The sequence below is a fragment of the Terribacillus sp. DMT04 genome, from assembly GCF_019056395.1.
GTDB lineage: Bacteria > Bacillota > Bacilli > Bacillales > Amphibacillaceae > Terribacillus > Terribacillus aidingensis_A.
Genome location: NZ_CP077639.1, coordinates 57,501 through 115,171, shown reverse-complemented (window position 1 = coordinate 115,171; position 57,671 = coordinate 57,501). Strand labels below are relative to the sequence as shown.

The window sequence follows — 57,671 nt, the reverse complement described above, 5'->3', positions numbered from 1 at the left end:
AATTAACGCTTCTTTGACGACTGGAAGCTTATGATGCATGCTGGCACTTGTGTCGACAAGGATTAAAACTTCCAAATTCGCTGTCTCACTAATCTCCTCGACCACTTCCAGTACATCACCGCGTTTCTCTGGCGGTAAATCATCTAATGTATGACCCTTACCAAGAATTTGCTTAAGCTCTTGATTGACAACTCCTTCAATTGTTTGTGTCATCGCCTGTTTGGTAACCATCTGAACAGTCTCTGTCAGCGCTTGTTTGTAAATTAGCTGGCTGACACCGCCTCCAGCTTTAGCGATGTTCTCTACTTCAGCTAAACTGAGCGACTGCTCTGTCTGCCCTTCTTCTAAAATGCCAATTACATTAACGGTTATATGCTGCGCATAAGCTAAGGCTGCGACAGCTGAAGGGTCTTCCCCGCGGTTGGAGCATCCATCTGTAAGTAACAGGATCTGTTTGAGCGTGCTTGGTTTCATCGTTATCCCTCTTCTCCATTCGTTATCTCCATCATCGACTGGAAAAGAAGAAAATATACGTTTCTATGCCTCTCGCACATCGTTTTTATAAGTAGAGATAGAAGCCCATTCCGGCATGTTCCGATCAATCGCCGCTACCATCACCGTCATGTCGTCCTCAATCTCTCCTGCTCGATTACGCACAACCTCCTCCAGCAGCAAATCAGCCATTTCCTGCGGTACAGTTGTATTCATCTCTCTAATTTTACGTTTCAGCCAAATATCTATATTTTCTATATGTCGCGGTGATTCGAAGATGCCATCACTCATCATAACGAGTAAATCTCCCGGCTGAAGCTGCTCTTGTACGACATCTACTTCAAGGTCTTGCACAATACCAATCGGTAGATTGCCGGACTCTATTTTAATGACCTGATCACCACGCTTGATAAAGCTAGGTGTCGATCCGATTTTTAGAAATTGGACAGCTGCATCATGCAAATCGATGACTGCAAGGTCCAATGTTGCAAAAATTTCTTCACTGGATCTTAAGGAGAGGATGGAGTTAATCGATTTAATTGCGACTTCCTCTCGGATCCCTGACTGCAGTATTTGCTGCAGCAAACGCAATGTTTCTGTACTTTCTTCATGTGCTCGATCTCCATTACCCATTCCGTCACTGATTGCAACTGCGTACTTGCCCGCCCCTAGTTCGATCGTCGAATAACTGTCTCCCGATACGAACCCCCCACCTTTTGCCGCATGCGCAACGCCTGTGTCCACAACAAATTTCTTGATGGAAGAAAAGGCCAAGAAACAGGACTTGTCCGGAAACTCTGCTATCTCTTCCTTCGTCACAACGACAGTCTCCCCTAGAATGTCGGATAGGATTGGACCGATGAGTTTCTGTCCTTCCCCGTGATAACCAGCTATCGTTACATGCATCTCTACGTCAATACTTCCCTTCGTAAGAGAAAATACATCCAGTTTCTCCACAACCAATCCAGCTGCCTTTAATGCAGCCATTATCTCGACTTCTTGCTGTTCATGATTCTCTTTTTCTTTTACAATCTCTTTCGCGAAATCCTCCATCACTTCAGAGACACCGTTTAATTGATCAGCAACAAAACGGCGGCTTTCCTCTACTTGCCGGCGCAACATCTGATTTGCTTGGTAGAAACTCAGCTCATGCTTCATCGTTTCAACCACTTTCTTCGATTTAACACAGTGCGACTCCAGATTTCTCTCCAGCAGCTTATTCGGCGGACCGCCGCCCTCCATATCTTCCTTTAAACTCTCCATCAGCTGATAGGTTCGGTCAAATTGCTGCGCCCCCCAGCAGCGGTCTTTTTTAAAGCATAGCTGACATGTTTGCTCTGTTACATTGCCCAGGAGAAAATCAGTCTCCCGGTCACGCATTTCTTCTGCTGCACGATTAGGAGTCGTAAAGCTTTTCGCTAAAGCATGGAACACGTTTGAAAACTGCTGCACACGACTTGCCGTTACATCCCGGACCTTTTGCAAGTATTGCTCCTGCTCCTGATTATGTTCGGCAGTTCCCGGCACAAAACGAGACATACGCCGGATCCAACTGTCCGGCGTCAACACCAGAAGCAGAATACTAATCGCTGATGCAAGCAAAGATGGATACACTTCCTGCAATCCTTGCTCCTGTCCGTACAAACCAATTAGCAAAGTACCAATTACAAGTCCTATGCTTACCCCGAACTTCTTCCCGTCTTTTAACAGACCGCCAAGCAGACCGGCAAATGCCAGCAGGCTCATCTGATAGAGACTGGCAACATTGGCAAGACTCAAAATCAGGCCAGCAACTACACCTACTGTCGAACCCATCGCTGCGCCTCCGATTAAAGCAAGCAGTAAGACAAAGTAACGGGAGAAGATTTGCTCAATGCCTGCTCCTTGTATCTGCCAGCCGATTGTACCAGTCAGCACCGAAGCGAGTAAGATGATCAAGCAGACGATTTCTTCATTCTTTAATGCTGGATAATATCTTTTAACGGATAATAACGGGAGGCTTTGCATAAAGATGATAAAGAGCACAGAACCAAGAACTCCTTCGACACCGATCATCATCCAATCGAAGCTGGATAAGGTATGCTCATAAGAAAGCGTCAGCATCCTAGGTAAGGCACTGGCCAAAAAGACAAGCACGGCTAAGACTCGAATTTGGTGCGGTATCTTTTTGCATATAGCTGCCAAGAAGTAGAGAACAAATGCTGCTGCTGCTACATAGAGACCATGTGTCCATTGATAGCTGCAAGCCCCTGCAATGGTTGCCATCGTAATCGGCAGCATCTTTTTTCGTCTTGTCAGCCATATAGATGCCAGAAATGCTGCTGCAAACGGGGAAACGGTTGTTAAAACGACAGCTCGTCCCAACAAGAATCCAACAAGTGCTAAAAGCCACGCCTTTTCAATTAATAGAAGCTTTGTGAGATTAATCCCCTTTTTCTTCCAATTGTCCAGCCGCTTTTGTTCTACTCCATAGATGCCCCATTTTTTTCTCGATACTGTCTCCATTACATTGAACACTCCTATCCTCAAATTTGCCGAGGCTCTGTGTACATACTATGGCAATCCCCGGGACAAACTCTTTTTGATTAATGTCATTTAACCACATCTCTTTTTCACAATTTGTCAAAAGAACCAATGCAAACATAAAAACATTTCGACTTATTCCTGTCCCTTTTCACGCGCTTCAACACCCCTGGGACAACAACAGCTGTTTTCCGCCAATATCTCTTGTCGTATCAAGTTCAGCTGTTGGGTCTCTTGTCAGAAAACATTTACTTTTTCAAGGAAGCGTTTACTGTAAAACTTCTATATTGATTTTTATTTTAAAGAGAGTAAAATAGTTCACACTGAAACAGTTCGCATGCGAACTATTTTTTTGTTGAGGGGATGACAACTTTGACTGATGAGGAGAAAATCAGCCAAGTTATTCAATCGTTTCGCTGCTTGAATCAAGCTTTCCATAAGCAGTTTTGGCACAATGCGGATCAATTAGGTGTGACTGTTGTACAGCTGCACATTCTAAAAGTATTGGCGGACGAGCCTGGAACTGGCTTGAATGAACTTGCGCATAAAGTAAATGCCAGCAAGAGTACAGTAAGTGAAACGGTTGAGAGGCTTGTACAAGCTGACCTGGTAAAACGAGAGCGATCGACTCACGACCGGCGCGCAATCGTTCTGTCACTGACTCCAAAGGGGCTGGAGCAGAAAAAGACAGCCTACCGAGCCTACTTACAAAGATTGGGGAACATTTCAGACTTCAGCACGGAGGAGATTGAGACATTAATGTCACTTCACCGCCGCTTGCTTAACAAGATAACAACTCAAGGAGATGAAACAACATGAAAGATCGTTCAGCCTATGTAGATCCAAAAACGGTTAACAAAGGTCCGATCATCGCCATCATGGTTCTAGGTGCTTTTGTAGCTATCCTTAACCAAACATTGATGAATATCGCACTGCCCGTTATGATGAAGGATCTAGAAATAGAAGAAAATACAGCCCAGTGGCTGACAACAGCATTTATGCTAGTTAATGGTATCTTAATTCCTATTACTGCTTTCTTTATGGAAAGATTCTCAACCCGTAAATTATTTATTACAGCAATGAGCTTGTTTGCACTTGGAACACTCATTTGCGGAGTTGGACCTGATTTCACTACCATCTTAATCGGTCGTATCATACAGGCTGCCGGCGCTGGGATTATGATGCCGTTGCTATTCAACACTGTATTGAGCCTCTTCCCAATTGAAAAACGAGGAAGTGCAATGGGACTAATCGGTCTTGCGATGATGTTTGCGCCAGCAGTTGGCCCTACACTATCCGGGTTTATCGTTCAAAGCGCATCTTGGAGATGGTTATTCTTTATCATCCTGCCTATTGCTTTAATTGATGTCATTCTAGCTATTTTCGTATTACGTAATGTAACGAAGACACAAAAGTCATCTGTTGATATTCTATCTGTCCTTCTTTCTACTATTGGTTTTGGCGGACTATTATACGGCTTCAGTGTTGCTGGTGATAAAGGCTGGGATTCAGCAGAAGTTATTACCACGTTAGCTGTAGGTGCAGTTGCGTTAATTATCTTCATTACACGTCAGTTGATGATGAAAAAGCCGATGTTGGAATTCCGTGTATTCAAATACTGGATGTTCTCTCTATCAACAGCAATCAACGTCGTTATTACAATGGCAATGTTTGCGGCGATGCTATTAATTCCTATCTTTACGCAGAATATGCTTGGCTACACACCACTTGAATCAGGATTACTGCTATTGCCTGGTGCATTAGTATCAGCAATTATGTCGCCTATTACTGGTAAGTTATTTGATAAGATTGGAGCTCGTCCGCTTGCTTTGATCGGACTATTAATCACAACCATTACAACTTATTTCCTAAGCACATTAACAATTGATACAACGTACACGTACATGATGACTGTTTATACATTCCGTATGATTGGTGTATCCATGGTTATGATGCCAATTATGACAGCAGGCTTGAACCAGCTGCCAAAACGTTATTATGCACACGGTACAGCAATGGCGAATACATTGCGTCAAATGGCTGGTGCAATCGGTACAGCGTTACTTGTTACAGTATTCTCTAACCAAACAAAAGAGCATGTGACCGACATGGTGACATCTGGTACACCACAGCAGCAAGCTACTTTGCTTGGATCAATTGAAGGTATCAATGATGCATTCTGGATTGCCACATTAATTGCTGGTGTTGGCTTCCTGCTTTCATTCTTCTTGAAAAAGGTTCGTCCTGCAGATGAGATTGAAGAAGAACAAACAAATGCTAATGCAACAACTATCGGAAAACCTTCCGAAACACATTAAAAGCAAAGAGAGCGGGACATAACTCCTCTCTGACACAAAAAAGATCTCGGTCACCAGGAAAATGGTGACCGAGATCTTTTTTGATCTGATATTTTTTGAATTCCTTACTATACTTGCTGATCTGGCGGTGAACTTCCTGATGTTCACCGCCATGAAGGCGAATCCTAATTCGTTTTCCACTTTCTCTTTACTTCGTACCGAGAAACGAGTGAAACACAAATGAGCCTTCAGAAATCCGAAGACTGGCTCGACATCTATTTTACGTTTCCCGTAAATTTTCCCTGTTTCTTTTTCGCTGAGTAATTGCTGGGTATATGCTTTTTGTTTTTCCCATCTTTCGTTGTAATAGATTTTCCGGTTGTTTCCTTCTTTCGCTTTCGTACATTCTGCACGTAAGGGACAAGCAGTACAATCGCCACATTCATACACGCGATAATGACGCTTGAATCCAAATTTGTCGCATCTTTCGGATAGGTACCGAAACGCTAATTTCCGGTTATTCGGGCAAGTGAAAAAGTCGCCTTCGGCATCGTAATCCCAGTGAGCTACTTGGTAAGGATCTTGTTTATATTTCTTTTGCTTTTCTTTTCGGTAGTGATTATAGGTGATGAGAGGGATGCGCTTCCGATTATTTACCACATCATCATAATTTTGCTCACTGCCATATCCGGCATCCGCGACAATATAGTCGGGCAGCTCAAAAAAGTCCCGTTCAATCTTATCAAGGAAAGGGATAAAAGTTCGCGTATCCGTAGGATTCGGGAACACATCATAGGCCAGGGCATATTGACCTTCAGTAGCCAGCTGCACATTGTACCCAGGTTTAAGCTGGCCATTTTTCATATAATCATCTTTCATGCGCATAAAAGTGGCACCATGGTCAGTTTTGGAGTAGCTATTTCTGTCTCCGAAGATTTCCATGTCGACCTGATATTTTGATTTCCGTTTAATGAAATCATTGACTTGCTTTCGGTACTGTTTTGGTGCTTTACGTTCGGAACGAAGCTGCTTGCGTTCGGCAGTATCATCACTTGCTTCTATGCGACGATCGTATTCCTGCACTTTTTCGTCCAGTTTTTCTGCTACTTTTGTTAACTCTTCGCCCGATAGGGCTTCGGGGTTCTCCAGCTCGATTGCGGGGATAATTTCCTGCTCCAACAGTTCTTCATACATCTGAGCCGATCTTTCCACCAATTGCGTACTGTATTTCTCAGTGGACTTCCGCCATACAAAAGTAAACTTGTTGGCATTTGCTTCGATTTTGGTGCCATCAATAAAAATGGCTTCTTCTTCAATGACTTTTTCTTGAACCAGCTGGCTGCGAAATTGGACAAAGCACTGGCGTAAGAGTTCTTTTACGTGAGGGTTCACACGGAATCGGTTGATGGTGCGATAGCTGGGCTGATAATCTTGGGCAAGCCACATCATGCGTACGCTGTCTTGAAGTAATGACTCAATCTTACGGCCCGAGAAAACGGATTGCGTATAGGCACATAAAATAATCTTCATCATCATGCGAGGGTGATAAGCAGGGTGTCCGGTTTCCCGACGGAAACCGTCAAAAGCTTCATCTGGAATACTTTCTACTAAATGGTTAACGGTAAAAGCAATATCATTTTCAGGTAATTTTCTTTCCAAATCTAGAGGTAAAACGACTTCACACATGGTATAATGTTTAAACATAAGGACCCTCCTCTTTTGTGTTTTGTGTCGTAACTTAATTCTATCAGAGGGGTCCTTTTTTTGCTTCTATAAACGATACATTAACGATAAAAAGATGAGGCAGACATCTCCGAATTCTCGGAGACGCCTGCCTCATTTTAATTACTCATTTTTTGGGTTTTGTCCCAGTCTCTTTTCCTACGTTTAGTCAAGTACTTATTCATAGCTTTTTAATATAGGTTATAGCCTTTTTTGGGTATAGGAAATAAACCTCGTTGTATTTATTTTTAAAACGAGGGAGAATTCGTGATACAATGAAGTTAGTGGTCCATAGAGACCGTGTACGAGTAATCGTACAATGTATTATTCTTGATCATGGAATAAATACATTTGAGAAGCTTGTTCATGCAAGCTACGGTGGCAACCTTATCCTTCTTGGGTACAGGTTGCTTTTTTAGTTTGTAATAATAGTCGACAATGTGATTGGGCGCTGCTTTTTGTTGGCGGATCATGTTTCGGACAATGAAGTACAATATTTTTCTTCCCTTAGGGTTGCCTCGTTTATTAATGTGATCTTGGCCATGATACTTTCCAGATTGATATCTTCGGATATCAATTCCTACAAAAGCGTTGACTTTCTTATGATCTGGGAAGCGAGACAAGTCACCAAATTCACCGATAAAAAGCGCTGCGCTAATTTCCCCAATTCCTGGAAGGCTGGTTAGTAACTCGAACTCAGGCAGCTTTTTTGAACTATCAATCATTTGATTAGAAATTTTCTCTTTCTCCTCTAATAGTTGAAGTAGCTGGAGCGCATAGTACTGCACTTTTTGGGTTTGAATACTATCTGGAGATACTGCAGGATAGGATTCTTTGGCATAATCTATTATTTGAACAGCCTTTTGTTTTGCACGATTTTCGGAAATTTTCTTAGTGGTACTTCTAATCAATAGATTTTTTATCTTGGTCTGGCTCGATTTCAAAACAAGCACAGGATGAGGGAACAAACTGATAAGTGTTAAGGCATAAGGTGTAATCCTGCTTGAGAAGAATTGTTCCAGCTCCGGAAAACTTAATTGAAGGGCATGGTGCAGATACATACGCATACGCTTTATCTCACCCTCTATTTCTTGATAGAAACGCGCAAAATCACGGAGTCGATGATAAAGGTCGGGCTGTTGAACTTTTTCTTCCCTGGAGTGCAGGTGGTGAGCTTGCGCTAATTTATGCGCATCATTTTTGTCTGTTTTCCAGCTTCGGAGAGTAGCCATTTCGAGCTGTTTTTTAGCCGCAAGGGGATTCAACAGACAATAACGTAACTGATTCTTTTGACAGAAGGTTTCCACTGGTTTCGAATAAATGCCGGTGGATTCAAACACAAGAACCGGGTCACCAGGGAGATTCCGGATTTCCTCAAGTAAGGTGTTAAAGCCTGTCTGCGTGTGTCTTAGTTCCCCTTCAGCTAAACAGATTTCACCTTGATAAATGACTTTATAGCTTTTCCCCATTGATACATCTAAAGCAATTACATACTCCAATTTATATCTCCTCTCACGTGTTTTGAAAGGTCTTCACTTTTTCATTTCGATTCCAATTTCCTATACACGAGCTCCATTGGCCCCAACATACTTAAATCTGATTCAGAAATGAAAGTGAAGAAGCTCGGTTTTAAATTCGGATTCAAGATCCCAGAGACTGATCGAGCTTTCTTTCACCTCTCACTATACTCCTAAAAAGAAAAATAGTGGGCAAAGTCATCCGTCGATGACCTTACCCACTAATCTTAGTATGTTTTATATATTTGCTAAATGGTCGGCAAGATTGTAATTATGCATTTTCCATTTATCTTCAATAAACTGAATGTTGCTCAAACAAGCATTCACAAGGCGTGTATTTTCAATATCGTATTCGCCATCAGATATGGTAGCCAGTATGGCAGAAATGACTGCTCCATGTGCAACGAGCAGGACTTTCCTTTCTCCATACTTCGCATTTACTTCCTGCAAGGCTTGCATGACACGTTCCACCAAGGCTTCCCATGTTTCCATACCCGGAAAGTCCCAGCTCGGATACTTGGCCTCACGCTCTTCTCTTGTCAGCCCCTCTGCTTCGCCAAAACCTCTCTCAACAAAACCTTTCATCTCAACGAGCGGAAGCTGTAATGTCTCGTTAATGATATCTGCTGTCTTTCTTGCTCGTTGCATCGGACTAGCAATAATCAAATCAAAGTCACTGTCTGCCAGATAATCACGCGTAGCCTGGGCCTGCTTTATTCCTGTTTCATTCAATGGTATATCGGTGCTTCCTTGTACTTTGCCAAGTTTATTCCAATCGGTTTCTCCATGTCTTACAAGGCAAATCACATTGATCCCCTCCCCATAAACTATATCCCTACTATACCGTATTCTTAACAGTAAACGAATATTAAATTTATTGTTGACATATAGTATAGGCTGATGTATTATATTACTTGTGTCTGAAACAAATATTGTTATGGCGGTGTAGCTCAGCTGGCTAGAGCGTACGGTTCATACCCGTGAGGTCGGGGGTTCGATCCCCTCCGCCGCTATCCCTAAAGAGAGCGGGACATAACTCCTCTCTGACACAAAAAAGATCTCGGTCACCAGGAAAATGGTGACCGAGATCTTTTTTGATCTGATATTTTTTGAATTCCTTACTATACTTGCTGATCTGGCGGTGAACTTCCTGATGTTCACCGCCATGAAGGCGAATCCTAATTCGTTTTCCACTTTCTCTTTACTTCGTACCGAGAAACGAGTGAAACACAAATGAGCCTTCAGAAATCCGAAGACTGGCTCGACATCTATTTTACGTTTTCCGTAAATTTTCCCTGTTTCTTTTTCGCTGAGTAATTGCTGGGTATATGCTTTTTGTTTTTCCCATCTTTCGTTGTAATAGATTTTCCGGTTGTTTCCTTCTTTCGCTTTCGTACATTCTGCACGTAAGGGACAAGCAGTACAATCGTCACATTCATACACGCGATAATGACGCTTAAATCCAAATTTGTCGCATCTTTCGGATAGGTACCGAAACGCTAATTTCCGGTTATTCGGGCAAGTGAAAAAGTCGCCTTCGGCATCGTAATCCCAGTGAGCTACTTGGTAAGGATCTTGTTTATATTTCTTTTGCTTTTCTTTTCGGTAGTGATTATAGGTGATGAGAGGGATGCGCTTCCGATTATTTACCACATCATCATAATTTTGCTCACTGCCATATCCGGCATCCGCGACAATATAGTCGGGCAGCTCAAAAAAGTCCCGTTCAATCTTATCAAGGAAAGGGATGAAAGTTCGCGTATCCGTAGGATTCGGGAACACATCATAGGCCAGGGCATATTGACCTTCAGTAGCCAGCTGCACATTGTACCCAGGTTTAAGTTGGCCATTTTTCATATAATCATCTTTCATGCGCATAAAAGTGGCACCATGGTCAGTTTTGGAGTAGCTATTTCTGTCTCCGAAGATTTCCATGTCGACCTGATATTTTGATTTCCGTTTAATGAAATCATTGACTTGCTTTCGGTACTGTTTTGGTGCTTTACGTTCGGAACGAAGCTGCTTGCGTTCGGCAGTATCATCACTTGCTTCTATGCGGCGATCGTATTCCTGCACCTTTTCGTCCAGTTTTTCTGCTACTTTTGTTAACTCTTCGCCCGATAGGGCTTCGGGGTTCTCCAGCTCGATTGCGGGGATAATTTCCTGCTCCAACAGTTCTTCATACATCTGAGCCGATCTTTCCACCAATTGCGTACTGTATTTCTCAGTGGACTTCCGCCATACAAAAGTAAACTTGTTGGCATTTGCTTCGATTTTGGTGCCATCAATAAAAATGGCTTCTTCTTCAATGACTTTTTCTTGAACCAGCTGGCTGCGAAATTGGACAAAGCACTGGCGTAAGAGTTCTTTTACGTGAGGGTTCACACGGAATCGGTTGATGGTGCGATAGCTGGGCTGATAATCTTGGGCAAGCCACATCATGCGTACGCTGTCTTGAAGTAATGACTCAATTTTACGGCCCGAGAAAACGGATTGCGTATAGGCACATAAAATAATCTTCATCATCATGCGAGGGTGATAAGCAGGGTGTCCGGTTTCCCGACGGAAACCGTCAAAAGCTTCGTCTGGAATACTTTCTACTAAATGGTTAACGGTAAAAGCAATATCATTTTCAGGTAATTTTCTTTCCAAATCTAGAGGTAAAACGACTTCACACATGGTATAATGTTTAAACATAAGGACCCTCCTCTTTTGTGTTTTGTGTCGTAACTTAATTCTATCAGAGGGGTCCTTTTTTTGCTTCTATAAACAGTAAATTAACGATAAAAAGATGAGGCAGGCATCTCCGAATTCTCGGAGACGCCTGCCTCATTTTAATTTCTCATTTTTTGGGGTTTTGTCCCGCTCTCTTTTTTTGTATATACATGTCTAGAAAGAAAAAACCGAATGCTCGAAAGCATCCGGTCAATCGTTTTATATCTTAAGATTTGCATTTTTATCAAATCCCAATATAGACAGCAAGTTTAACCTTTTTTAGCGCCTCTGCCACCGCGTTTTGCTTCTGTGTGTTTCTTAAGGGACGCCAGACGGTCCTCTGAATCCTTCAAGAAGCGATTCATTTTTGCTTCGAAAGTTTCCGTACGTTCACGGCCACCGCCATGATTAGACCCTCTATTATTGTTATTACGGCGTGCTGGAGGCGGATTATCTTTTGCTTTCTTAATAGAAAGCCCAATCTTTCCGTCCTTCTCATTAATAACTTTGACTGTGATCATATCACCAACAGACAAATGTTCATTAATGTCTTTCACATAATTATCGGCAACCTCACTAATATGCACAAGACCTGTAGATCCGCCTGGCAGTTCTACGAATGCACCGAAATTAGTAATACCTGTTACCTTACCCTGATACTTGCTGCCTACTTCAATTGACATAAAAAAAATGCTCCTCCTTAAAGTTTGAAAGAAATATACTACTTATATATTATATAAAAGCTTGGAAAAGGGTGTCAATAAGAGGGCTCCTCTTCGGTGATCTTAAATATCGTTTCACCGTCTTTAGAATAAAAATAGTTCGTTCTGGCTATTTCCAGTACGTAGCTCTTATCATTCAGAAGCTCAATCTCTTCTTTCAGTTCCTCTTCCTTCTTTTGTAAACCAGCCAACTCTTCTTGTTTCTCTTTGTATTCCGACTGTTTTGCTGTATAGACACCTCGTTGGTGAATATGAAAGGCTATCATCAGTCCAAGCAGAACAACTGCAAAAGCGGCGAACAAGATTAAACGCCGAAAGAGTCTTTTTTGTTTTTTCCGCTGTCGTTCTGTATATGCGTCGTATTTCTTCGTATAGCTGGACTCCATCTTCGTTACATTTCGTTTCTGTCTTGCCACGCCGGTTTTACCTCCTTGATCTGCGCAGTGAATCATATACCTTTGTTGCTATATTCTTCATTCTACTATAGATACCTGCTAAAATGGAGTAAATTTTTCGGTACTTTTTTGGTGTCAGCTTCCAAATCAACCGCCCTATCATACGGATTGGATACGATAGGATAATGAAAAGCAGCCAAACTAACTTCCACACCAATGTGAGTAATCCTCCCGCCAGTACAAGCAGCCCTTGCAAGAGCCATCGGACTGGCGTTACAACAAGTACATACAGAATGCGTTTAACAATGAAGATTATCCTGTTAATCACACGAATAAGCCATTCGAGCACACGCCGATAGCTTGTCTGAAATAGAGCTCGATATCCCGCGAAGCCGCATATTAGTGCTAGAAGAATGTAAAAACGCATTTCTCCCTGATTGACCTGAAACAGCAGGAAGAATAGCAGCAATGCCTGCAGCAGCCAGAATCCGCATTCCATCACATACCGCATGATAACTTGTTTCTTCCAGTGCCGTTCAAAGCGGCGGAAAGTATCCATGGCTGCCCCAAGATAAATTCCGCCAGCAATCATCGACACAATGGTGAGGAACTGGACAGTAAGTGTCATTTGAAGAGCTTGCTAAAGAGTCCTTTAGCCTTCTCCCCGTGCTGCTCGTCTAAATATGACAGCTCCTGTATCTTGCCTTTTATTGATACTTTTCCTTCCTGCAAATCAAGATTCTTCATATGCAGGTTATTGCCGCGAATGACCATATAACCCATCTCGGTTTGAAGCAGAAACTCCTCGCTATCAAAGCTGTCCACTTCTTTCACACCGCTAATTTCCAGTGTTTTTCGATTGAACATCTTTATGTCATGATCCGCTTGAACTTTTCGGGTTTGATCCATCGTTACCGCCTCCCTTTATCCCTAACAATCTATGAGGTTAGGGACAAGGTTAGAACGGCTTTATTGTACAGGCTCTTCCTTTTTCACTTTGTAAAGTGTTGCAGCGTCGTCTTTCTTCACTGCTTCTTTAAGCTGCTGCACTTCAATTGTTAGCAGTTTTTGACCGAAACGAATAGCCATTTCGTCTCCAACAGCCACATTTGTAGATGCCTTTGCTTGGACACCATTAATGGTAATACGTCCTTGATCTGCTACTTCTTTTGCCAATGTCCGTCGTTTAATTAATCGTGATACTTTCAGAAACTTGTCTAATCGCATCATCGTTCACTTCCTTTATCCGTACTTTGCTTCTTATCAATCACCTGATGCAGTGCGATTTCTGGGTTTATCTTATGATAGCCTGCATAGGAAGCAATAGCAAACAGAATCTCTCCAATCGCTGCTTCATACTGCTCGCTCTGCCCCTCTTTTTGATCCAGCTTTGCTAGCAGCTGTTCCAACTCAGACACAGCTACCTCTTTGGTTTGTCCTATCTTCGCTGCCTTCATTAACTGAGGCACCATCGCATCTTCTTCCGTATGTGTGCGACTTTGCTCTTTCTTTTCTTCTTGCTTAATGGCTGCCCAACTATCGCGCAGCTCTTCTTCTGTTTCTAACACTTCATCCCCAAACACATGCGGATGACGGCGAATCATTTTTTCTGTTACGCTTCGAATGACATCCTCAATTGTAAAGTAACCTTCATCTTCCCCAATTTGGCTATGCAGCATCACTTGAAGCAGCACATCTCCGAGTTCTTCAATTAGATTTTCCTCATCTTCCTTGTTAATCGCATCAATTAATTCATATGCCTCTTCAATTAAATAACGACGTAAGGATGTGTGGGTTTGTTTTTGATCCCATGGGCAGCCGTTAGGTCCTCGTAATGTTCGAATGACATCATGAAGTCGGTAAAATTTATGATTTAATTCCAATGAAATAGCTGGCGGTACATAAACACTCATCAGATTACTGAACTCTACACTTCTATCCAGTTCCTCTAGCGCTACTGTTTTGATACGCTCATCCGAACTCCCCACAGCATCCACAATCGTCACTGGATATTCCGGCGGAAGATCTTCCAATAATTCCAGCTTCACTTCTGATGCTACCATTTGATCGTACACCTGACAGAAGATCAGATGCTGTCTGTATTCGAGTTCATCTCGGCGGAAGGAAGTGGCATCTACAAACTGAAAGCCATCAATCGGATCAATCTGGAGGACAGAGAATAAGTCATCCAAAAAGCTCTGTCCGCCAATAATTTTCACTTCTACTTCTTGCTGTGCCAGCAGCAGCTGTACTGTTTTCTCAGCCAGCATCGGATGTCCGGGCACTGCATAGATGATGGAACCTTCCTCTGCTTCCCGATACAAGCTGTTGGCTATCTCTTCATATACAGTCTGGAAATCTGGATATTGTTCATATATCTCATCATACGAATGGAACGTCACACCTTCTTCTTGCAATGTCTGAACGACTGGATGGTCCTTCGTTCGCACAAAGATAGGATTTGCATGCTCCTTTAATTTTCGGTAGATTCCGAGTGACAGCTGATTAATATCGCCGCCGCCAAGTCCAACCACTTCTATAGTATGTTTCATTTTCTTGTTCTCCCTTCCAAACGCAGCAAATATCGGCTGAATGGTAATGCCTTTAATTCAGATTCACTGAACGCCTTCGTCTTAATTAAAGTAATAGCGTACAATATTGCACCTGTTATGACTGCAAACATCACATATACCAATAACAAAAATCGTGTTTTCACGTGAAACAATTCGACAGTGGCCGCATATAACATACAAACTGCGACAACCATGATCACCAGCCCTGTCAATAAACTCCTCCATGGCAGCTTGAACAGTTTCATGTCCGGTATATAACGGTGAAGCAAATACATATTGGCAGCCAAGATACAGGTTACTGTCATAACAGTTGCTATAGACGCGCCCATAATACCCCACATCGGGACAAGCCATTCATTCAGTATCCACTTGATTAACAAACCGCCAGCAATGACAGCTGCTGTGTGCTTCCATTTTCCTAACGTCTCCAGCATGGAAGCCGTTGTTAGTGTGAGTGAGCAAACAAATATCGTGAGCATAAATACTTGCAATGTATATGTACCAAGATCCTCTTTAAAGAGCAATCTATTAACTAACGGGAAAAGACTAATTAGACCGGCAGCAGCAGCGATAGACAATAAGAAGCTAAGTTTCCATCCGCTATGCAGCAGAGCAATCACAGATGTTCGCTCGTCTAACAGCTGTTTTTTCGTAATAGATGGTACAAATGCCAGCGCTAGAGAAGAACCTACTACAATTCCCAGCTGAACTAACGGTTGGCCGCGGTCATATATTCCTTTCCATTTACGCGCTTCCTCTAAACTATATCCATGCTCCAGTAAGCCAGATACAAGTGTAAACGCGTCTGCAAACTGCAGCAGAAGCAATAGCATATAGTTTAGACAAATAAAAAAGCCATATACGAAAATCGTTTTTATAACATGGACCCATGCTAGCGAATGCTTCACAGAAGAGATAATCGGTTCATGTTTCATAAAAAAGCAAAGTACCACAATACCACAGCAAGCTCCTGCCAATGATGCTAGCGCCGCTTTCGCTCCAATTGCATATAAATCGCTACCGCCGCGAACGAGTAAGAACGTAACAACGAGTATTAATCCTACCCGGATAAGCTGCTCCGCAACTTGCGAGACCGCTGTCGGAGTCATATTCTGCTTGCCTTGGTAAACACCTCTTACTATAGCTGTAAACGGCACCGCAAGAAAGATAAAAGACGCTGCCTGAAGCGGGACCTTCAAAGCAGCGTCTCCCATAATCTCAGCTATGTAAGGTGCTGCTGTATATAAAAAGGCGGATGTTAAAGCGGCCAAAACAAACAAAAATGTACCAAGCGGCATGTAGAATGAACGAAGAGAAGGCAGCTGCTTCGGATATTGTTCAGATACTAGCCGAGATACAGCAGCCGGAATGCCATATAAAGCTAAGCTTGCTGCAATACCAAGAAAAGGATAGACCTGCTGGTAAATGTAGAATCCTTTATCACCTACAATATTTTGGAACGGGACACGATAACCCGCACTTAAGATTTTACTGATTAATCCAGCGACTGCCAGGATAAATGCTCCATGGAAAAGCCGCTTCATTCCTAACCCCATGCACTAATTCCTCCAACCCAACCTTTTCTACTGGAATTATACCACGTAGCGATATGTCAAATCTTGCTTTATCTTTGCACAAGATTCCATACGACGATCACTTGTCTAGGCTATATGCTGAACTGGAGGTGAGTATATGTATAGAGATATCTGGAAGAACCGCCATATGATTTATTACTTCTCAGGAGGTGCCGTTTCACAAATTGGCAATGTCTTATCTGGCTTAGGCTTTTTATTTCTCGCATATCGTCTGACAGAATCAAGTGTACAGACTACATTTATAGCGATTGCAGAAACAGTGCCGTATCTTTTGTTCGGCTTGATTGGCGGGGCTGCAGCAGATGTAATGAATAGAAAAAAGATGATGATAATGATGGATTTATCGCGCTTTGGGATTATAAGTATCACTGTTTTTTTATATTTTCAGGGTTGGCTAAACTATTATCATCTATTAATAGGCAGTTTCCTGCTCCAATGCTGCGGATGCTTTTTTAATCCCGCTCATCGGGCTGTTCTGCCAGAGCTTGTTAAAGAGACACAGCTTCCAGCTGCGAATAGTGCATGGGACACTGTACAGCGATCGGCTTCTTTAGCAGGGCCAATCTTGGCTGCCTGGATGCTGGCAAAAGGTGATATCGTATATCTATTTATCGCAGATGCTGTGTCTTTTGCTAGTAGCGCTGTTTGTATTTCTCGTTTACCTTCCATGCCTCGTTTAGCCAACAAAGAAAGTCTCTCATTATCTTCTTTGTATAAATCTATGTGGGTGTTTGTGCAATACGGGAAAACCAATTCTGTGCTGGTGCAGTTGTTTTCCATCACTTTCTTTGTCGTCTTCTTTAATACATGGGTATGGCAAGTAGGGATGCTGCTTGCTTTTGAAGAGATTACAGCAAACGGGGAGCGTTGGTTTAATAGCTTACAGATTTTTTACGGCATTGCAGCTACAATCATCAGTGTTCTCCTCCCTTATCTGCTAAAACAGCTGGACATGAAAAAGTATCTGATTGGAAGTATCATATGGGGGCTGGGAATCAGCTTGATAGGATTTGTATATGAGCTGCCGTTTTTCTTTATTGGCGCGTTACTCATTGGAGTAGGCCTGCCAATCAGCAGTTTGACGAGAGTCTACCTTATCCAGACTTCTGTACCGAAAGCCATGCTAGGGAGAGCTTTTAGTACAAATGCAGTTTTGCTTTATGCAGCTAATACACTGTCCTTGAGTATATATGCCAGTCTGCTACCCATGTTATCTATTCGAACATTCATGTTAATAAGCGGATTGGCAATTCTGTTGGTTCCGTGCCTCTATGTTTTCAACTGTCTCACTCGAAAAGCACCTGGCGTCTGACCATAGATCCGCCGAAATACCGTATGATAAGAAGCTGCATTTTTAAAACCTACTTCTAATGCAATTGTTAGAATGGAGGCATCTGATTGTCGCAGCAGCTGCTGACTTTTTACGACACGGAGTATTTGCAGCCAGCTGTATGGAGTTAGACCTGTTTCCTTTTTGAAGAGGTGACTAAACTGATACTTTCCTAACGAAGTCAATGCCACCATATCATCCAATGTCCAATCTTGTTCATAACTCTGCTTCAATGCGTCCAGTACTACATAAATCGACGGATCGTATCCCTCTATATTCCAACTTTCAGCATGTGCGCCTGGAATAAGCCGAAGCAGCAGCAATGCAAGTTGAATTAGGCTGTTCTCCATCCAAAAGCGCTGCTCTATTTCTGTCGTTTGCATTTGTAGATACAAGCGGGTTGTTTCGACCCACTGATGAATAAGCGGATGCTTGCATACAATTTTTGCAAAGAAAGGTTCTTGAACCGTAATGCCAACTTCCCTGGCAACGTCCGTCAAAAGTGCTGGACTTAATTCTACAATCCATTTCTCAGAAGTGTGAAAGAGCTGCTTATGCAGAACGTGCGGGTTGAGAAGGAGTAATTCACCCGCGGTAAGTGCCATGTCTTGATCTTTGAACTGATAAACAGACTTCCCACTCGGGTTGAATAGCAGTTTGTAGCTTAGATCATCACGCCAACTCCTCTCTCCTAGCAAGCTTTTGCGCCATAACAAAAGGCCGTTTTGATGTTCTAGTATCATGTCGTCTCCCCCTCTTTTCATCAGCTTAGCATAAAAAAAGAATCCCGCAGCATATAAGCTGCAGGATTCCTATGATTTCAGATACATTATTCCATTTGTCTCGCAAGGAAGTTAGCAGCTGTTTCTGCCGCCTTTTCCTCTACCGTGCTCAATTCACCATCATTACGGCTGACAATGACAACACAGCCAATTGGGTCACCGCTGGCGATAATCGGGCTTACTACATAAGCTTGTATGTCGTCATCTTTTCCTTCTACAAGTTCAACATTTCCCGATTGATTGTAAACAGCAGTTGCTCTGTCCTGCATCGCCTTTTCGATAATGTCTCCAATGCCTTTGTTCATGTATTCTTTCTTCGATTCCCCTGCAACTGCGATATATTCGTCACGGTCACAGATCATAACACCATGATCAATTGTAGTAAATAGCGCTTCCGCGTATTCTTTTGCGAAATCACCTAATTCACTGATAGGTGAGTATTTTTTTAGAATAACCTCTCCATCACGATCAACAAAGATCTCTAGCGGATCTCCTTCTCGAATGCGCAGTGTCCGGCGTATTTCCTTCGGGATAACAACACGTCCCAAATCATCAATTCTACGTACGATTCCTGTAGCCTTCATCTTCCATTGCCTCTCTTTCTGTATCCTAAGCTGCTCTGGGGTATTTTCTACTTATTATGAAGAAAAGAAGAATTCACCAGTTGTGCTGTTAGTATGATACACATTGGCATAACTATTCATTTCCTGCCAATTTTTTCGAAAACAATGGTAAGACTTTAGCTGGCTCGCTTGAATTCCCGCATTGCTTGGATGAATTCCTCTGCAATCTCATACCGGCGGTTATAGGAGTTTCTGTCCCAATTGAACACGATCTTCAGTTTCTTGTCTTCTGTGCCAAGCTGGACCATCCGCCCGTATTGATTTGCAAAGTCAAATAGTTTTCCGCCATCTACATACTGACTCCTATCTGGATCGACGAGTATCTCCATGCGCTGCTTTTTCTTCTTCTCACTAATGGATTCGATTTTCTCACGTTTCGCGTACATCTTGATTGTTGTAACGTGGAAGAGATTAGCTACTTCATCCGGATAATCTCCAAAACGATCAATTAGCTCCTCGCGTAAGTCATGAATCTCTTCTTGAGAGGTACAGCTTTGGAACCGTTTATACATATCAATCTTCTGCTTTTCATCGCTAATATAGGTCTCCGGTATATACGCATTGATGTCCAGATCCAATTCCACTTCAAACGGCTTCATCTCCTCAGCAGGCTTACCTGCTTTACGAGCCTCCACTGCTTCTGTAAGCATCTGTGAGTACATATCAAAACCGACCGAATCAATAAATCCATGCTGCTGAGAACCGAGCAAGTTACCTGCTCCGCGGATAGATAAGTCACGCATGGCAATCTTGAAACCAGAACCGAGCTCTGTGAATTCTTTGATCGCCTGCAGCCGTTTTTCCGCCACCTCTGTGAGCACTTTATCTTGCTGATAAGTGAAGTAAGCATAAGCAACACGATTTGAGCGTCCAACTCTTCCGCGCAGCTGATACAACTGGCTAAGGCCCATGCGATCGGCATTATTAACGATTAATGTATTTACATTAGGTATATCTACACCGGTTTCAATGATGGTCGTACTGACAAGGACGTCATACTCCCCTTCCAAGAAGGCAAGCATCACACCTTCGAGCTCTGATTCATTCATCTGACCATGCGCAAATGCAACCCTCGCATCATCAACCAAAGCAGAGATCTCCTGCGCTTTTCGCTCAATGCTTTCAACCTGGTTATACAGGAAGAACACTTGGCCATCGCGCGCCATTTCCCGCTCAATCGCTTCTCGGATAAATACCGGATTATATTCCATCACATATGTTTGAATCGGGAATCTGTTTTCCGGCGGCGTCTCGATAACAGATAAGTCTCTGACACCAAGCATGGACATATGCAATGTCCGCGGAATTGGCGTTGCCGTTAACGTTAATACGTCGACATTCGTCTTCAGCTGTTTTAGTTTTTCTTTATGTTTTACACCAAAACGCTGCTCTTCATCGACAACTAACAGCCCAAGGTCCTTATAGACGACATCTTTGGACAATAGTCGGTGTGTTCCTACGACAACATCAACTGTACCGTTCTTCAAGCCTGCTGTTACCTCATTTTGCTGTTTGCGTGTCCGGAAACGACTCATAAGTCCAACATTAATCGGGTAATCTTGGAATCGTTCTAAAATCGTCTCATAATGCTGCTGTGCTAATATGGTAGTCGGAACAAGAATGGCAACTTGCTTGCCATCTGCAATGGCTTTAAATGCAGCGCGAATGGCAACCTCTGTTTTACCATACCCAACATCTCCGCAAAGCAGCCTGTCCATCGGACGCTCCCGTTCCATATCCTGCTTAATTTCATCAATACAGCGAAGCTGATCTTCTGTTTCCTGATAAGGGAAAGCTGCTTCGAACTCTCGCTGCATTTCGGTATCTTCGGAAAAGGCATATCCTTTCGATGCTTCTCGCTCCGCATACAGCTTGATTAGTTCATCCGCAATATCTTCCACAGAAGACTGCACACGGCTTTTTACTTTCTTCCATTCTGATCCGCCAAGTTTATACAGCTTTGGTTCTTTACCTTCCGAACCAACATACTTTTGCACAAGATCAATTTGATCGATTGGTACAAATAACTTATCGTCGCCTGAATAACGGATCAACATGAAATCTTTCCGTATGTCTTGTACTTGCAGCGTTTCTATTCCAACGTAGCGACCAATACCATGATTAGCATGCACAACGTAATCGCCCACCGCAAGCTCCTGGTAACTCTTAATTCGTTCTGCATTGGATATCTTTTGTTTCCGTTTTGGTCTTGAGGTTCGTTTCTTGAACAATTCGTTCTCTGTTAAAACTGCCAGCTTGTGGAACGGCAGCTCAAATCCGCTGCTAATATTGCCAATAATAATTGCCGGAGAACTTGTTGGTAACGATACATGCTCTGTAATGACCGCTTCCATCTCATAATCAGCCATGACTGCCTGTATTTTTTCTGCTCGCTGTTGGTTCGGTGCCATTAAGATAATAGAATAATTGCTCTTGCTCCATCGTTCTAACTCATTTTTCAATAAATGCATTTGTCCATGGAATTGCTGCATTGCTCTGCATGTTACATTTACAATGTTTTGCGGCTGCGTATTCGATATATGCCGCAGGAAAACACTCAAATAAAGACGCGGCTGTTTCATTTGCTGCAATACCTCGTGCCAGTCAAAGGAGAGGCGTAAATCCCTTACAGTCTGATGTGCTTCCAACAGACTTTGATGCCATTCCGCTTCCTCTTCATCAAGCCGATTGGCAGTTTCTTGAATGCGGCTCATCTCATCAAGGATAATATAGCCATCCTGTCCAAGATAATCTAATAAACTAGCTGGCTTTTCGTAGAAATAGCCAGCATATTTAGCCATTGCAGGGAAGCGCTCTTGCTGCTTCAGCCGCTCCAGATCCTGACTGACTGCCTCAAGTACTCGCTGTTTATGGTCATCTTCTTTCAGCTTACTAATTGTTTCGCCTAACGCTTTCTCGAGACGAACAGCCGCCCTTGCGATATCTTCTTGATCAACAAGCAATTCTGTCGCTGGTCCTATTTCGACCGTTTGCTGCTTCTCCATGGATCGCTGTGTATCTGAATCAAAGTACCGTATAGAATCGACTTCTGTATCAAATAATTCTATCCTCACTGGGTTTTCTTCAGTCAGCGGAAAGATATCCAGGATACCGCCGCGTAAGCTGAACTCGCCAGGACCTGCAACCATATCCGAACGCTCGTATCCCATATCTGTAAGTGACTTTATATTTTGGTCAAGATCGATTTCTTCTCCAACACGAAAAGCCAGCTGATAGCTTTCCCATTTAGCTGGTTGCGGAAGTATTCGTTTTAAAGCAGCAGCCGGTGCCACCAAGACACCATTTTCACTCTGCATCCAATTACGCAAAGCATCAAGCCGCTGGCTGCGGAGTTCCGGACTGGAGATGGCGAGCTCTGATGCTAGCAGTTCATTTACCGGATAAAGATAAACATTTGAATTTGTACTAAGTTCTAATAGGTCTTCATAAAGTGTTTGCGCCTGTGTCAGCTGGTGGGTAACAAGAATAACCTTACGTCGCACTGCATCCTGCAGTACTGTCGCTAACACACCTCTTGCCGAGCCGGACAAACCGGTGAGAAGCTGTTCCCCCATCCCTGACTTTATCCCATTGATGACAGACTGAATGTCATCCTGGGCAGAGACGAATTGCTTAATCTCTTGCATAATGCCTCCTTCTGCTAGTACATGTCATAAGCAAAAAACGCCTTGGTTGAAGCACCAAAGCTTTTTTATGACAGCAATATTTAGCTATAAGTTATTGCATAAAATGATCCAGTTCATGATAGTGCGGATATCGCTGCAAGGTATTTTCACAATCCTCACACGCCACCTGGCAAACAATATTTCCAGCGTCCATCTGCACCATTTCCTGATAATCGACTGCGGATAATTGATCCCATCCAAGCGATTTTATATCAACTTTATATTCATCCAGTTCTGCGAGCTGTGTTTTACAATGCCGACAACGATAAATAATAGCCATGATCACGCCTCCGAGACTTAGATTTGACTCTGTCAAAGTCTGCCCGAAAACCGTTCATTTCATACACATGGCAATGTATGTGTCAGCGATTGAAATCGTTCATAACATTCAAGAAAGGCTCCTGAAGCCATGCTTCTACAGCATCAGCAGATTTCTTCACACTGTCTACTATATCTTGTAATTCATCCTTATGGAAACGCTGCAGTACGTAGTCTACTACAGGCTGCCGATTAACTGGACGGCCAATTCCAAGTCGAAGTCGCTTGAATTCTTTCGTACCGAGATGATCAATCAAAGATCGAATACCATTATGACCGCCATGACCGCCCTTCTCCCGAAGACGAATCTTCCCAGCAGGCAAGTCTAAATCATCATAAATGACAGCCACATCCTCAAGCTCCACATTATAATAATCCATCAGCGGACGAACCGCCTCGCCCGAAAGGTTCATAAACGTTGTCGGCTTCACAAGAATAACCTTTTCCCCATTAATCATGCCTGTTGCATAGACACTATTAAATTTTTTATTTGTTAACGGCAAACTGTGCCGATGCACCAATTCATCAATTGCAATGAACCCAATATTATGCCGCGTCTGATCAAACTTCTGACCCGGATTCCCAAGCCCAACAATCATTTTCATATCTATAAACGCCCTTTATTCACAAATTCCATACGAAAAAATGATACCCCAACAGAAAATAAAATACAAGGAAACCGAAAAGCGGAAGAAACCGGGTAGAAACGAAGCGGTAAGCAAGGGAGCCCGGAGTGGGTGTCTTTCCCACATAGGGATTCACTGCTTACAGCGCAGTTTCTGGTTTCTGTAGCTAGACACCACCGAAAAGCGGAGAAGAACGCTTAGAAACGGAGCAATAAGTGAGAAGGCCCGGAGGAAGGTGTTCTTTCCTTTTGCAGGGACTTATCGCTTATGGCGCAGTTTCTGTTCTTCGCAGCTAGACACCATCGAAAAGCGGAGAAGAACGCTTAGAAACGGAGCAATAAGTGAGAAGGCCCGGAGGAAGGTGTTCTTTCCTTTTGCAGGGACTTATCGCTTATGGCACAGTTTCTGTTCTTCGCAGCTAGACACCATCGAAAAGCGGAGAAGAACGCTTAGAAACGAAGCGGTAAGTGAGAAGGCCCGGAGGAAGGTTTTCTTTCCTTCTGCAGGGACTTATCGCTTATGGCGCAGTTTCTGTTCTTCGCAGCTAGACACCGAAAAGCGGAGAGAGACGGTTAGGGACGGAGAAGTAAGTAAGAAAGCCCGGAGTGGGATGCTTTTTCCCACGCAGGGATTTATCACTTACGGCGCAGTCCCTGGCCCTCGCAGCTAGACACCACCGAAAAGCGGAAGAAACCGGGTAGAAACGAAGCGGTAAGCAAGGGAGCCCGGAGTGGGTGTCTTTCCCACATAGGGATTCATTGCTTACAGCGCAGTTTCTGGTTTCTGCAGCTAGACACCATCGAAAAGCGGAAGAAACCGGATAGAAACGAAGAAGCAAGCAGTATTCCCTGGTTTCAAATAATTTCCCAAGTTACCTCTTCTCCCTTTACATAGATAATCCCTTCTATCTTGCACAAAAAAGCACATCAAGGATGCTTCCTTTCTCATCCTTGACATGCTTTGCCTCTGCTTCTTTCTATCTTATCCTTTATTTGTTTGGAATAATCCTACTTCATTAAAACTTAACACTCCTGCTGAACTGTTTTATCATTCCTATCAGCAATACAACAATAAAGAAAAGGGTTGTTGTCACGATAATACCTGTATGCATGTTTGTATTATCTGTTTTTAGTATATCTGTTGCTAGGGTGAGTATATTAGAGGGCAGATATGCGGCTGTATCAGGCAGAATAGTCGAAAGTAAAGCAATACTGGCTATGATTAAAATTGAAATACCTGCCACTCCTCCGCTGCGGCGAAGAATTGTACCCATAAATAAGGTGACCGTAATAACTAGTACAATCCATAAGCAATAAATCATATAACTTTTCCAAACGGAGGTAAACGGGACATCAGTAAATAAGTTATTTGTGTAGTACCATGCAATTCCATAGGAAAGAGAGAAGGCCAGTAAATGGAGCAAGACAAGCATTGTCCACTTACTGAAAATATAGGCAGCAGAACTAAGAGGCCTAGTGAATAGCTGCATAAGAGCGCCCGTATTCCTCTCCTGCACAATGACATTCATACAAGCTAATACGATAATCGCTGTTCCGATAGTATGCAATTGAGATAATGTACTGGCCAGTACTTCTCCGCCGCTCGGGATAGGCAGTTTCATTACTGCACCATCTGGTAAACTGTTCGAGTTTTCCAAGATAGCTGGCATAAAGTATAGCGTGATTGGTTGGAGAATAGTCATTAGAAGAATTACAGCAGGCAGCCAGATTACCTTCTTGTCTCTCCAAGCTTCCAGCCATTCTTTACGAAACAATGCGTTAAACTTGATCAACTTTCCATCACCTCCATATAGCGCTCCTGTAAGGATTTTTCTTCTGTTCCAAAGTAACGGACTTGTATATGCTGCTCGATGCAACTTTGTAATAGCATGTTTGATGTTATACCGGGTTTTAATGTTCCAACAACCTTCTTGGTTTCCTGTACTTCTATGTGTTCATAAAATTTACGCAGTAACTCATCTTGCAGCATTTCGGATGTTTCCAAGCGATAGCGCTCTTGAAGCTGATTATCTTTCCATTCCTTCATATTCTCATAAGAGATTCCCTGTCCCGCTCTCATAATTAGCGCCTTATCACCCACTTGCTCCGCATCATGTAAAACATGCGTAGAGAATAAGATGGTCATTTTATTCTTTAATACATTCATAATATTCATCACATCTATCCTTCCTGCTGGATCAAGTGCAGAGACCGGTTCATCGAGCAGAAGGATTTGCGGTTCATGTAAGATAGCCTGTGCTATACCAAGTCGCTGTTTCATACCTCCAGAGAAACTGCCTATTTTCTGCTTTTGTGCTTTTAACAAACCTGTCAGTTCTAATACGTATTGAATCCGTTCATTTATCGTTCGATTTGTCATTCCTGATAAAGTGCCTGCTAACAAAAGATATTCTTTCGGGTACATCCAATTAAAGAAAACGGGGTGCTGAGGTAGAAACCCTACTTTATCTCTACTGATTGCTTTGTTCTCACTCAATATCGCTCCATCAGTGGGTATAATTAAACCTGCCAGCATATGCAATGTTGTCGTCTTACCAGCTCCATTTGGTCCTAAGAGCACAAGACACTCATTTTCTATAAGTTGAAGATTCAAGTTGTTAACTGCAACATGTTTCCCATATTGTTTCACTAATCCTCTTGCTTCCAGCAGAGCCATCTACCTATCCCTCCTTTTCCCGGCGACAAAAAATAAGACTGGTCCGATAATACTTACACATACAATGATGATGATCCAGAGCCATTTGGGTCCTAGTGTATGTTCAGCTCGGATGCAGCTCATAAGAGCAGTTACTAATAAGATGAACTGCACTATAAGAACAGGCAGCAGCAATGCAAATGTATTTTCCACTTCCTGCTACCCCCTTCTCTCTCTGCGAATAATGAATAGATAGTAACAAAGGAGTGGCATTGGAAACTGTATCAATCCAACGATCCCCCAGGCCCATGCATATGTGCCTCTTTTTTTAGCATCTATATATAACCAAATCCCTTGCGCCAGCAAAATTGGTATAACAAAGAGAGTGATTGTTAATTCGTGCGCTGTCATTACATCACCCTCCTTTTTCTTCTCTCAACCAACAATAGAATGAGAACTGCAGCAGCTGATGCGAATTGCATAACATAAAAAGCCCACATGATATGCACAACTGCTGCGATATATAGAGACAGCAAGACACATGCGAGAAGGATGAATCCAAATAATTCTTTACGCAGGCTTTCCTGATATCGCTTCTCTCCACAATTTAGCTGGTGGATGATCTCCTCAGCATCCGGGATATCAATTGGCACTTTCCTGTCCATCTCTGTCCACGCCTCATTCATTTCCTTGATTACATCATCATGCTTCATCACGCCACTCCTCTCTTAATTTCTTTTGTGCATAATGGATACGAGATTTTACCGTTCCTTTTTTTAATTTTGTCATTGCAGCAATCTCTTCAATGGAATAGCCATAATAATGACGAAGCAGGATGAGCGTTCTCGTCTCTGTAGATAGAGTGGAAAATAATCCGAGGTGCAGTGACCAATCCAGATTTTCTTGTGCCAACTCCCATTTCATTTTTCGTTTTTCATTCTCGGTCAGCTGCTCATGTCTTTTTCTATCACGTTTCCTTTTTCGCTGTTCATCCAAGAATAAGCGCGTTGCAATAGATACCAGCCACGTAGAAAACTTTGATTGATATCGGAATTTAGGTAAATTTATATAAGCACGTATCATTGTTTCTTGCAGTAAGTCCTCTGTCATTTCTTTATTCATGGTGAGTTTGAAGAGATAACGATATAAGAATGCATAGTATTGCTGGAATAGCAGACTGAAAGCTGATTTATCTTTCTTAGCATTCTCGATTGAAACACTATTTACCGCGTCTTCCATTTCACCCCCCCTTTCCTATCTGTCTATATGACGTTTGATGAGATGGTAAAGTTCAATCAAACATAAAAAAAGCTGCACCTTTTCGGTACAGCTCTTCTTCCAATCATTTATTCTTCTTTATCGTTCTTAGATCCTTCTTCTGTTGCTTCTACATCGCTTGCGTCACCAGTAGTTGTGTCATCGGATTCAATTTCTGCAGTTGGTGCTGTGACTGTTGCGATCGTTGTATCAGCGTCTGTGAGTATTTCGTAAGCGCCGTTTGCTGGCAGGTCACCTACACTGATACTGTCACCGACTTCCAACTTAGAAACATCGACTGAAATATGATCCGGAATATCATTAGGTTTTGCACTGATTTCTAAATCGTACAATGGCTGCTGCAATACACCGCCTTCTTTAGAACCTGGTGCATCTCCCTCCAGCTGAATCGGTACTTCTACAGTGCGCGCTTCAGACATATTTACAACAAAGAAGTCCGCATGTAAGATACGATCTTTTAATGGGTCCGTTTGGTAATCATGCAGCATAACATCTACTGCATCTCCTGTAATATCCAGTGAGATTACCGCATTTTTCCCTTCGTCACGTACTGTTTTTAATAAGTCGATACTATCTACTGCAACACTTACAGGCTCTTTCCCGTTGCCATACACGATTGCAGGGATAATACCCTCCTCGCGTAATTCATTGAGATACGACTTTGTATGGTTATCTCTTCTATTTGCTTTAAGTTTTACTGCCATCATAATCACCCTCCATGTTTTTACGCATCTACATGTAAGGATTCCCTTATGATTCAGGCACTAAACATATAATCAATCAAATAGTACACTAACAGATTGCTGTTCGTGAATACGGATGATTGCTTCACTGAACAATGGTGCTACAGAAAGCTGCGTGATATTATCAATTTGCTTCTCTTCCGGAAGCGGAATAGAGTTTGTCACAACAAGCTCTTTAATTTGAGAATTTTGGATTCGCTCGATTGCCGGACCAGATAATACCGGATGAGAACATGCTGCATATACTGCTGTTGCGCCTTTTTCTCTTAGCGCATTAGCAGCCAGTGTAAGGGTCCCAGCTGTATCAATGATGTCATCAATAATGATCGCTGTTTTTCCTTTGATCTCACCAATGATATTCATTACCTCTGCCACGTTCGGACGCGGACGACGCTTATCAATGATTGCAATTGGTGCTTTCAAACGGTCTGCCATGCGGCGAGCGCGAACTACACCACCGTGGTCTGGAGATACAACAACGATATCTTCCAAGTTCTTCTTCTCGAAGTAATCAGATAGAATCGGAACACCAACTAGATGGTCAATTGGAATATCAAAGAAACCTTGAATTTGCGGCGCATGCAAATCAAGCGTCAAGACACGTGTTGCACCAGCTGTTTGCAGAATATCAGCAATCAGTTTGCTAGTGATTGGTTCACGAGAACGCGCTTTGCGGTCCTGACGTGCATAGCCGTAGTAAGGCATGATAATATTAATCGTTTTAGCTGACGCACGTTTTAATGCATCAATCATGATAAGCAATTCCATCATGTGCTGGTTAACCGGCGCGCTAGTGGATTGAACAACATACACATCGCAGCCGCGGATACTTTCTTCAATATTGATCTGGATTTCGCCATCGCTAAAGTGGGAGACAGTGATTTTACCCAGTTCTACGCCAATATGGTCTGCAATTGACTTAGCTAACTCCGGATTGGAATTCAAAGAAAAAACTTTTAACGATGGATCAGTATAGGGCATGTCAAGTAACCCTCCAAAATTATTTATTCTTAAAATAAGAAGTTTTGTTTTCTTGTCTTGCTCTTGCAATCGATAAAGCTTCTGATGGTACATCATCCGTAATTGTCGAGCCCGCCGCTACTAAAGCGCCTTTTCCGACTGTGACAGGTGCAATCAGATTCGTATTACAACCGATAAATGCATTGTCCTCAATTTTGGTCAGATGTTTATTTTTACCGTCATAGTTCACTGTTATTGTACCACAACCGATATTAACATCTTTTCCTACTTCAGCATCGCCAATGTAACTCAAATGAGATACCTTACTTCCATCTGCAATCGATGCTTTTTTCACTTCAACAAAGTTACCAATCTTCACATTGTCGCCAAGCTGTGCTTGCGGACGAATGTGAGCAAAAGGTCCGATATTGACATCATTGCCAATTTCGCTGTTATGTGCAACACTTTGCTTCACAATTGTACGATCTCCGATTGTGACATCCTTCACTTCTGAATTCGGACCAATAACGCTATCTTCCCCAATAACTGTATTGCCCAAGATCATTGTACCCGGTAAGATTGTCACATCCTGGCCGATTACAGCATCCGTGCTGATGTAAGTAGATGCAGGATCGATAATTGATACACCATTGCGCATGTGCTGCTCATTGATACGACGTTTCATAATTTGCTCCGCATCGGAAAGCGCAACACGATCATTTACACCCATTGTTTCATCAAAGTCAGCTGTCTGGTAAGCGGTCACCAGTTTGTTGTCTTTCTTCAGCAGTTCCAGTACATCTGGAAGGTAATACTCACCTTGAGCATTATCATTCGATACATTATGTAATGTGTGGAACAATAACTTATTATCAAAGCAGTATGTACCCGTATTAATCTCATCAACGATCAATTCTTCTGCATTTGCATCCTTATGCTCAACAATGCGAAGTACTTCACCTGCATCATTGCGAATAACACGGCCGTAACCTGCAGGGTTTGGTGCTTTTGCAGTCAAAACTGTTGCACTTGCCCCTTGTTGTTCATGATGATCAAGTAAAGCTTGAATCGTCTGACCTGTGATTAACGGTGTATCTCCGCTCAACACAACTGTCACACCATCTTTATCCTTGAGGAATTCTTCCGCCTGCAGTACGGCATGACCCGTACCCAGCTGTTCTTCCTGCAAAGCATAAACACTCACATCGCCAAGCTGTGCTTGTACCGACTCCGCTCCATGTCCTACAATAGTAATCAATTTATTTAAGTGTAAAGAATTTAACTGGTCAGTAACATGCTGTACCATTGGCTTTCCCATTACAGGATGCAGCACTTTGTACAGCTTTGATTTCATCCTGGTGCCTTTTCCAGCAGCAAGGATGACTGCATATCGGTTTGACATGCGAACCCTCCATTCTTTTATCCTCTGTAAATATATCTTAAAATAATTGTCATTTCAACAGGAGGCTGGCTTGATTTCACGTAATTCGAGACAATTTTACCTTCAATTGCGTATATAATGGCATAAAAATAACAGCCATTCCATATGTTAGAACAGCTGTTAGTTTTGTCTTTATGAAAGATGGCAGATACCATCTGTTGATCTCCTATTAAGAAGCACCTGCTGCTTCTTCATATTCCACCACTTCTACTTCTTCATCTCCTGCACGATGATATTCCTGCAGCACTGCATCCTGAATCTTGCTCCGTGTGCCAGAGTTGATTGGATGTGCTACATCGCGGAATTCGCCGTCTGGTGTACGTTTGGAAGGCATAGCGACAAACAAGCCGTTATTCCCTTCAATGACACGAATATCGTGTACAACAAACTCTTGATCCATCGTAATAGAAGCGATAGCACGCATTCTTCCCTCGGTATTAACGCGGCGTAATCTTACGTCAGTTACTTCCATTATGTTTCACCACCCTTACCTTATTTAGAACTTATTACCAGTAATTCTACAAAACTCTGGAAACTCCTTCTAAACCTAAAACTTTTTTTTAAAAATTTTCAGTAAGGGGTTGGAACTATTTTCAGTTGAAGTAATTGCCTTTTTGTACGTCAATTTGCTTGTTGCGCACATCCACGTTCTGTATCTTAATCAGTGACGTGTAATCTTCCACTACCCGGTCCTCTTCTTCATCTTCAGCTTCCGCTAATACACCAATAGCCGTCACGTTCGCATTGAATTCTTGCAGCAGACTCTTCATGCCATTGATTGTACCGCCGGCCTTCATGAAGTCGTCGACAATACATACATTAGCTTGGTCAGGTATGCTTCGTTTCGAAAGCACCATCGTCTGTATCTTTCTTGACGATCCGGAAACATAATTAACACTAACGGTAGATCCTTCTGTTACTTTCGGGTCTCTCCTTACAATAACTACAGGAACGTTCAAATAATTCGCTGTGGCATAAGCAATCGGAATACCTTTCGTAGCAACCGTTACAACGACATCGATTTCACGGTCGTGAAAAGCTGTTGCAAAGAGGCGGCCGATTTTGTTTACTGCAGCGGGCTCTCCGAGAATATCACTCATGAACAAATAGCCACCTGGCAGAAGCCGATCTGAATCCGCCAGCTTATCACAAAGCTCATCAATGAAGGAGGCACTGTTTTCCTTCGAGTAAATCGGGATATAGCGAACACCGCCAGCTGCACCTGATACAGATTGCAGATACCCAATTCCTTCTTGCTGGAACATATCATTTATAATAGACAAATCTTCACTTACGGAAGATTTGGCAGCAGCGTACGTTGTTGAAAAATATGGCAAAGACACCAATTGCTGCGGATGATTAATTAAATAATTCGTCATCGCAACCAAACGTTCACTTCTTTTCATCTCTACACCTCAAAACCGAATGTTATTGTTAAATAATAACACTCTCGTACGGTTTTAATCAAGCTCAGGCCGACCGCCAAGCATCCGAACAACATACACTTGCTCACAAAATCCTCTTAAGCTGTTATATATCCGGTATGCGCGACTCTCTTGTGATACGAGAGAGAAGACAGTTGGTCCGCTGCCGCTCATTAATACCGCATCTGCTCCTGCTTCAGCCATTTGCTGTTTAATTTGTTTTACTTCCGGACATAGCTTCAGTGTGACAGGTTCCAATACATTTGCGACCTTGTCACAAATAGACTGGAAATCTCCATGCTCGATCGCATTAACCATTCCTTCTGTATCAGGATGCTCAATACCTTCGATTTTTAACTGCTGATAAATTGTCTGTGTGGAAACACCCACTCCTGGATTAGCTAGTACAACCCAGCAAGCTGGCGGAGCTGGAAGTTCTTTTATCTTCTCTCCGCGGCCAGTTGAGAGCGCTGTTGACCCATATACACAAAAAGAAACATCTGAGCCGATTTTTGCTCCCAGTTCAGCCAGCGTATCAAGGGATAATCCCAATTCCCATAACGTGTTCAGACCACGTAGTACAGCCGCCGCATCACTGCTTCCGCCTGCAAGGCCGGCTGCGACCGGTATCTGCTTATCTATGTATATCTTGACACCTTTATCAATGTTATATGTATCTTTGATCAATTGCGCCGCACGGTAGGCAAGATTGCGTTCATCGTTCGGTACAAATCTGTTATCCGATTCGATTTCAATCTTGTTCTCCTGTAACACGATTAACTCTATCCGGTCTGCCAGGTCAATCGTTGTCATCACCATCTCTACCTCATGATAGCCATCCGGGCGTTTGTATAGTACGTCCAACGAAAGATTGATCTTAGCTGGCGCCTTTTCGAGCAAATACATGTCATGTCACCTACTTTAGTTGAATTTCTTCAAAATTGTATCATAAAAAGAAGGTGCAGGCTATTCTGCCAGAAAAGAAGCAGCCCTTCTCATCGATAATTGAGAAGGGCTGCTCTCTATTGCTGTTTGTCTTGCATCGACTGCTCAGCCATGGCAATTGCATACTTTACCATATTCCCCGCATCGCGAGAACGTATGCCGCCCCAGCCTTCCTTCTGTACTGTGTCGTAAAACCCAAGTTCTTTTGCAATTTCCTCTTTTAGTGCATCAGACATCATACCTCTTCTTCTGCCCAAAGAAAACAGCTCCCTTCTGATATTTACGACACGCTTATTATCTGTCTCATCAGCCAGTGTTATGCCTGTCAGATCTATACAAAAAGACAAATTAAAAAGCAGAGGACAATCCTCTGCTTTCTTCTAGCACTATTTAGCGATTTCATTCAAATCGTCTGTATCAAAATCTAATTCTACTGTTTCGGTTAAGACATCTGCATAGCTATAGGAGACACGCTCAAACGCATTCTCATCTTGATCAAGTTCTACGATGAATACAGCTGGATACGTTTCCGCAAGTACTCCGCAACGTTCGATGGTTTTCTTTCTCCCACCATTAGCTTTCAATTTTAAACGTTTACCAATTTGTCCTTCCAGACCCTGCTTAATTTCAACTAATGTTTTAGCCACTGCACTCCACCTCACTGATCTAATCATAGCACAATACCGATATGAAGTCAAATAAAACTTATCATTATAACAGCATATCATTTTTGATGTCAATGAAAAGATTAAATGTTTCTTATTTCACTTTATTCTTTCAAATTTGTGCAAAATTATGCATCAGTGGTAGATTTAAGTGTCAGATTGCTTATTCAGTTGTTTTCACCTTCCTCATCCGGGTCTACATAAGGCAGGCCAGTTCGAAGTAATCCGCGAGTTTCGATTCCCCCGAGACCACGTTCTCCTGTCAATGTATTACGCAGTGCATCCCAAACACCAACCTTCTCCATAAAAGGTGTAAAGGCAATCTTTGCTACAATATAAACAGGATCTAAAGCATGGATATTGATTCTGCTCGGCGAACTCGCAAAGTTTGCACCAGCTCGAATTAAGGATTCAAAATGAGATTGACAGGCACCAGCAAAAATGACTAATTGATCTAAATGCGGGTAAAGCCGACGAGCTTCTCTGACGGTCTCCACAAAGTATTGGGAATGTCGATAAGCCTTCATGTCATGCTTATCTCCTTTATTTTTCTGAAAGGCATCATGTCCGGTTATGACGATAATATCTGGTTGGATTTTTTCTAGAAGGGAAGCAATTTGGAGCGGCATCTCTTTTTCCTGCAGATGAACACCGTGTACTTGGATGCCAAACCGCTGGTAAAAGTCGATACATTTTTTCAAATACGTTCTGTCTCCATCGATATGGAGAACTTTTGCAGGGATTTGGAAGTAGTTAGGGCTGTGCTGATAGCCTGCAGTTGAGTCATATTCCCGCTTATCCTTCATCAGCATATAATCCTGGCGAAAAAGACGGTAGGAATAATCTTCTTTATCTTGCCATGTTTTCTTTTGTTTGCTGATTTCGCGTGTGCCAGCTTTCACGAGATCATCTTTTGGAGCATCCGCGATAAGACGCATATCTTCTCCATGCAGAATGACTTTATTTGCCGTAAAGCTGGACACACGAAACAATAAATCGTGCTGGTATGATTTTCTCGTGACGATATCACCAATCGTCCATTCCATTCCCGTTCACCTCATCCACCAAAGCTTTCTTCTACAGCTTATGATAGGCGGGCAAAAGTGTTCAGCTTCTGGCTGTAAAGGTGTTAGCTAAGGCAGCAAATTCATCCATAGCAAGCGATTCTCCTCTGCGAGTGCCATCAATACCCGCTTCATTCATGATGTCTTCCAGCTGCTCTTTCGAGAATTTAGCAGAGAAATGTCGATTTAAATTATTGCGGAGCGTTTTACGACGCTGCGCAAAGGATGCCTGTATAAGTTCAAAAAAGAACTTTTCATCCTCTACTGCAACAGGAGCTTCTTTACGCAGCTCCAAATGAAGTACTGCCGAATCAACGTTTGGCTGCGGCATGAAAGCAGTCTTCGGCACTGTCATGACAACAGCCGCTTCTGTATAATATTGAACTGCGAGCGACAATGAACCATAGCTCTTTGAATTCGGCGATGCAGCCATCCGATCAGCTACTTCTTTTTGAATCATAACTGTAATACTGGAAATAGGCAGTTCTCTAGTTAACAGATTCATTAAGATAGGTGTTGTAATGTAATATGGCAAGTTCGCCACAATCTTTACTTCTTGATCGCCGAAGTACTGCTGCAATTCCTTCTGCACATCTGCTTTTAATATATCTTCATTCCGTACTTGAACATTGTCATACGGAGATAATGTATCTTCCAGAATCGGCAATAAGCGCTGATCAATCTCAAATGCCAATACTTTGTTTGCGGCGATTGCCAGCTGCTCTGTCAACGCACCCATCCCCGGCCCAATTTCAATTGCACCAGATTCTTTCGTTACTCCTGCATGGTGAATAATATTTCGCAAAATGTTTGTATCAATTAAAAAGTTCTGCCCGAGACTTTTCTTAAAGGAGAAATTATATTTCTGAAGCAGCTCCTTTGTTCGTGTCGGGGTGGCTATATGCCGTTCATTCGTCATCTTCTTCCTCCTGTATAATGCGCTGCATCGTTTCAACGAACAGCTGCTCTGATATACGAAACATCGCCAGCCGCTTTAACAGCTGCTTTCCATTCGTATGCCCAATCGCCAATCTTTCTCCTAGCAGCTTCCGTCTTTGTTTTGCTCGCGGTCCTCCTAAAAGACCGTAAGCGATGACAGCTTCTCTGGATATTTGCGGTTCGTAGGTGTTGTCCATCTCATATACTTGCTCCAAAGCGGCACGGATTGATTCAGCTGTTGCATGTTCAATACCAATCCCTTTATTATGTTTTGCACGAGCTTTATCCTTTGATAAAAACGCATGCTTACAGCCTGGCACTGCCTGCGAGACGATGTGCCGAATCCGCTCACCAGGATAATCCGGATCCGTAAAGATAATGACACCCCGCTTTTTTTGGGCATGTCTGATCTGCTCAATAACACCCGCATTCACAGCAGAACCATTCGTTTCAATTGTATCTGCTTCAATTGCTTGATTTATCTTCGCTGTGTCGTCCTTCCCTTCAACGACAATAACTTCTTTAATTTGCACGCTTTTCCCTCTATGCTTTGATTTGATATAGTCTTTCTGCATTCCGCATCGTCAGCTCTGCCAGTTCCTCATAGCCGATACCGCGGAGTTCGGCAATCTGTTCTGCCACCAGTTTTACGTAAGCTGGTTCATTTCGTTTCCCGCGATTAGGATGCGGTGCTAAATAAGGACAATCTGTCTCGATTAATAAGCGATCTGCCGGTACCATCTTCGCTACTTCCTTTGGCGCTCGCGCATTTTTAAACGTAACAGGTCCGCCTAGCGATATATAGAAGTTCATATCAAGAAACTCTTGGACCAGGTCAGCTTCATCACTATAGCAGTGCATAATCCCGCCAACTTCTGCCGCTCCTTCTTCTCTCAAGATAGGGATGATATCAGCTGTTGCCTCCCTGTTATGAATGATGATAGGAAGCTTCACACGTTTTGCCAATTGAATTTGCCGGCGCAGAACATCTTTTTGAATGCCCTTCGGTGATTTATCCCAATGATAATCAAGGCCCATCTCACCGATTGCCACAACCTTAGGATGAGTTGATAGCTCTTCTACTCGCTCTAGATCTGCATCTGTCATATCAATAGCATCTACAGGGTGCCAGCCGATTGCTGCATAAACAAAATCGTGTTTTTCCGCTAGCTCTATTGCTGATGTGATGCCTTCTGCGTCACAGCCAATCACAACTAGACGAGAAACACCCGCGTCCAATGCCCGCTGCAGCATTTCTTCTCGATCTTCTGCAAACTGCTTATCATTAATATGAGCATGTGTATCAAATAACATAAAATCATTTTCCTTTCTATTCTAATAAAAAAGGAAAAACGCTTGTGTACAAGCGTCTCCCTTTCTTTCTTTATTTTACAATGGAACCGTTTGGTAAAGCTTGCTCCACTGTTGCCAATGCCAGTTTTCCATCCGCACTTTCACCGGAAAGGATCATCCCTTCGGACATCTCACCTCGAAGTTTAACTGGTTTTAAATTAACTACACAAATCACTTTCTTGCCTACTAATTCTTCCGGTTCATAATGCTCTGCAATTCCGGATATAACTTGTCTTTTTTCTGTTCCCAGATCCAGCTGAATTTTCAATAACTTGTTCGCTTTTTTCACTTTTTCTGCTGCAACAACTTCTGCTACTCGGAATTCAAGCTTCGCAAAATCGTCATACTGCACTTCTGGAAGTTTCGCAAAGTCTTGTTCCTCTGCCGGTTTTGCCTTTTTCTCTGGTTCTGGAACTTTCATCATATTCTTGATAGCTTCCACTTCCACTTTGGCATCTAAACGCGGGAAAATCGGACCTTCTTTCTTCACTTGACGGCCTGCTTTCACTTCAGAAGAAAGCAGCGTATCCCACGCCTGGCTTGCTTCTTCTACACCAAGCTGATTAAAGATTTTCGCTGGTGTTTCCACTAGGAATGGGCGGAGTAAGATGGCTACTTGACGCAATACTTCTGCAAGATGTGCAAGGACGTTGCCTAGACGGTCCGCCTGTGCTTCATCTTTCGCTAGTACCCATGGTTTTGTTTCATCAATATACTTGTTTGCCCGGCTTACTAGTTGCCAAATCTTCGCAAGCACAACGGAAAACTCCATGTTTTCCATGCCATCTTCTACTTCTTTGACTGTTTGTTTTGCCATGTCTTCCAGCGCCTGCTCAAATTCTGTTTCACCAGCTGTATAAGCAGGAACAATACCACCCTTATATTGCGTAATCATTGCCACTGTACGGTTCAGCAAGTTACCTAGGTCATTGGCCAAGTCAAAGTTCGTGCGATCAACAAAGCCTTCTGGTGTAAACACGCCGTCTGCACCAAATGGTACTTCACGAAGCAAGTAGTAACGAAGCGGATCAAGACCATAACGCTCTTTCAAATCAACTGGGCTTACAACATTCCCCTTCGATTTACTCATCTTGCCGTCCTTCATAAGTATCCACCCATGCGCGAATACCTTCTTCGGCAATGGCAAGTCAAGTGCCATCAGCATGATTGGCCAGTAGATTGTATGGAAACGGACAATTTCTTTACTCATCAAATGTACATCAGCCGGCCAATATTTCTGGTACAAGCTGTCATCATCGGAGCCATATCCAAGTGCCGTGATATAGTTGGATAGCGCATCGATCCATACATATATAACATGCTTCGGATTTTCCAGTACTTGTGGTCCCCATTCAAATGAAGTACGAGACACAGCTAAGTCTTCCAAACCAGGCTTAATGAAGTTATTAATCATTTCATTCTTCCGGCTCACTGGCTGGATGAATTCAGGATTCTCTTCATAATGTTTTAACAGACGATCTGCATACTTGCTCGTACGTAAGAAATAAGACTCTTCCTTAACGCGATCAACAGGTCCGCCGCAGTCAGGACATTTACTGTCTTGCAGCTGTGTTTCTGTAAAGAAGGACTCACAAGACGTACAGTACCAGCCTTCGTATTCATCTAAGTAAATATCACCCTGCTCTAACAGACGAGAGAAGATTTTCTGTACCGTCTCTTTGTGCCGCGGTTCTGTCGTGCGAATGAAGTCTGTGTTCGTAATCTCAAGTGTCTTCCAAAGGTCTTTTATTCCTTTAACAATATCATCTACATACGCTTGCGGTGTTACACCTTTTTCTTCTGCTTTCTTTTGAATCTTCTGGCCATGTTCATCAGTACCTGTCAAATACGCAACATCGTATCCACGCAGACGCTTGTAGCGCGCCATCGCATCACCTGCTACTGTCGTATAGGCATGTCCGATATGTAGCTTGCCACTCGGATAATAAATCGGCGTTGTGATATAAAATGTTTTATTTTCTTTCTGCATCTGCTTACCCTCCATTATCAAAAAAGCTCACAAAGATGAGCCGTTCGTATACATTTACACTTACCTCTATTGTAGCGACTTTCTACTATAAATTCCAATCCAGCTGAAATAATTTCATCGCGATGCGACAGAAAACAGATCCAATCTGCGTATTTTATAGTAGTAATCCGACATATCGAGTCGATTTGTCGAATAATGTCGACTTATCGGCACATTTCTTTTGTCATTGTTCAGATGAAATCCCCTGTTTTATTTCTCCTATTTTACATTTAAATACAGTGTTAGGGGCTAAAATACCTAATCATTTCCCTTTTACCTGTTGTTCCTGCCAGAAAAGCGCTTTGCTTCAAGATATTTGAATTGACACATATGTCAATCACTGGTACGATAGCTTTAGTTAAATTGTCGAATAATGACGAATCAACATATATATACACCCGAGAGGAGAAACAAAGGATGAAATCAACAGGTATTGTACGTAAAGTAGATGAACTAGGAAGGGTTGTAATTCCAATTGAATTGCGCCGCACACTTGGCATCAACGAAAAAGATGCTTTGGAAATTTACGTTGATGATGACCGCATCATTCTTAAAAAATACAAACCAAACATGACTTGCCATATCACTGGTGAGATTTCTGATGATAACTTGTCATTAGCAAATGGCAAACTAGTTCTTAGCCGCGAAGGTGCAGAAGAACTAATCAATGAAATTCAAACACGTTTGAACAAATAAGCAAAAACCGCTCCGTTAAAAGGAGCGGTTTTTTTATTCTACATGATAGGCCTGATAAACATCGCGTTTGGCCAGCTTGCGATCACTGGCTACTTGTTTGATTGCCTGCTTAGATGGGATACCATCTTTCTCTATATACCAATCTACGTGTTCCTGCACACTCATATTCTCCCAGAAAGCTTGTTCTGCTTCCTGCAGCTCTGCTTCTGATGCACCTTCCACTACAATACAGAACTCGCCGCGTAAATTTTCCGATGCAGCCCATTCCACGGCTTCTTGTAAGTTACCTCGCAGAAACTCTTCATATCGTTTCGTCAGTTCTCTACCTAGTGCTACTTTGCGATTACCGAAACTATCATGAATAGCCGCTAACGTTTCTTTTAAACGATGAGGACTTTCATAAAAAACCAATGTTGCCGGCACCTTGCGCAGCTTTTCTAATTCTTTCGTTAAATCCTTCTTCTTTCTCGGCAAAAATCCGAAGAACTGGTAAGCATCAGTCGAAATACCAGAACCGACTAATGCGACCAGCGCTGCATTGGCTCCTGGAAGTACAACTACCGGATAACCAACCGCAGCCGCTGCTTGAACCAATTCCTGACCCGGATCAGAAATTGCCGGCATGCCAGCATCGCTGACCAACCCAATATCTTTTCCTTCTGCTAACAAATCCAGCAGCATTTGTTCTCTCGCTTTACGATTATGTTCGTGATAACTGATTAACGGTGTTTGAATATCGAAGTGATTAAATAGTTTTATTGTATTGCGTGTATCTTCTGCAGCTACAGTATGTACTTGCTTCAATGTTTCCAGTGCTCGCAATGTGATGTCCTGCAAGTTGCCGATCGGTGTCGGGATAATAAAAAGCATTCCTGTCTGATGCTTCTCAAAACTTTTCTGTGATTGCATGCTATCTTCCCCCTTCCAATATAAGCTTCCATTTCTGCTTCTTAGAGAGTTGCTTGATCCGATATTCCTCGCGCAATGCTGCCTGCCTTGTTTCGAATGTTTGGATGTATACTAAAATGAATGGTCCTCTGCCTCTTGTATATTTTGCACCTTTACCAGCGCTATGCTGTTTCAAGCGGTTAATAAGTGCATTTGTATAGCCGGTATACAAACTTTCATCCTTGCACTTCACTATATAGACAACATGCTTATTTTCTTCCATACAGGATTTCCTCTAATTCTTCGGTATATCCCCCATTTGCAGTATGTGAATAAAGCGGCGGCAACACCTTTAAGCCAGGATTACCATTACGCACTCCTTCGATTAACAGGATATTGGCCTCTTTATCAGGCTTCGGATACACAAGCCGCATGCGTTTTGGTTCAATTTTCTGCTGGCGCATTGCTGTTACAATATCAAGCATCCGCTCCGGACGATGCACAAGACTCACCTTTCCGCCAGGTTTAACTAGCTTACGGCAAGCTAGAATCACATCATCCAATGTACACATCACTTCATGACGAGCAATCGTCAGATGTTCATTCAGGTTTTGCTCGCGCTTGCCGGGTGTTTTAAAATAAGGAGGGTTGCACGTTACAGCATCAAAAGGACCGTTACCAAAGAAAGCCGGCATGTCATTTAAATCTCCATGCACGATATCCACCTGTTCATCCAGCTCATTTAATGTCACATTGCGAACTGCCATATCATAAAGGCGTTCTTGAATCTCAACGCCTGTAATTTGCGCTTTCGTTCTTCTGCTCATCAATAAAGGAATAACCCCATTACCGGAGCATAAGTCTAAAATTCTTCCTTTTGCAAGAGGAATAGACGCGAAATCAGCCAGCAACACTGCATCTAATGAGAAGGCAAAAACAGTCGGACTCTGGATAATACGCATACTTTGCTCCGCAAGCAGATCATCTAGCCGCTCATCTCCTTTTAATTCCGCCATGTGAGAACCTTGCTTATGTATTCTAGCTTTATTTTAAAGTAATCAGACGACATTATAGCAGCTCCTTTCAATGTATTATAGCACGAACAAAAGTTCGATATTCAAAGGTATCTTATAATGAGGGAATAGTTGAAATATGTAGATCATCCATATGATTGTATAGCAAGTATAACTATCTCTTAAGAATCAAGACGATAGATTGTCTCAAAAAACTATGCATTTTAAGATGGCGATCTTAGAAGACTAAAAAAGAATAAGCTAATGAGCCCACAAAGTCAATTAACCGGGACACTATCTACAGAAAGAGAACTATCTGTCTTGTTACGGAAAGAACTTCTAACACTATTCAATACTACAGAAAAAAATATCTCTTGGGATGGTTACACATTAACAAACGTTGGTTATAAAAACTAGTTGAGAGGATTATTTAAAGCAGAGGGGAATAGTGAAGATTGAATTCATGTATGGAGAGAATTATACATACTTATCGTTACCCATGTGCATATATACAAAAAAACAGGATTCTGAAAGAGGCAGCAATGCCAATCAAAATCCTGTTCATAAATCACCTATCACACTTGCTCTAAAAGGAATCTTTATTAAGCACTGCTTAGTAAGCCATACCTGCTTCTTCGGTTATATCAATAGCACCTTCTACTTCCTCTGGCAGCTCAATAGCGTCCGTTTCATTGAAGTTATCTGTATTAACTTCTATCACAGCATTTACCGTACCTTCTTCACCTGCTTGGGTTGCCTTCATAACCATATCAATTTTGTAGTTCTTGAAATAGTTGGTTTCTTTGTCAATCGTGATAGTGTAGTCAAACTTATCATAGGAGACATCCTCTAAGGCCACAATCTCTTCATAAGAGGCACCCATCTCTTCTTCCACAATATCTTTCATTTTATCTTCGGCTATCTTTACATCAAGAATATATTCTGTATCTGTTTCAGAAACCGTTATACTATCGGCCATTTTCTGTACTGTCTTAATCTGGCTGCCTATCGGTTGCTCATATTGCTTCGGATCGAGGGCAGCACTAGTTTCGGAATCTGCATCCATCTTATACCACGCCGCTGTAGTTGGTTCATATAAGTAGAGTGTATCATCCTTAATGTACGATTCGACTTGTTCACCCATTGTGTCCATGTTTAGCTTCATAGATATAGTTGGCTCCATTACGATTGTTCCTGATATGGAACTAGTAGTTGACTGCTCAACACCTGGCGCATTGATATCCATCTTCATATTCATATCAATATCAGCACTCTTCATATCAGCATCCGCTTCAAAGCTTTTCTCTAGAATCTCTTCCGGAGATGGTGTTTTCTTTTCTTCCCCTTTTGATTCTGTTGAAGCCTCATTAGCTCCACATCCAGTTAAAAATAATGCAATTGCCAGTACGAACCAACTAAGGTGTTTTGCTGCTTTCATCTAATCCCTCCAATTTTTTCTTAACAGAACGAACTTCACCACTGTATGGTTGTGTTGGTATGTCCTATTACTATTCCTGTATTAAAAGTCCGCTTTGAAATGTCCACCAAATTATAACGTTTTTAACTGGATTTGTTTAACAATAACTTACAAAAATCAACATTTAAGGATAATTGCCTACAAATCTCTAAGCTTCTATACATAAAAAAGATAAAGAAGACCTAGAGGCACATGAGAATAGAGTTCTACATTTTTCCTCATCGGTTTAATAGTTAGAAATCATATTTCGAACTTTTAACTTTACGCTAATCAAGGTTTGTAATATGACATCATGTACACTGTCTAATATTATATTCTCTCCATTTTTATCAACAAAAAAGGCTCTCCTTACTATAAGTAAGGAAAGCCTTCACGTTATTTATTCTTATTCAAGAACGTCAAACAGAACAAGCAATCTTCATTACGTCTCGGACTGCCGAAGTGCACATTACAGATATGGAAACCTTCTTCATATAAGCGAGCCAGGTTGTCATATCCTTCGCCAATCGGTGCTTCCTTAGACGGTGCGGCCTTGCTGCCAGCTTTTTGCTCCTGTGCAGCTTGGCCATCTAGACGATTGCGCAGATGATGATTCTCTACCGTTAAACGGTTGTTCTCTTCCAACAGCTCCGCTACATGACCCTTAACATCACCCAATTGCTTGTACAGCTGGCCAATCTGCTCTTCCATCTGTGTGACATGCTCCAGTATTTCCTTCTTATTCACCGTCTCTCCACCCCATCAGTCCATGGCTTGCGTTGAGATAACTCCTTCTTCGATCAGTTCATCTAAGGTATACTCGATAACCCGTTCCTTCTCCGGTACTTCAATCTGAATCAACCGTTCCAAAATGTTCAGGCCTACTACCTTACCTGATCCGTAAGAAGTCCGAATCGCGTCACCTAAATCCGGCAGCTCACGTTTCGCCTCTTCGTACTCATCATTTTCATACTTCAAACAGCACATAAGCCTGCCGCATAAGCCGGAGATCTTCGCCGGGTTCAGTGATAGGTTCTGATCCTTTGCCATCTTGATGGACACTGGCTCGAAATCTCCCAGAAAAGTAGAGCAGCAAAGCATTCTGCCGCAAGGACCAATTCCACCTAGCAACTTTGCTTCGTCACGCACACCAATCTGTCTAAGTTCAATCCTAGTCTTAAACACTGCTGCTAAATCTTTCACCAAGTTACGGAAATCAACCCGGCCGTCTGCTGTAAAGTAGAAAATTACTTTATTTCGGTCGAAAGTATATTCTACTTCAACCAGATTCATATCCAGTTTGTGATCGCGAATCTTTTTCTCACAAACTTTGTATGCTTGCGCAGCGTTCTCTGTATTTTCCGCCACGCTATATTTATCTTTGTCTGTTGCGATACGAATAACCTTTTTCAGAGGAAGGACAATATCCTCTTCGTCTACTTGCTTATCTGCAAGTACAACTCGTCCGAATTCTACGCCGCGAACAGTCTCTACAATAACATAATCGCCCAGTACAACAGAAAGGTTGCCTGGATCAAAGTAATAAATCTTACCCGCCTTTTTAAAACGGACACCAATGACTTGCATCTACCAATTCACCTCTGCATCTGAAGTGTTAATTTCTCCATAACAAGTGCAGGATGGACATTTTGATCTAATTGGCGTTTTGCTTCCATAATAGACTGCAAACAATCTGTAGCTCGCTGCCTCGTCCAATGGCGAAGGCTGTTTTCAAGCCTGTCTTTTTCCTGTATATAGATAATGGAATCCGGCCTGTCAGCATAAAGATAAATAATGTCTTTAAACCACAATAATAGCAGATGTAATGCCAATTGCTGTATTTCGCGGTCCTTCATTACAGGCATCCATTGGCTATGGACAAACAAAAGCGCTTCATTAGGCCTAGTTTCCAGCACTTCTACTAATTGTACCACTAGTTTTCGCGCTTTAGCAAACCACTCTTGCCCGGAAATCTCTATTGCTTCCTCAAAATTGTTCGTTAGCTGGGATAAAAGACGAGCTGAGGACGAAGATATTCCCTCGGAAATAAGCAATTCTGCAAATTGTCCTTCCTGTAATGGCTGCAGTGCTAGTATCTGACACCTAGATTGAATTGTTTGCAGCAGAGCCTGACTATTCTCAGTCAGTAATACTGCCGTTGTATGAGCTCCAGGCTCCTCCAAAAACTTAAGCAGGCGATTGGATGCATTTGCTGTCATTTTATCCGCATCTTCCATGACATATACCTTGCGTTCCGATTCCATACCCGTGTAAGAAAATTCTTTTTGCAACTTGAGAATTTGTTCATTCTTGATTGATGCACCATCCGGAACAATCCAATGAAGGTCTGGATGGTTGCCTGAATCAATACGGCGGCAGTCCTTACATGCATTGCAAGGTTCTGCACCTGTGCGGTTCATACAAAATATACTTTTGGCATACAAACGGCTCAATTCCGCTTTGCCAGTACCACGCGATCCCTGAAATATGTAGGCATGAGATATTCGATCGCGCAACAGACTGTTGATGAGCATTTTGCTCACCACAGGCTGCTTGGCAGACATTTCCGTCCAATTAGACATACTTTTCTTCCTTTATCAGTTACTTCACGTGTAAAGGTTAAACAGGAGCCCTTTTATTTCTCCAATCAGTCCGAGTACACCAATCTGCTGCTTTTCTTGATCCATTAAGATCTCTGTCAGCTCCATTAGTTTCTCATCTATTTGGCGTACTGTTGTGAGTCGCCGGGCCCCGTTCTGGTTCCAGGAATGCTCATGATGCAGCTCCATTCCATTTTCCTTTACATCTTCCATGAATTTCTTGATCTTTCTTTTATATAAAGTAAGCTCGCGAAATGACCTTGTCTTTGCAAGGCGTTCTCCTTGCTTTGTGATGTCCGTTATCAGCTGCTGTAACTCAGCCCCTTGCAGTTTCCTGCTTTGAGACTGCACCAAGTCTTGAAACCGTCTTGGTTCTGTTGGTGTCTGTGTTGTATTCTTACGTGCGGCATCCAGCTGTGCACGTATCTCCGGACCGATTTTCAACGGTATAGTCTCCTTTTTTAGAACTTGAAGAAGGAATCAACAGGCAGTACAAATACAGTTGCTCCGCCAACTTCTACTTTGACCGGGTTCGGGATATAGGAATCTGCATTGCCTCCCATAGGGGAGATAGGTGCCACCATCTGATTGCGCTGGCTACAGTTATCCTTGATGATATCCATCACATCATCTACTTGGTCATCTTCACAACCAACCATAAGTGTCGTATTCCCTGCTTTAAGGAAACCGCCAGTCGTAGATAGCTTAGTTGTTTTGTAATTTTTATCCCCGAGTGCATCTGTCAATCTGTTACTATCTTTATCCTGAATAATTGCTAATACTAATTTCATCGCAATTCCTCCTCCATGTCTTTTCCATTACTTCTGCTTTAAAAAAGTCATGATCGCCTGCACAGCCTCTTCCGCTACATCTGCAAGCGGCTTAGCAGCATCAAGTGCTACAAAGCGGTTCTTGTATTGCTCCTGCAAGATCTTATACCCTTCATAGACACGCTCATGAAAGGATAAAGCCTCCAAGTCCAACCGATTCTTTTCTCTACCCTTATTCTCCGAAATTCGTGCTAATCCTTCTTTTGGAGAAATATCAAAGAATAGTGTCAAATCTGGCATGGTCGATTCAACAGCGAAGCGATTTATTTCCATCACTTCCTCCATTCCAAGTCCGCGTGTATACCCTTGATAGGCCAAGCTGCTGTCAACAAAGCGATCGCACAGTACTATCATTCCCTGTTCTAAAGCCGGCCACACCTTCTCCACAAGATGTTGTCTTCTTGCAGCAGCATAAAGCAGTGCCTCTGTGCGTCCATCCATTTTCGTGTTAGATGGATCCAAGATGACAGCACGAATGGCTTCTGCAATCTCAATACCGCCTGGCTCACGCGTCGATAGCACTTGATAGCCTTCTTTCTCTAAACGAGCTGTTAACAGCGGAATAGCAGAAGTCTTGCCTGCTCCTTCTCCGCCTTCCAGCGTAATAAACAATCCTGTCAAAATCATTCTCCTCATTTGCTATACGTAAGCATCCCTTCTGCAATCCGTTCATTTTGAAAAGAGATACTGCTATTCTTCCATAATTGTATCATTTCCACATGCTGTTTTGTAACGATTTCTCCTTTTGTCAGCACCGGAATACCAGGAGGATATGGAATAACCGATTCAGCTGCAATCATGCCGACTGCTTCTTGCCACACTGTAAACTTCTCCTGCATTTTCTCCATCTCTGAATAGCTAATGGCTAGTTCCGTTATAGGCTGTGTAAAGAGGCGAACCTCATGCACAGGCGTTCTCTTTGAATAGCTACTACCTACAGCAGCGATTACCTCTCTCAATCGCTGCAGCTCATCCTGCGTCAGGCTTTCTAGTCCATGGACAAGCAAAATATGCCGATCTGTGACTAGCTCCGGGTAAACGCCGTGTGATTCCAGTTCAGCTGCCAGCTGTCTTGGCTGATAATCCGGCTTTACCAGCAAAACAATCTTAAGCCAGTCACCATCCGGACTTTCCACTTCCCAGCAATCTGATTGAGCAAGTAAGCTCCGCAAGCTTTCGACAGCCTGCTGCAGCTCATTCATATTCTCCTCTGTACGTGTAGCTAAATACTTCCTTGCTGTATCTAAAGAAGCCAGCAGCAAATAAGACGGACTGCTGGACTGCAGCATTCGTAAATACCGATCAATAATACCTACCGGAACAGTGCTCTCTTCGCTTACATGCAAATAAGAGGCCATCGTGAATGCTGGAGCCATTTTATGAGCTGACTGTACCACTACGTCTGCTCCTGCCTGCAGTGCGCTCATCGGGAGTGACTCAGCTGTTTGGAGATGTGCACCATGTGCTTCATCGATCAGCACTGGCATGTTTGCTGCATGCGCCGCATCTATTACACTTTTTAGATCAAAAACCGTGCCATAATAATCAGGGTACGTTAAAATAAGCGCTTTTGCCTCTGGATACATCTTAATCGCATCATAAACTGTATGCGGTGTTGGATGTGTGTATCTTGCTTTTGCTTCATTATACTCGGGAGCTAAAAAAACCGGCTTTGCTCCTGCGAGTTCTAATCCGTTTAGAATAGACTTGTGACAATTACGCTGTACTAACACTGCCTCATCCTGTTGGATAGTCCCCAATATCATAGCCAAGTTACCGACCGTACTGCCGCCAACTAAGAAACGGGAATGCTTTGCTCCGAAATATGCAGCTGCTAATTGCTGGGCTTTTGCAATTATACCCTCCGGTGCATGTAAATCATCCAAGCCTGACAACTCTGTCTGATCAAGATATGCTGCACATCGTAGAATATCCTCATTGTGAAAAAGAGCGCCATGTTTATGTCCCGGAACGTGAAATGATATCGGTCTTTGTTCTGCAAATTGTATTAAGCTATCATAAAGCGGTGTTTCTTCCTGATTCATTTCGTATTTCTTCCTTTACTCATCTGTTTGTATTCATTATACGGACTAAAACAGAAAGAAAAAAGCCTGGTAAGAGGCTTTAGTGGAATGTCATTTGATTAAGGTTGCGAAGCTTCTTCACAAAATAATGATACTGTACGTCTTTCGGTTCAGTATGGACTATCTTCTGTTCGCATTCTCTGCATATGAAAAGACGATACAATTGGATTCCTTCTTTTTTCTCTTGATCACATATGCCGCATAAGCAACTTTTGCTCATTGTTCTCCACCTCCGTTAGGATAGTTTCTCCTAAACTAACGAACTCTATACCTGCTAACCTTGTATTCTAGCCTATGTTTCCCTAGATCAGATGTTGTTTGTACGCTTTGTACGTATTGACGTTGTCAAACTAAGGACTAGCAGCCTTTTATATACTATAGGAAACTCCCCTAGCAAAAGCACCACAGGATTACCTGGTGGATAAGCAGCTTGGGACTGTCTATAAAAGGCTTTTCAAATAGGCTAATTTTTTTTACACTTAAACAGAACATACGTTCGTTTATTTGGTGGAAGGGAGGACTGCATAATGTGCAGCAAGAAAGATCAGTCGCCAACTAACATACATCCCAATGCAGCCTTAATGAATGGATTCTTAAAGGAGAAAGAGCATCTTTCCATTTATCAACAAGCAGTACGTTATCCATCTGCCGCTAATCTAAACCGGCTCAACTCTGCATTTCAGCGTTTTTATACAGAAATACAATTGACCAATTACCTTACAACTACACTCAGTTTTTACGCCAGCAATTACAGCAAACATGCTGCAAGAAAACGAGATCGGGAATTAATTATTCTTGATCAGCCAGCTAATGAAGAACACGACAGCAGTAAAAAGGACATGCTTATTGCCAGAGATGATCAGCAGGTGTATGGATGGGAACAAGCAATTCAAGATCCTGCACTTTTTTCAGCCATACAGGAGCTTCCTGATAAGCAGAAACAGCATCTCGAACTGTGTTTCGTCCATCAGCTCACCCATACCGAAATTGCAGACAAACTTGATATCTCTCAACAGGCTGTGTCGAAATCTATTCAGTCTGCACTAAATAAAATACGGACAGCTCTATCGAAAGGAGCATTACCATGACAACTGATAATTTGATTTCTATGATAGGCAACCTCGGATTCCCTATCGTCGTATCATTCTATCTGCTCATTAGGCTTGAACAAAATATAAAGCGCCTGGAACAGACATTGCAGGCGCTTATAGAACAGATTCAGAAAGGAGAAAATTGATATGGAGAGTTTATTTGACCTAACACTAAAAGCAAAAGCAAACGACAAAGCTGCTATGGAAGCATTGCTCCTTCGCTTTCAGCCAAAGGTTCGCAGATTGAGCAGCAATGCTCCTCATGCTTGGAGAGAAGATATGGAACAAGAATTGTATATTCAACTGATTAAAGCAATTCACCGATTTGAAATTCAAGACATCAATCCACAGTGGAATCTTACACATGCAATTTATCCCGCCATATAAAAAAATCCCTGATCCATTTTTGGATCAGGGATTTCATCTTGCCTGGCAGCGTCCTACTCTCGCAGGGCGAACCCAACTACCATCGGCGCTGAAGAGCTTAACTGCTGTGTTCGGCATGGGAACAGGTGTGACCTCTTCGCTATTACCACCAGACAATTCAAAGATTCAATTAAGAACCCTCAAAACTAGATAAGAAACTTCATGCTCTTACATCTCATGCGCTGCCAAGCACCGGAGTGCTTGGTCTTTGGCGTTGACTTACTAACGTCTAGCTGCGTTGAGCTAGATCCAGCTCCAAAGGCCAGAAACTCCAGTATAAGCAATAGCCCTCCAAGGGAAAATTCCCCTTTACGGCCTCTTGCTTATCCTTACGTTTCTAAACGGCCTTTTCCGCTTTTCGTTTTTAGTTAAGTCCTCGATCGATTAGTATTCGTCAGCTGCACGTGTCACCACGCTTCCACCTCGAACCTATCTACCTCATCGTCTCTGAGGGATCTTACTCATTTAAAATGATGGGAAGTCTCATCTTGAGGGGGGCTTCATGCTTAGATGCTTTCAGCACTTATCCCTTCCGCACGTAGCTACCCAGCTATGCTCCTGGCGGAACAACTGGTGCACCAGCGGTGCGTCCATCCCGGTCCTCTCGTACTAAGGACAGCTCCTCTCAAACTTCCAACGCCCACGACGGATAGGGACCGAACTGTCTCACGACGTTCTGAACCCAGCTCGCGTACCGCTTTAATGGGCGAACAGCCCAACCCTTGGGACCGACTACAGCCCCAGGATGCGATGAGCCGACATCGAGGTGCCAAACCTCCCCGTCGATGTGGACTCTTGGGGGAGATAAGCCTGTTATCCCCGGGGTAGCTTTTATCCGTTGAGCGACGGCCCTTCCATACGGCACCGCCGGATCACTAAGCCCGACTTTCGTCCCTGCTCGACTTGTAGGTCTCGCAGTCAAGCTCCCTTCTGCCTTTGCACGCTACGAATGATTTCCAACCATTCTGAGGGAACCTTTGGGCGCCTCCGTTACTCTTTGGGAGGCGACCGCCCCAGTCAAACTGCCCACCTGACACTGTCTCCGAACCGGATAACGGTTCTGGGTTAGAATGTCAATACAGCCAGGGTGGTATCCCACGGATGCCTCCACCGAAGCTAGCGCTCCGGTTTCTAAGGCTCCCACCTATCCTGTACAAGCTGTACCAACATTCCATATCAGGCTACAGTAAAGCTCCACGGGGTCTTTCCGTCCTGTCGCGGGTAATGCGCATCTTCACGCATAGTATAATTTCACCGGGTCTCTCGTTGAGACAGTGCCCAAGTCGTTGCACCTTTCGTGCGGGTCGGAACTTACCCGACAAGGAATTTCGCTACCTTAGGACCGTTATAGTTACGGCCGCCGTTTACTGGGGCTTCGGTTCACAGCTTCGGGACGAAGTCCCTAACCATTCCCCTTAACCTTCCAGCACCGGGCAGGTGTCAGCCCCTATACTTCGCCTTACGGCTTTGCAGAGACCTGTGTTTTTGCTAAACAGTCGCTTGGGCCTTTTCACTGCGGCTTCTCCTAAAAAGAAGCACCCCTTCTCCCGAAGTTACGGGGTCATTTTGCCGAGTTCCTTAACGAGAGTTCTCCCGATCATCTTCGGTTACTCACCGTGCCTACCTGTGTCGGTTTGCGGTACGGGCACCTATTTCCTCACTAGAGGCTTTTCTTGGCAGTGTGAAATCAGGAACTTCGGTACTAAATTTCCCTCCCCATAACCGCCTGGAATATTGTTGAGTGGATTTGCCTGCTCAACTTCCTCACGGCTTGGACGCGCATAACCAGCAGCGCGCTTTCCTTATCCTCCTGCGTCCCCCCATCGTTCAAGCGGATTTAGGTGGTACAGGAATATCAACCTGTTGTCCATCGCCTACGCCTTTCGGCCTCGGCTTAGGCCCCGACTAACCCTGAGCGGACGAGCCTTCCTCAGGAAACCTTGGGCTTTCGATGAAAGAGATTCTCACTCTTTTTTCGCTACTCATACCGGCATTCTCACTTCTAAGCGCTCCAGCCGTCCTCACGATCGACCTTCACCGCCCTTAGAACGCTCTCCTACCACTGACATCGTAGATGTCAATCCGCAGCTTCGGTGGTGTGTTTAGCCCCGGTATATTTTCGGCGCAGCGTCACTCGACCAGTGAGCTATTACGCACTCTTTAAATGATGGCTGCTTCTAAGCCAACATCCTGGTTGTCTAAGCAACGCCACATCCTTTTCCACTTAACACACACTTTGGGACCTTAGCTGGCGGTCTGGGCTGTTTCCCTTTCGACCATGAACCTTATCACCCATGGTCTGACTCCCAAAGTAGATTGATTGGCATTCGGAGTTTGACTGAATTCGGTAACCCGATGAGGGCCCCTAGTCCAATCAGTGCTCTACCTCCAACCATCATCCTTTGAGGCTAGCCCTAAAGCTATTTCGGAGAGAACCAGCTATCTCCGTGTTCGATTGGCATTTCACCCCTACCCACACCTCATCCCCGCACTTTTCAACGTGCGTGGGTTCGGGCCTCCAGTCAGTGTTACCTGACCTTCACCCTGGACATGGGTAGATCACACGGTTTCGGGTCTACGACCACCTACTATATCGCCCTATTCAGACTCGCTTTCGCTGCGGCTCCGTCTATACAACTTAACCTTGCAGGGGATCGTAACTCGCCGGTCCATTCTACAAAAGGTACGCCGTCACCCATTAACGGGCTTCGACTACTTGTAGGCACACGGTTTCAGGTTCTATTTCACTCCCCTTCCGGGGTGCTTTTCACCTTTCCCTCACGGTACTGGTTCACTATCGGTCACTAGGGAGTATTTAGCCTTGGGAGATGGTCCTCCCGGATTCCGACGGAATTTCACGTGTTCCGCCGTACTCAGGATACACTCCGGAGGAAACCACATTTCAAATACAGGGCTCTTACCTTCTATGGCGGGCCATTCCAAGCCGCTTCATTTACATGGTTTCTTTGTAACTCCAAAGGAGTGTCCTACAACCCCAGAAGGCAAGCCTTCTGGTTTGGGCTAATTCCGTTTCGCTCGCCGCTACTCAGGAAATCGATTTTTCTTTCTCTTCCTCCGGGTAATGAGATGTTTCAGTTCCCCGGGTCTGCCTCATATCACCTATGTATTCAGTGATACGTACTATCCAATAACGAATAGTGGGTTCCCCCATTCGGAAATCTCCGGATCAAAGCTTACTTACAGCTCCCCGAAGCATATCGGTGTTAGTCCCGTCCTTCATCGGCTCCTAGTGCCAAGGCATCCACCGTGCGCCCTTCTTCACTTAACTAATTAAACGCATGATGCTAAAAATTTGCGACAATAAAAATTGTCATTGCTTTAAAGTTTGATGTTCTGGCATGTTGTTTCTTATCTAGTTTTCAAGGTTCACAAGAGAGATTGATCTCTCAAAACTGAACAAACAACCAATTACGACTTGTCTACTACGAAGTAGTAGTTCCAATTATCCTTAGAAAGGAGGTGATCCAGCCGCACCTTCCGATACGGCTACCTTGTTACGACTTCACCCCAATCATTGATCCCACCTTCGGCGGCTGGCTCCAAAAGGTTACCTCACCGACTTCGGGTGTTACCAACTCTCGTGGTGTGACGGGCGGTGTGTACAAGGCCCGGGAACGTATTCACCGCGGCATGCTGATCCGCGATTACTAGCGATTCCGGCTTCATGCAGGCGAGTTGCAGCCTGCAATCCGAACTGAGAATGGTTTTATGGGATTTGCTTAACCTCGCGGTCTTGCTGCCCTTTGTACCATCCATTGTAGCACGTGTGTAGCCCAGGTCATAAGGGGCATGATGATTTGACGTCATCCCCACCTTCCTCCGGTTTGTCACCGGCAGTCACTCTAGAGTGCCCAACTGAATGCTGGCAACTAGAATCAAGGGTTGCGCTCGTTGCGGGACTTAACCCAACATCTCACGACACGAGCTGACGACAACCATGCACCACCTGTCACGCTGTCCCCGAAGGGAATGCCTTGTCTCCAAGGTTATCAGCGGATGTCAAGACCTGGTAAGGTTCTTCGCGTTGCTTCGAATTAAACCACATGCTCCACCGCTTGTGCGGGCCCCCGTCAATTCTTTTGAGTTTCAGCCTTGCGGCCGTACTCCCCAGGCGGAGTGCTTAATGCGTTAACTTCAGCACTAAGGGGCGGAAACCCCCTAACACCTAGCACTCATCGTTTACGGCGTGGACTACCAGGGTATCTAATCCTGTTTGCTCCCCACGCTTTCGCGCCTCAGCGTCAGTTACAGACCAGAGAGTCGCCTTCGCCACTGGTGTTCCTCCACATATCTACGCATTTCACCGCTACACGTGGAATTCCACTCTCCTCTTCTGCACTCAAGTTCCCCAGTTTCCAATGACCCTCCACAGTTAAGCTGTGGGCTTTCACATCAGACTTAAGAAACCGCCTACACGCCCTTTACGCCCAATAATTCCGGACAACGCTTGCCCCCTACGTATTACCGCGGCTGCTGGCACGTAGTTAGCCGGGGCTTTCTGGTCAGGTACCGTCAAGGTACGAGCAGTTACTCTCGTACTTGTTCTTCCCTGACAACAGAGCTTTACGACCCGAAGGCCTTCATCGCTCACGCGGCGTTGCTCCGTCAGACTTTCGTCCATTGCGGAAGATTCCCTACTGCTGCCTCCCGTAGGAGTCTGGGCCGTGTCTCAGTCCCAGTGTGGCCGATCACCCTCTCAGGTCGGCTATGCATCGTTGCCTTGGTGGGCCATTACCCCACCAACTAGCTAATGCACCGCGGGCCCATCTGTAAGTGACAGCCGAAACCGTCTTTCCATTTTCAATCAGGAGAAAGAAAATACTATCCGGTATTAGCCCCGGTTTCCCGGAGTTATCCCAGTCTTACAGGCAGGTTGCCCACGTGTTACTCACCCGTCCGCCGCTCATTCCACTAGAATCACCCCGAAGGGGTCATCTAGCTTCCTGCGCTCGACTTGCATGTATTAGGCACGCCGCCAGCGTTCGTCCTGAGCCAAGATCAAACTCTCCATGAAAGTGTGATGCTTTGCTTCTTGCGCTGACGTTGATCTTATAAAAGATCATGTCGTTTAGTTCGTAATTGGTTGTTTTGTTCAGTTTTCAAAGATCAATTTTGTTCCGTCGCTTATTTAGCGACTAGAACATCATAACATGTTTTCACTTTCTCTGTCAACATGTTTTTTATACTCACTTTGTTGTCAGCTCCGTTCCGAAGCGACTTTAATAATATACCACCATTTCCAACACAATGCAACACTTTTTTTGAATAAAGATATAAAAAAATCCCTGATCCATTTTTGGATCAGGGATTTCATCTTGCCTGGCAGCGTCCTACTCTCGCAGGGCGAACCCAACTACCATCGGCGCTGAAGAGCTTAACTGCTGTGTTCGGCATGGGAACAGGTGTGACCTCTTCGCTATTACCACCAGACAATTCAAAGATTCAATTAAGAACCCTCAAAACTAGATAAGAAACTTCATGCTTTTACATCTCATGCGCTGCCAAGCACCGGAGTGCTTGGTCTTTGGCGTTGACTTACTTATGAGATCTAGCTACAGAAACCAGAAACTACGGCTTAAGCGATAAATCCCTGCTTGAAGAAAAACACTTCACTCCGGGCTTTCTCACTTATTCCTCCGTTTCTAAACGGTTTCTTTCGCTTTTCATTTTAGTTAAGTCCTCGATCGATTAGTATTCGTCAGCTGCACGTGTCACCACGCTTCCACCTCGAACCTATCTACCTCATCGTCTCTGAGGGATCTTACTCATTTAAAATGATGGGAAGTCTCATCTTGAGGGGGGCTTCATGCTTAGATGCTTTCAGCACTTATCCCTTCCGCACGTAGCTACCCAGCTATGCTCCTGGCGGAACAACTGGTGCACCAGCGGTGCGTCCATCCCGGTCCTCTCGTACTAAGGACAGCTCCTCTCAAACTTCCAACGCCCACGACGGATAGGGACCGAACTGTCTCACGACGTTCTGAACCCAGCTCGCGTACCGCTTTAATGGGCGAACAGCCCAACCCTTGGGACCGACTACAGCCCCAGGATGCGATGAGCCGACATCGAGGTGCCAAACCTCCCCGTCGATGTGGACTCTTGGGGGAGATAAGCCTGTTATCCCCGGGGTAGCTTTTATCCGTTGAGCGACGGCCCTTCCATACGGCACCGCCGGATCACTAAGCCCGACTTTCGTCCCTGCTCGACTTGTAGGTCTCGCAGTCAAGCTCCCTTCTGCCTTTGCACGCTACGAATGATTTCCAACCATTCTGAGGGAACCTTTGGGCGCCTCCGTTACTCTTTGGGAGGCGACCGCCCCAGTCAAACTGCCCACCTGACACTGTCTCCGAACCGGATAACGGTTCTGGGTTAGAATGTCAATACAGCCAGGGTGGTATCCCACGGATGCCTCCACCGAAGCTAGCGCTCCGGTTTCTAAGGCTCCCACCTATCCTGTACAAGCTGTACCAACATTCCATATCAGGCTACAGTAAAGCTCCACGGGGTCTTTCCGTCCTGTCGCGGGTAATGCGCATCTTCACGCATAGTATAATTTCACCGGGTCTCTCGTTGAGACAGTGCCCAAGTCGTTGCACCTTTCGTGCGGGTCGGAACTTACCCGACAAGGAATTTCGCTACCTTAGGACCGTTATAGTTACGGCCGCCGTTTACTGGGGCTTCGGTTCACAGCTTCGGGACGAAGTCCCTAACCATTCCCCTTAACCTTCCAGCACCGGGCAGGTGTCAGCCCCTATACTTCGCCTTACGGCTTTGCAGAGACCTGTGTTTTTGCTAAACAGTCGCTTGGGCCTTTTCACTGCGGCTTCTCCTAAAAAGAAGCACCCCTTCTCCCGAAGTTACGGGGTCATTTTGCCGAGTTCCTTAACGAGAGTTCTCCCGATCATCTTCGGTTACTCACCGTGCCTACCTGTGTCGGTTTGCGGTACGGGCACCTATTTCCTCACTAGAGGCTTTTCTTGGCAGTGTGAAATCAGGAACTTCGGTACTAAATTTCCCTCCCCATAACCGCCTGGAATATTGTTGAGTGGATTTGCCTGCTCAACTTCCTCACGGCTTGGACGCGCATAACCAGCAGCGCGCTTTCCTTATCCTCCTGCGTCCCCCCATCGTTCAAGCGGATTTAGGTGGTACAG

At 43.6% G+C, this 57,671-nt stretch carries 56 protein-coding genes, 1 tRNA gene and 5 rRNA genes (2 of these 62 cut by a window edge); 8 read left to right on the top strand and 54 right to left on the bottom strand.

Annotation, left to right across the window (positions count from 1 at the left end; genetic code table 11):
• On the bottom strand, positions 1 to 474 hold the 5' portion of the coding sequence (locus KS242_RS00595) for a vWA domain-containing protein (protein WP_217322583.1). 267 nt of this gene lie to the left of the window's left edge; 474 of the gene's 741 nt are visible here — the first part of the coding sequence; its start codon is at positions 472 to 474; the stop codon falls past the left edge of the window.
• 63 nt (positions 475 to 537) lie between these two features.
• On the bottom strand, positions 538 to 2,997 hold the full coding sequence (spoIIE, locus tag KS242_RS00590) for a stage II sporulation protein E (protein ID WP_217322582.1): 2,460 nt from the start codon (positions 2,995 to 2,997) through the stop codon (positions 538 to 540).
• Between the two features lie 390 nt (positions 2,998 to 3,387).
• Here spoIIE and KS242_RS00585 point away from each other — a divergent pair, with 390 nt between their 5' ends.
• Both KS242_RS00585 and KS242_RS00580 read left to right on the top strand, forming a co-directional pair.
• The gene (locus KS242_RS00585) at positions 3,388 to 3,834 is read left to right on the top strand and encodes a MarR family winged helix-turn-helix transcriptional regulator (RefSeq protein WP_217322581.1); all 447 of its coding nucleotides are present in this window, start codon (positions 3,388 to 3,390) and stop codon (positions 3,832 to 3,834) included.
• Entirely contained in the window at positions 3,831 to 5,333 is a 1,503-nt protein-coding gene (locus KS242_RS00580; RefSeq protein WP_217322580.1) for a DHA2 family efflux MFS transporter permease subunit, read from the top strand. The genes KS242_RS00585 and KS242_RS00580 overlap by 4 nt, the downstream gene beginning before the upstream one ends.
• Here KS242_RS00580 and KS242_RS00575 read toward each other — a convergent pair.
• The 3 genes from KS242_RS00575 to KS242_RS00565 form a co-directional block, all read right to left on the bottom strand.
• Complete coding sequence (locus KS242_RS00575; protein WP_254391762.1) at positions 5,235 to 7,016, bottom strand: IS1182 family transposase; 1,782 nt, start codon at positions 7,014 to 7,016, stop codon at positions 5,235 to 5,237. The two genes, KS242_RS00580 and KS242_RS00575, sit on opposite strands and share 99 nt — an antisense overlap.
• 299 nt (positions 7,017 to 7,315) lie before the next feature.
• Positions 7,316 to 8,533, bottom strand: a complete 1,218-nt coding sequence (locus KS242_RS00570) for an IS110 family RNA-guided transposase (protein WP_217322579.1) — start codon at positions 8,531 to 8,533, stop codon at positions 7,316 to 7,318.
• 255 nt (positions 8,534 to 8,788) lie between these two features.
• On the bottom strand, positions 8,789 to 9,364 hold the full coding sequence (locus KS242_RS00565; protein WP_217324014.1) for a histidine phosphatase family protein: 576 nt from the start codon (positions 9,362 to 9,364) through the stop codon (positions 8,789 to 8,791).
• Positions 9,365 to 9,490: 126 nt separating this feature from the next.
• On the opposite strand from KS242_RS00565, the gene KS242_RS00560 reads away from it, so the two are divergent.
• Positions 9,491 to 9,564 (top strand) — tRNA-Met (locus KS242_RS00560).
• Here KS242_RS00560 and KS242_RS00555 read toward each other — a convergent pair.
• The 8 genes from KS242_RS00555 to KS242_RS00520 form a co-directional block, all read right to left on the bottom strand.
• Entirely contained in the window at positions 9,524 to 11,248 is a 1,725-nt protein-coding gene (locus KS242_RS00555) for an IS1182 family transposase (protein ID WP_254391850.1), read from the bottom strand. The genes KS242_RS00560 and KS242_RS00555 overlap by 41 nt on opposite strands.
• 287 nt (positions 11,249 to 11,535) lie before the next feature.
• A complete protein-coding gene (locus KS242_RS00550) occupies positions 11,536 to 11,949 on the bottom strand; it encodes a S1 domain-containing RNA-binding protein (RefSeq protein WP_077303802.1) in 414 nt (137 codons plus the stop codon).
• A gap of 74 nt (positions 11,950 to 12,023) precedes the next feature.
• The gene (locus tag KS242_RS00545) at positions 12,024 to 12,404 is read right to left on the bottom strand and encodes an FtsB family cell division protein (RefSeq protein WP_254391761.1); all 381 of its coding nucleotides are present in this window, start codon (positions 12,402 to 12,404) and stop codon (positions 12,024 to 12,026) included.
• 7 nt (positions 12,405 to 12,411) lie between these two features.
• The gene (gene yabQ, locus KS242_RS00540) at positions 12,412 to 13,011 is read right to left on the bottom strand and encodes a spore cortex biosynthesis protein YabQ (RefSeq protein ID WP_217322577.1); all 600 of its coding nucleotides are present in this window, start codon (positions 13,009 to 13,011) and stop codon (positions 12,412 to 12,414) included.
• Positions 13,008 to 13,292 carry a sporulation protein YabP gene (gene yabP / locus KS242_RS00535; protein WP_217322576.1) on the bottom strand — a complete coding sequence of 95 codons (285 nt, stop codon included), beginning with the start codon at positions 13,290 to 13,292 and terminating at the stop codon, positions 13,008 to 13,010. The genes yabQ and yabP overlap by 4 nt, the downstream gene beginning before the upstream one ends.
• Before the next feature lie 60 nt (positions 13,293 to 13,352).
• The gene (locus KS242_RS00530) at positions 13,353 to 13,610 is read right to left on the bottom strand and encodes an RNA-binding S4 domain-containing protein (protein ID WP_077303933.1); all 258 of its coding nucleotides are present in this window, start codon (positions 13,608 to 13,610) and stop codon (positions 13,353 to 13,355) included.
• The gene (locus KS242_RS00525; RefSeq protein WP_217322575.1) at positions 13,610 to 14,935 is read right to left on the bottom strand and encodes a bifunctional methyltransferase/pyrophosphohydrolase YabN; all 1,326 of its coding nucleotides are present in this window, start codon (positions 14,933 to 14,935) and stop codon (positions 13,610 to 13,612) included. The genes KS242_RS00530 and KS242_RS00525 overlap by 1 nt, the downstream gene beginning before the upstream one ends.
• Entirely contained in the window at positions 14,932 to 16,512 is a 1,581-nt protein-coding gene (locus KS242_RS00520; protein ID WP_217322574.1) for a putative polysaccharide biosynthesis protein, read from the bottom strand. Before KS242_RS00520 ends, KS242_RS00525 begins: the two co-directional genes overlap by 4 nt.
• A gap of 136 nt (positions 16,513 to 16,648) precedes the next feature.
• Between KS242_RS00520 and KS242_RS00515 the strand changes: the two genes are divergently transcribed.
• Positions 16,649 to 17,863: an MFS transporter gene (locus tag KS242_RS00515; RefSeq protein WP_217322573.1), complete on the top strand. Its 1,215-nt coding sequence runs from the start codon at positions 16,649 to 16,651 to the stop codon at positions 17,861 to 17,863.
• On the opposite strand, the gene KS242_RS00510 is transcribed toward KS242_RS00515, so the two are convergent.
• The 24 genes from KS242_RS00510 to metG form a co-directional block, all read right to left on the bottom strand.
• A complete protein-coding gene (locus KS242_RS00510; RefSeq protein WP_217322572.1) occupies positions 17,821 to 18,624 on the bottom strand; it encodes an AraC family transcriptional regulator in 804 nt (267 codons plus the stop codon). The genes KS242_RS00515 and KS242_RS00510 overlap by 43 nt on opposite strands.
• An 86-nt stretch (positions 18,625 to 18,710) precedes the next feature.
• On the bottom strand, positions 18,711 to 19,247 hold the full coding sequence (gene spoVT / locus KS242_RS00505) for a stage V sporulation protein T (RefSeq protein WP_217322571.1): 537 nt from the start codon (positions 19,245 to 19,247) through the stop codon (positions 18,711 to 18,713).
• Between the two features lie 155 nt (positions 19,248 to 19,402).
• A complete protein-coding gene (gene mfd, locus KS242_RS00500; RefSeq protein ID WP_217322570.1) occupies positions 19,403 to 22,933 on the bottom strand; it encodes a transcription-repair coupling factor in 3,531 nt (1,176 codons plus the stop codon).
• A gap of 91 nt (positions 22,934 to 23,024) precedes the next feature.
• On the bottom strand, positions 23,025 to 23,252 hold the full coding sequence (locus KS242_RS00495; protein WP_077303832.1) for an anti-sigma-F factor Fin: 228 nt from the start codon (positions 23,250 to 23,252) through the stop codon (positions 23,025 to 23,027).
• A gap of 82 nt (positions 23,253 to 23,334) precedes the next feature.
• Positions 23,335 to 23,895 (bottom strand): aminoacyl-tRNA hydrolase, encoded by a 561-nt coding sequence (gene pth, locus KS242_RS00490; protein WP_217322569.1) that lies wholly within the window; start codon positions 23,893 to 23,895, stop codon positions 23,335 to 23,337.
• 1,036 nt (positions 23,896 to 24,931) lie between these two features.
• On the bottom strand, positions 24,932 to 25,708 hold the full coding sequence (locus KS242_RS00485; protein WP_217322568.1) for an ABC transporter permease: 777 nt from the start codon (positions 25,706 to 25,708) through the stop codon (positions 24,932 to 24,934).
• A complete protein-coding gene (locus KS242_RS00480; RefSeq protein WP_217322567.1) occupies positions 25,705 to 26,592 on the bottom strand; it encodes an ABC transporter ATP-binding protein in 888 nt (295 codons plus the stop codon). The genes KS242_RS00485 and KS242_RS00480 overlap by 4 nt, the downstream gene beginning before the upstream one ends.
• The gene (locus tag KS242_RS00475; protein WP_217322566.1) at positions 26,593 to 26,784 is read right to left on the bottom strand and encodes a PLDc N-terminal domain-containing protein; all 192 of its coding nucleotides are present in this window, start codon (positions 26,782 to 26,784) and stop codon (positions 26,593 to 26,595) included.
• 6 nt (positions 26,785 to 26,790) lie between these two features.
• Positions 26,791 to 26,982, bottom strand: coding sequence for a transcriptional regulator (locus KS242_RS00470; RefSeq protein WP_217322565.1), 192 nt, complete (start codon positions 26,980 to 26,982; stop codon positions 26,791 to 26,793).
• Positions 26,982 to 27,284: a YxlC family protein gene (locus tag KS242_RS00465; protein WP_217322564.1), complete on the bottom strand. Its 303-nt coding sequence runs from the start codon at positions 27,282 to 27,284 to the stop codon at positions 26,982 to 26,984. The genes KS242_RS00470 and KS242_RS00465 overlap by 1 nt, the downstream gene beginning before the upstream one ends.
• Positions 27,274 to 27,810, bottom strand: a complete 537-nt coding sequence (gene sigY, locus KS242_RS00460) for an RNA polymerase sigma factor SigY (RefSeq protein ID WP_217322563.1) — start codon at positions 27,808 to 27,810, stop codon at positions 27,274 to 27,276. Before sigY ends, KS242_RS00465 begins: the two co-directional genes overlap by 11 nt.
• Positions 27,811 to 27,917: 107 nt before the next feature.
• Positions 27,918 to 28,553, bottom strand: a complete 636-nt coding sequence (locus KS242_RS00455; RefSeq protein ID WP_217322562.1) for a 50S ribosomal protein L25/general stress protein Ctc — start codon at positions 28,551 to 28,553, stop codon at positions 27,918 to 27,920.
• A 72-nt stretch (positions 28,554 to 28,625) separates the two neighbouring features.
• Entirely contained in the window at positions 28,626 to 29,573 is a 948-nt protein-coding gene (locus tag KS242_RS00450; protein ID WP_077303857.1) for a ribose-phosphate diphosphokinase, read from the bottom strand.
• A gap of 19 nt (positions 29,574 to 29,592) precedes the next feature.
• Complete coding sequence (glmU, locus tag KS242_RS00445) at positions 29,593 to 30,954, bottom strand: bifunctional UDP-N-acetylglucosamine diphosphorylase/glucosamine-1-phosphate N-acetyltransferase GlmU (protein ID WP_217322561.1); 1,362 nt, start codon at positions 30,952 to 30,954, stop codon at positions 29,593 to 29,595.
• A 208-nt stretch (positions 30,955 to 31,162) separates the two neighbouring features.
• Positions 31,163 to 31,465 carry a septation regulator SpoVG gene (gene spoVG, locus KS242_RS00440; protein ID WP_077303863.1) on the bottom strand — a complete coding sequence of 101 codons (303 nt, stop codon included), beginning with the start codon at positions 31,463 to 31,465 and terminating at the stop codon, positions 31,163 to 31,165.
• Positions 31,466 to 31,586: 121 nt separating this feature from the next.
• Complete coding sequence (gene purR / locus KS242_RS00435) at positions 31,587 to 32,399, bottom strand: pur operon repressor (RefSeq protein WP_217322560.1); 813 nt, start codon at positions 32,397 to 32,399, stop codon at positions 31,587 to 31,589.
• 54 nt (positions 32,400 to 32,453) lie between these two features.
• Positions 32,454 to 33,323, bottom strand: coding sequence for a 4-(cytidine 5'-diphospho)-2-C-methyl-D-erythritol kinase (gene ispE, locus KS242_RS00430; RefSeq protein ID WP_097043669.1), 870 nt, complete (start codon positions 33,321 to 33,323; stop codon positions 32,454 to 32,456).
• 116 nt (positions 33,324 to 33,439) lie between these two features.
• Positions 33,440 to 33,619, bottom strand: coding sequence for a small, acid-soluble spore protein, alpha/beta type (locus KS242_RS00425; RefSeq protein ID WP_217322559.1), 180 nt, complete (start codon positions 33,617 to 33,619; stop codon positions 33,440 to 33,442).
• Between the two features lie 129 nt (positions 33,620 to 33,748).
• Complete coding sequence (veg, locus tag KS242_RS00420; protein WP_038562465.1) at positions 33,749 to 34,009, bottom strand: biofilm formation stimulator Veg; 261 nt, start codon at positions 34,007 to 34,009, stop codon at positions 33,749 to 33,751.
• Positions 34,010 to 34,194: 185 nt separating this feature from the next.
• Complete coding sequence (yabG, locus tag KS242_RS00415; protein WP_217322558.1) at positions 34,195 to 35,073, bottom strand: sporulation peptidase YabG; 879 nt, start codon at positions 35,071 to 35,073, stop codon at positions 34,195 to 34,197.
• Between the two features lie 61 nt (positions 35,074 to 35,134).
• Entirely contained in the window at positions 35,135 to 36,010 is an 876-nt protein-coding gene (gene rsmA / locus KS242_RS00410) for a 16S rRNA (adenine(1518)-N(6)/adenine(1519)-N(6))-dimethyltransferase RsmA (RefSeq protein WP_217322557.1), read from the bottom strand.
• On the bottom strand, positions 36,000 to 36,563 hold the full coding sequence (gene rnmV / locus KS242_RS00405) for a ribonuclease M5 (protein WP_217322556.1): 564 nt from the start codon (positions 36,561 to 36,563) through the stop codon (positions 36,000 to 36,002). Before rnmV ends, rsmA begins: the two co-directional genes overlap by 11 nt.
• A 10-nt stretch (positions 36,564 to 36,573) precedes the next feature.
• A complete protein-coding gene (locus tag KS242_RS00400) occupies positions 36,574 to 37,344 on the bottom strand; it encodes a TatD family hydrolase (protein ID WP_217322555.1) in 771 nt (256 codons plus the stop codon).
• A 70-nt stretch (positions 37,345 to 37,414) separates the two neighbouring features.
• Positions 37,415 to 39,373, bottom strand: coding sequence for a methionine--tRNA ligase (gene metG, locus KS242_RS00395; RefSeq protein ID WP_217322554.1), 1,959 nt, complete (start codon positions 39,371 to 39,373; stop codon positions 37,415 to 37,417).
• A 456-nt stretch (positions 39,374 to 39,829) separates the two neighbouring features.
• On the opposite strand from metG, the gene KS242_RS00390 reads away from it, so the two are divergent.
• Complete coding sequence (locus KS242_RS00390) at positions 39,830 to 40,108, top strand: transition state genes transcriptional regulator AbrB (RefSeq protein WP_038562480.1); 279 nt, start codon at positions 39,830 to 39,832, stop codon at positions 40,106 to 40,108.
• A gap of 33 nt (positions 40,109 to 40,141) precedes the next feature.
• Here KS242_RS00390 and rsmI read toward each other — a convergent pair whose 3' ends face one another.
• The 12 genes from rsmI to KS242_RS00330 all read right to left on the bottom strand — a co-directional run bounded on the left by rsmI (position 40,142) and on the right by KS242_RS00330 (position 49,199).
• Positions 40,142 to 41,017: a 16S rRNA (cytidine(1402)-2'-O)-methyltransferase gene (rsmI, locus tag KS242_RS00385; protein WP_217322553.1), complete on the bottom strand. Its 876-nt coding sequence runs from the start codon at positions 41,015 to 41,017 to the stop codon at positions 40,142 to 40,144.
• 1 nt (position 41,018) lies between these two features.
• Positions 41,019 to 41,279, bottom strand: coding sequence for a GIY-YIG nuclease family protein (locus KS242_RS00380; RefSeq protein WP_217322552.1), 261 nt, complete (start codon positions 41,277 to 41,279; stop codon positions 41,019 to 41,021).
• Positions 41,266 to 42,012 (bottom strand): tRNA1(Val) (adenine(37)-N6)-methyltransferase, encoded by a 747-nt coding sequence (locus tag KS242_RS00375; protein WP_217322551.1) that lies wholly within the window; start codon positions 42,010 to 42,012, stop codon positions 41,266 to 41,268. Before KS242_RS00375 ends, KS242_RS00380 begins: the two co-directional genes overlap by 14 nt.
• A 610-nt stretch (positions 42,013 to 42,622) precedes the next feature.
• A complete protein-coding gene (locus tag KS242_RS00370; RefSeq protein ID WP_217322550.1) occupies positions 42,623 to 43,447 on the bottom strand; it encodes a DUF6612 family protein in 825 nt (274 codons plus the stop codon).
• Positions 43,448 to 43,861: 414 nt separating this feature from the next.
• Positions 43,862 to 44,212, bottom strand: a complete 351-nt coding sequence (gene yabA / locus KS242_RS00365) for a DNA replication initiation control protein YabA (protein ID WP_077303894.1) — start codon at positions 44,210 to 44,212, stop codon at positions 43,862 to 43,864.
• 15 nt (positions 44,213 to 44,227) lie between these two features.
• A complete protein-coding gene (locus tag KS242_RS00360; RefSeq protein ID WP_217322549.1) occupies positions 44,228 to 45,052 on the bottom strand; it encodes a PSP1 domain-containing protein in 825 nt (274 codons plus the stop codon).
• 8 nt (positions 45,053 to 45,060) lie between these two features.
• The gene (gene holB, locus KS242_RS00355) at positions 45,061 to 46,047 is read right to left on the bottom strand and encodes a DNA polymerase III subunit delta' (protein ID WP_217322548.1); all 987 of its coding nucleotides are present in this window, start codon (positions 46,045 to 46,047) and stop codon (positions 45,061 to 45,063) included.
• A 24-nt stretch (positions 46,048 to 46,071) separates the two neighbouring features.
• On the bottom strand, positions 46,072 to 46,509 hold the full coding sequence (locus tag KS242_RS00350; RefSeq protein ID WP_077303903.1) for a YaaR family protein: 438 nt from the start codon (positions 46,507 to 46,509) through the stop codon (positions 46,072 to 46,074).
• A 17-nt stretch (positions 46,510 to 46,526) separates the two neighbouring features.
• Positions 46,527 to 46,856, bottom strand: coding sequence for a cyclic-di-AMP receptor (locus KS242_RS00345; protein ID WP_217322547.1), 330 nt, complete (start codon positions 46,854 to 46,856; stop codon positions 46,527 to 46,529).
• A 27-nt stretch (positions 46,857 to 46,883) separates the two neighbouring features.
• A complete protein-coding gene (gene tmk / locus KS242_RS00340; RefSeq protein ID WP_217322546.1) occupies positions 46,884 to 47,516 on the bottom strand; it encodes a dTMP kinase in 633 nt (210 codons plus the stop codon).
• Positions 47,517 to 47,527: 11 nt separating this feature from the next.
• Positions 47,528 to 48,940: an aminotransferase class I/II-fold pyridoxal phosphate-dependent enzyme gene (locus KS242_RS00335; protein WP_217322545.1), complete on the bottom strand. Its 1,413-nt coding sequence runs from the start codon at positions 48,938 to 48,940 to the stop codon at positions 47,528 to 47,530.
• 79 nt (positions 48,941 to 49,019) lie between these two features.
• On the bottom strand, positions 49,020 to 49,199 hold the full coding sequence (locus tag KS242_RS00330) for a sigma factor G inhibitor Gin (protein ID WP_217322544.1): 180 nt from the start codon (positions 49,197 to 49,199) through the stop codon (positions 49,020 to 49,022).
• Positions 49,200 to 49,506: 307 nt separating this feature from the next.
• Between KS242_RS00330 and KS242_RS00325 the strand changes: the two genes are divergently transcribed.
• From KS242_RS00325 to KS242_RS00315, 3 genes are read left to right on the top strand one after another with little or no spacing between them, the layout of a single operon-like run.
• Positions 49,507 to 50,067 (top strand): sigma-70 family RNA polymerase sigma factor, encoded by a 561-nt coding sequence (locus tag KS242_RS00325; protein WP_217322543.1) that lies wholly within the window; start codon positions 49,507 to 49,509, stop codon positions 50,065 to 50,067.
• The gene (locus KS242_RS00320) at positions 50,064 to 50,216 is read left to right on the top strand and encodes a YvrJ family protein (protein WP_077303920.1); all 153 of its coding nucleotides are present in this window, start codon (positions 50,064 to 50,066) and stop codon (positions 50,214 to 50,216) included. Before KS242_RS00325 ends, KS242_RS00320 begins: the two co-directional genes overlap by 4 nt.
• Position 50,217: 1 nt before the next feature.
• Positions 50,218 to 50,457, top strand: a complete 240-nt coding sequence (locus tag KS242_RS00315) for a helix-turn-helix domain-containing protein (protein ID WP_217322542.1) — start codon at positions 50,218 to 50,220, stop codon at positions 50,455 to 50,457.
• 40 nt (positions 50,458 to 50,497) lie between these two features.
• On the opposite strand, the gene rrf (KS242_RS00310) is transcribed toward KS242_RS00315, so the two are convergent.
• The 5 genes from rrf (KS242_RS00310) to KS242_RS00290 form a co-directional block, all read right to left on the bottom strand.
• Positions 50,498 to 50,610, bottom strand: a 5S ribosomal RNA gene (gene rrf, locus KS242_RS00310).
• A 250-nt stretch (positions 50,611 to 50,860) separates the two neighbouring features.
• Positions 50,861 to 53,785 (bottom strand): 23S ribosomal RNA (locus tag KS242_RS00305).
• 184 nt (positions 53,786 to 53,969) lie between these two features.
• Positions 53,970 to 55,531: ribosomal RNA gene (locus KS242_RS00300) — 16S ribosomal RNA — on the bottom strand.
• A gap of 303 nt (positions 55,532 to 55,834) precedes the next feature.
• Positions 55,835 to 55,947 (bottom strand): 5S ribosomal RNA (rrf, locus tag KS242_RS00295).
• A gap of 238 nt (positions 55,948 to 56,185) precedes the next feature.
• Positions 56,186 to 57,671: ribosomal RNA gene (locus KS242_RS00290) — 23S ribosomal RNA — on the bottom strand; it runs 1,439 nt beyond the window's last position.
• Together the 16S, 23S and 5S rRNA genes form the textbook arrangement of a ribosomal RNA operon.

What these genes read in the sequence shown, in the direction of transcription:
- spoIIE (WP_217322582.1), bottom strand. Translation starts at nt 2,997, where the DNA reads ATGGAGACAGTATCGAGAAAAAAATGGGGCATCTATGGAGTAGAACAA.
- KS242_RS00580 (WP_217322580.1), top strand. Translation starts at nt 3,831, where the DNA reads ATGAAAGATCGTTCAGCCTATGTAGATCCAAAAACGGTTAACAAAGGT.
- KS242_RS00575 (WP_254391762.1), bottom strand. Translation starts at nt 7,016, where the DNA reads ATGTTTAAACATTATACCATGTGTGAAGTCGTTTTACCTCTAGATTTG.
- KS242_RS00555 (WP_254391850.1), bottom strand. Translation starts at nt 11,248, where the DNA reads ATGTTTAAACATTATACCATGTGTGAAGTCGTTTTACCTCTAGATTTG.
- KS242_RS00550 (WP_077303802.1), bottom strand. Translation starts at nt 11,949, where the DNA reads ATGTCAATTGAAGTAGGCAGCAAGTATCAGGGTAAGGTAACAGGTATT.
- yabQ (WP_217322577.1), bottom strand. Translation starts at nt 13,011, where the DNA reads ATGACACTTACTGTCCAGTTCCTCACCATTGTGTCGATGATTGCTGGC.
- yabP (WP_217322576.1), bottom strand. Translation starts at nt 13,292, where the DNA reads ATGGATCAAACCCGAAAAGTTCAAGCGGATCATGACATAAAGATGTTC.
- KS242_RS00530 (WP_077303933.1), bottom strand. Translation starts at nt 13,610, where the DNA reads ATGCGATTAGACAAGTTTCTGAAAGTATCACGATTAATTAAACGACGG.
- KS242_RS00525 (WP_217322575.1), bottom strand. Translation starts at nt 14,935, where the DNA reads ATGAAACATACTATAGAAGTGGTTGGACTTGGCGGCGGCGATATTAAT.
- KS242_RS00520 (WP_217322574.1), bottom strand. Translation starts at nt 16,512, where the DNA reads ATGGGGTTAGGAATGAAGCGGCTTTTCCATGGAGCATTTATCCTGGCA.
- KS242_RS00515 (WP_217322573.1), top strand. Translation starts at nt 16,649, where the DNA reads ATGTATAGAGATATCTGGAAGAACCGCCATATGATTTATTACTTCTCA.
- KS242_RS00510 (WP_217322572.1), bottom strand. Translation starts at nt 18,624, where the DNA reads ATGATACTAGAACATCAAAACGGCCTTTTGTTATGGCGCAAAAGCTTG.
- spoVT (WP_217322571.1), bottom strand. Translation starts at nt 19,247, where the DNA reads ATGAAGGCTACAGGAATCGTACGTAGAATTGATGATTTGGGACGTGTT.
- mfd (WP_217322570.1), bottom strand. Translation starts at nt 22,933, where the DNA reads ATGCAAGAGATTAAGCAATTCGTCTCTGCCCAGGATGACATTCAGTCT.
- KS242_RS00495 (WP_077303832.1), bottom strand. Translation starts at nt 23,252, where the DNA reads ATGGCTATTATTTATCGTTGTCGGCATTGTAAAACACAGCTCGCAGAA.
- pth (WP_217322569.1), bottom strand. Translation starts at nt 23,895, where the DNA reads ATGAAAATGATTGTTGGGCTTGGGAATCCGGGTCAGAAGTTTGATCAG.
- KS242_RS00480 (WP_217322567.1), bottom strand. Translation starts at nt 26,592, where the DNA reads ATGGCTCTGCTGGAAGCAAGAGGATTAGTGAAACAATATGGGAAACAT.
- KS242_RS00470 (WP_217322565.1), bottom strand. Translation starts at nt 26,982, where the DNA reads ATGACAGCGCACGAATTAACAATCACTCTCTTTGTTATACCAATTTTG.
- KS242_RS00465 (WP_217322564.1), bottom strand. Translation starts at nt 27,284, where the DNA reads ATGAAGCATGATGATGTAATCAAGGAAATGAATGAGGCGTGGACAGAG.
- sigY (WP_217322563.1), bottom strand. Translation starts at nt 27,810, where the DNA reads ATGGAAGACGCGGTAAATAGTGTTTCAATCGAGAATGCTAAGAAAGAT.
- KS242_RS00455 (WP_217322562.1), bottom strand. Translation starts at nt 28,553, where the DNA reads ATGGCAGTAAAACTTAAAGCAAATAGAAGAGATAACCATACAAAGTCG.
- KS242_RS00450 (WP_077303857.1), bottom strand. Translation starts at nt 29,573, where the DNA reads ATGCCCTATACTGATCCATCGTTAAAAGTTTTTTCTTTGAATTCCAAT.
- glmU (WP_217322561.1), bottom strand. Translation starts at nt 30,954, where the DNA reads ATGTCAAACCGATATGCAGTCATCCTTGCTGCTGGAAAAGGCACCAGG.
- spoVG (WP_077303863.1), bottom strand. Translation starts at nt 31,465, where the DNA reads ATGGAAGTAACTGACGTAAGATTACGCCGCGTTAATACCGAGGGAAGA.
- purR (WP_217322560.1), bottom strand. Translation starts at nt 32,399, where the DNA reads ATGAAAAGAAGTGAACGTTTGGTTGCGATGACGAATTATTTAATTAAT.
- ispE (WP_097043669.1), bottom strand. Translation starts at nt 33,323, where the DNA reads ATGTATTTGCTCGAAAAGGCGCCAGCTAAGATCAATCTTTCGTTGGAC.
- yabG (WP_217322558.1), bottom strand. Translation starts at nt 35,073, where the DNA reads ATGGAATGGACGATTGGTGATATCGTCACGAGAAAATCATACCAGCAC.
- rsmA (WP_217322557.1), bottom strand. Translation starts at nt 36,010, where the DNA reads ATGACGAATGAACGGCATATAGCCACCCCGACACGAACAAAGGAGCTG.
- KS242_RS00400 (WP_217322555.1), bottom strand. Translation starts at nt 37,344, where the DNA reads ATGTTATTTGATACACATGCTCATATTAATGATAAGCAGTTTGCAGAA.
- metG (WP_217322554.1), bottom strand. Translation starts at nt 39,373, where the DNA reads ATGCAGAAAGAAAATAAAACATTTTATATCACAACGCCGATTTATTAT.
- KS242_RS00390 (WP_038562480.1), top strand. Translation starts at nt 39,830, where the DNA reads ATGAAATCAACAGGTATTGTACGTAAAGTAGATGAACTAGGAAGGGTT.
- rsmI (WP_217322553.1), bottom strand. Translation starts at nt 41,017, where the DNA reads ATGCAATCACAGAAAAGTTTTGAGAAGCATCAGACAGGAATGCTTTTT.
- KS242_RS00380 (WP_217322552.1), bottom strand. Translation starts at nt 41,279, where the DNA reads ATGGAAGAAAATAAGCATGTTGTCTATATAGTGAAGTGCAAGGATGAA.
- KS242_RS00375 (WP_217322551.1), bottom strand. Translation starts at nt 42,012, where the DNA reads ATGGCGGAATTAAAAGGAGATGAGCGGCTAGATGATCTGCTTGCGGAG.
- KS242_RS00370 (WP_217322550.1), bottom strand. Translation starts at nt 43,447, where the DNA reads ATGAAAGCAGCAAAACACCTTAGTTGGTTCGTACTGGCAATTGCATTA.
- KS242_RS00360 (WP_217322549.1), bottom strand. Translation starts at nt 45,052, where the DNA reads ATGCAAGTCATTGGTGTCCGTTTTAAAAAGGCGGGTAAGATTTATTAC.
- holB (WP_217322548.1), bottom strand. Translation starts at nt 46,047, where the DNA reads ATGTCTAATTGGACGGAAATGTCTGCCAAGCAGCCTGTGGTGAGCAAA.
- KS242_RS00345 (WP_217322547.1), bottom strand. Translation starts at nt 46,856, where the DNA reads ATGAAATTAGTATTAGCAATTATTCAGGATAAAGATAGTAACAGATTG.
- KS242_RS00335 (WP_217322545.1), bottom strand. Translation starts at nt 48,940, where the DNA reads ATGAATCAGGAAGAAACACCGCTTTATGATAGCTTAATACAATTTGCA.
- KS242_RS00330 (WP_217322544.1), bottom strand. Translation starts at nt 49,199, where the DNA reads ATGAGCAAAAGTTGCTTATGCGGCATATGTGATCAAGAGAAAAAAGAA.
- KS242_RS00325 (WP_217322543.1), top strand. Translation starts at nt 49,507, where the DNA reads ATGTGCAGCAAGAAAGATCAGTCGCCAACTAACATACATCCCAATGCA.
- KS242_RS00320 (WP_077303920.1), top strand. Translation starts at nt 50,064, where the DNA reads ATGACAACTGATAATTTGATTTCTATGATAGGCAACCTCGGATTCCCT.
- KS242_RS00315 (WP_217322542.1), top strand. Translation starts at nt 50,218, where the DNA reads ATGGAGAGTTTATTTGACCTAACACTAAAAGCAAAAGCAAACGACAAA.